This window comes from Nostoc sp. (genome assembly GCF_036919815.1).
Classification (GTDB): Bacteria; Cyanobacteriota; Cyanobacteriia; order Cyanobacteriales; family Nostocaceae; genus Nostoc.
In genome coordinates, this window is record NZ_JBALCE010000085.1 from 57,672 (window position 1) to 107,933 (window position 50,262).

Annotated in this window: 45 protein-coding genes, 3 pseudogenes and 1 riboswitch (1 of these 49 cut by a window edge); of the genes and pseudogenes, 26 read left to right on the forward strand and 22 right to left on the reverse strand. The window is 42.5% G+C overall.

The window, feature by feature from the left end:
• From V7K15_RS20455 to V7K15_RS20465, 3 genes are all read left to right on the forward strand, one after another.
• A protein-coding gene (locus V7K15_RS20455; RefSeq protein WP_334908178.1) for a ribonuclease R family protein crosses the window boundary here: on the forward strand, nucleotides 1-1,698 show its 3' portion. Its footprint begins 660 nt before the window's first position; only the last 1,698 of its 2,358 coding nucleotides appear in the window; the start codon falls outside the window, past its left edge; its stop codon occupies nucleotides 1,696-1,698.
• A gap of 17 nt (nucleotides 1,699-1,715) precedes the next feature.
• On the forward strand, nucleotides 1,716-2,336 hold the full coding sequence (locus V7K15_RS20460; protein ID WP_334908180.1) for a flavin prenyltransferase UbiX: 621 nt from the start codon (nucleotides 1,716-1,718) through the stop codon (nucleotides 2,334-2,336).
• A gap of 159 nt (nucleotides 2,337-2,495) precedes the next feature.
• On the forward strand, nucleotides 2,496-3,197 hold the full coding sequence (locus V7K15_RS20465; RefSeq protein WP_334908182.1) for a LapA family protein: 702 nt from the start codon (nucleotides 2,496-2,498) through the stop codon (nucleotides 3,195-3,197).
• A gap of 19 nt (nucleotides 3,198-3,216) precedes the next feature.
• Here the strand turns inward: V7K15_RS20465 and V7K15_RS20470 are convergent, their stop codons facing one another.
• Complete coding sequence (locus V7K15_RS20470) at nucleotides 3,217-3,411, reverse strand: hypothetical protein (RefSeq protein ID WP_334908184.1); 195 nt, start codon at nucleotides 3,409-3,411, stop codon at nucleotides 3,217-3,219.
• A gap of 487 nt (nucleotides 3,412-3,898) precedes the next feature.
• On the opposite strand from V7K15_RS20470, the pseudogene V7K15_RS20475 reads away from it, so the two are divergent.
• Nucleotides 3,899-4,182, forward strand: a pseudogene (locus V7K15_RS20475) (NB-ARC domain-containing protein); the annotation flags it as partial.
• Here V7K15_RS20475 and V7K15_RS20480 read toward each other — a convergent pair.
• Complete coding sequence (locus tag V7K15_RS20480) at nucleotides 4,156-4,632, reverse strand: DUF5615 family PIN-like protein (protein ID WP_334908267.1); 477 nt, start codon at nucleotides 4,630-4,632, stop codon at nucleotides 4,156-4,158. The pseudogene V7K15_RS20475 and the gene V7K15_RS20480 sit on opposite strands and share 27 nt — an antisense overlap.
• The gene (locus tag V7K15_RS20485) at nucleotides 4,595-4,936 is read right to left on the reverse strand and encodes a DUF433 domain-containing protein (RefSeq protein WP_334908186.1); all 342 of its coding nucleotides are present in this window, start codon (nucleotides 4,934-4,936) and stop codon (nucleotides 4,595-4,597) included. The genes V7K15_RS20480 and V7K15_RS20485 overlap by 38 nt, the downstream gene beginning before the upstream one ends.
• A 192-nt stretch (nucleotides 4,937-5,128) precedes the next feature.
• Between V7K15_RS20485 and V7K15_RS20490 the strand changes: the two genes are divergently transcribed.
• On the forward strand, nucleotides 5,129-5,674 hold the full coding sequence (locus V7K15_RS20490; RefSeq protein WP_334908188.1) for a shikimate kinase: 546 nt from the start codon (nucleotides 5,129-5,131) through the stop codon (nucleotides 5,672-5,674).
• Nucleotides 5,675-5,685: 11 nt separating this feature from the next.
• Here V7K15_RS20490 and V7K15_RS20495 read toward each other — a convergent pair whose 3' ends face one another.
• From V7K15_RS20495 to V7K15_RS30045, 3 genes and pseudogenes are all read right to left on the reverse strand, one after another.
• Entirely contained in the window at nucleotides 5,686-6,288 is a 603-nt protein-coding gene (locus V7K15_RS20495) for a Uma2 family endonuclease (protein WP_334908190.1), read from the reverse strand.
• A 98-nt stretch (nucleotides 6,289-6,386) separates the two neighbouring features.
• Nucleotides 6,387-7,391, reverse strand: a complete 1,005-nt coding sequence (locus V7K15_RS20500; protein ID WP_334908192.1) for a pentapeptide repeat-containing protein — start codon at nucleotides 7,389-7,391, stop codon at nucleotides 6,387-6,389.
• Nucleotides 7,392-7,394: 3 nt separating this feature from the next.
• Nucleotides 7,395-7,481: pseudogene (locus V7K15_RS30045) on the reverse strand (hypothetical protein); the annotation flags it as partial.
• A gap of 242 nt (nucleotides 7,482-7,723) precedes the next feature.
• Between V7K15_RS30045 and argB the strand changes: the two are divergent.
• The 4 genes from argB (at nucleotide 7,724) to V7K15_RS20520 (ending at nucleotide 11,650) form a co-directional block, all read left to right on the forward strand.
• Nucleotides 7,724-8,620: an acetylglutamate kinase gene (gene argB / locus V7K15_RS20505; RefSeq protein WP_334908194.1), complete on the forward strand. Its 897-nt coding sequence runs from the start codon at nucleotides 7,724-7,726 to the stop codon at nucleotides 8,618-8,620.
• Between the two features lie 355 nt (nucleotides 8,621-8,975).
• Nucleotides 8,976-9,518, forward strand: coding sequence for a tetratricopeptide repeat protein (locus V7K15_RS20510; RefSeq protein WP_334908196.1), 543 nt, complete (start codon nucleotides 8,976-8,978; stop codon nucleotides 9,516-9,518).
• A gap of 251 nt (nucleotides 9,519-9,769) precedes the next feature.
• Nucleotides 9,770-10,705 carry a DUF3153 domain-containing protein gene (locus tag V7K15_RS20515; protein WP_334908198.1) on the forward strand — a complete coding sequence of 312 codons (936 nt, stop codon included), beginning with the start codon at nucleotides 9,770-9,772 and terminating at the stop codon, nucleotides 10,703-10,705.
• Between the two features lie 321 nt (nucleotides 10,706-11,026).
• Nucleotides 11,027-11,650, forward strand: a complete 624-nt coding sequence (locus V7K15_RS20520; protein WP_334908200.1) for an FMN-dependent NADH-azoreductase — start codon at nucleotides 11,027-11,029, stop codon at nucleotides 11,648-11,650.
• A gap of 52 nt (nucleotides 11,651-11,702) precedes the next feature.
• Here the strand turns inward: V7K15_RS20520 and pdxH are convergent, their stop codons facing one another.
• A complete protein-coding gene (gene pdxH / locus V7K15_RS20525; protein ID WP_334908202.1) occupies nucleotides 11,703-12,347 on the reverse strand; it encodes a pyridoxamine 5'-phosphate oxidase in 645 nt (214 codons plus the stop codon).
• A gap of 127 nt (nucleotides 12,348-12,474) precedes the next feature.
• Here pdxH and V7K15_RS20530 point away from each other — a divergent pair, with 127 nt between their 5' ends.
• The 3 genes from V7K15_RS20530 (at nucleotide 12,475) to V7K15_RS20540 (ending at nucleotide 16,080) form a co-directional block, all read left to right on the forward strand.
• Nucleotides 12,475-13,557, forward strand: a complete 1,083-nt coding sequence (locus V7K15_RS20530; RefSeq protein WP_334908205.1) for an AI-2E family transporter — start codon at nucleotides 12,475-12,477, stop codon at nucleotides 13,555-13,557.
• A 289-nt stretch (nucleotides 13,558-13,846) separates the two neighbouring features.
• A complete protein-coding gene (locus V7K15_RS20535) occupies nucleotides 13,847-14,677 on the forward strand; it encodes a ScpA family protein (protein WP_334908207.1) in 831 nt (276 codons plus the stop codon).
• A gap of 233 nt (nucleotides 14,678-14,910) precedes the next feature.
• Nucleotides 14,911-16,080 (forward strand): NDP-sugar synthase, encoded by a 1,170-nt coding sequence (locus V7K15_RS20540; RefSeq protein ID WP_334908209.1) that lies wholly within the window; start codon nucleotides 14,911-14,913, stop codon nucleotides 16,078-16,080.
• A gap of 151 nt (nucleotides 16,081-16,231) precedes the next feature.
• On the opposite strand, the gene speA is transcribed toward V7K15_RS20540, so the two are convergent.
• Nucleotides 16,232-18,250, reverse strand: a complete 2,019-nt coding sequence (gene speA, locus V7K15_RS20545) for a biosynthetic arginine decarboxylase (RefSeq protein ID WP_334908211.1) — start codon at nucleotides 18,248-18,250, stop codon at nucleotides 16,232-16,234.
• Nucleotides 18,251-18,495: 245 nt separating this feature from the next.
• Here speA and ndk point away from each other — a divergent pair, with 245 nt between their 5' ends.
• Nucleotides 18,496-18,945 (forward strand): nucleoside-diphosphate kinase, encoded by a 450-nt coding sequence (ndk, locus tag V7K15_RS20550; protein WP_334908213.1) that lies wholly within the window; start codon nucleotides 18,496-18,498, stop codon nucleotides 18,943-18,945.
• A 181-nt stretch (nucleotides 18,946-19,126) separates the two neighbouring features.
• On the opposite strand, the gene V7K15_RS20555 is transcribed toward ndk, so the two are convergent.
• Complete coding sequence (locus V7K15_RS20555; protein ID WP_334908215.1) at nucleotides 19,127-19,849, reverse strand: TerC family protein; 723 nt, start codon at nucleotides 19,847-19,849, stop codon at nucleotides 19,127-19,129.
• Between the two features lie 263 nt (nucleotides 19,850-20,112).
• Here V7K15_RS20555 and V7K15_RS20560 point away from each other — a divergent pair, with 263 nt between their 5' ends.
• The 4 genes from V7K15_RS20560 (at nucleotide 20,113) to V7K15_RS20575 (ending at nucleotide 21,314) form a co-directional block, all read left to right on the forward strand.
• The gene (locus tag V7K15_RS20560) at nucleotides 20,113-20,331 is read left to right on the forward strand and encodes a hypothetical protein (RefSeq protein WP_334908217.1); all 219 of its coding nucleotides are present in this window, start codon (nucleotides 20,113-20,115) and stop codon (nucleotides 20,329-20,331) included.
• A gap of 292 nt (nucleotides 20,332-20,623) precedes the next feature.
• Nucleotides 20,624-20,800, forward strand: coding sequence for a DUF6888 family protein (locus V7K15_RS20565; protein WP_334802107.1), 177 nt, complete (start codon nucleotides 20,624-20,626; stop codon nucleotides 20,798-20,800).
• Nucleotides 20,797-21,066, forward strand: coding sequence for a DUF6887 family protein (locus V7K15_RS20570; RefSeq protein ID WP_334908219.1), 270 nt, complete (start codon nucleotides 20,797-20,799; stop codon nucleotides 21,064-21,066). Before V7K15_RS20565 ends, V7K15_RS20570 begins: the two co-directional genes overlap by 4 nt.
• Nucleotides 21,063-21,314: a type II toxin-antitoxin system RelE family toxin gene (locus V7K15_RS20575; protein ID WP_334908221.1), complete on the forward strand. Its 252-nt coding sequence runs from the start codon at nucleotides 21,063-21,065 to the stop codon at nucleotides 21,312-21,314. Before V7K15_RS20570 ends, V7K15_RS20575 begins: the two co-directional genes overlap by 4 nt.
• 256 nt (nucleotides 21,315-21,570) lie before the next feature.
• Here the strand turns inward: V7K15_RS20575 and V7K15_RS20580 are convergent, their stop codons facing one another.
• The 4 genes and pseudogenes from V7K15_RS20580 to V7K15_RS20595 all read right to left on the reverse strand — a co-directional run bounded on the left by V7K15_RS20580 (nucleotide 21,571) and on the right by V7K15_RS20595 (nucleotide 24,267).
• Complete coding sequence (locus tag V7K15_RS20580; RefSeq protein ID WP_334908269.1) at nucleotides 21,571-22,014, reverse strand: hypothetical protein; 444 nt, start codon at nucleotides 22,012-22,014, stop codon at nucleotides 21,571-21,573.
• A gap of 68 nt (nucleotides 22,015-22,082) precedes the next feature.
• Entirely contained in the window at nucleotides 22,083-22,772 is a 690-nt protein-coding gene (locus V7K15_RS20585; RefSeq protein WP_334908223.1) for a hypothetical protein, read from the reverse strand.
• A gap of 92 nt (nucleotides 22,773-22,864) precedes the next feature.
• Nucleotides 22,865-23,593: pseudogene (locus V7K15_RS20590) on the reverse strand (Uma2 family endonuclease).
• A 29-nt stretch (nucleotides 23,594-23,622) separates the two neighbouring features.
• A complete protein-coding gene (locus tag V7K15_RS20595) occupies nucleotides 23,623-24,267 on the reverse strand; it encodes a restriction endonuclease subunit R (protein WP_334908225.1) in 645 nt (214 codons plus the stop codon).
• 406 nt (nucleotides 24,268-24,673) lie between these two features.
• Between V7K15_RS20595 and acs the strand changes: the two genes are divergently transcribed.
• A complete protein-coding gene (acs, locus tag V7K15_RS20600; protein ID WP_334908227.1) occupies nucleotides 24,674-26,647 on the forward strand; it encodes an acetate--CoA ligase in 1,974 nt (657 codons plus the stop codon).
• A 200-nt stretch (nucleotides 26,648-26,847) separates the two neighbouring features.
• Nucleotides 26,848-26,944, forward strand: a riboswitch (TPP riboswitch).
• 7 nt (nucleotides 26,945-26,951) lie between these two features.
• A complete protein-coding gene (thiC, locus tag V7K15_RS20605) occupies nucleotides 26,952-28,325 on the forward strand; it encodes a phosphomethylpyrimidine synthase (RefSeq protein WP_334908229.1) in 1,374 nt (457 codons plus the stop codon).
• A gap of 65 nt (nucleotides 28,326-28,390) precedes the next feature.
• Here thiC and V7K15_RS20610 read toward each other — a convergent pair whose 3' ends face one another.
• The 3 genes from V7K15_RS20610 to V7K15_RS20620 form a co-directional block, all read right to left on the reverse strand.
• Nucleotides 28,391-30,379: a S8 family serine peptidase gene (locus V7K15_RS20610; protein ID WP_334908231.1), complete on the reverse strand. Its 1,989-nt coding sequence runs from the start codon at nucleotides 30,377-30,379 to the stop codon at nucleotides 28,391-28,393.
• A gap of 100 nt (nucleotides 30,380-30,479) precedes the next feature.
• Nucleotides 30,480-32,141 carry a tetratricopeptide repeat-containing protein gene (locus V7K15_RS20615; RefSeq protein ID WP_334908233.1) on the reverse strand — a complete coding sequence of 554 codons (1,662 nt, stop codon included), beginning with the start codon at nucleotides 32,139-32,141 and terminating at the stop codon, nucleotides 30,480-30,482.
• Nucleotides 32,142-32,917: 776 nt separating this feature from the next.
• The gene (locus tag V7K15_RS20620) at nucleotides 32,918-34,102 is read right to left on the reverse strand and encodes an acyl-CoA dehydrogenase family protein (RefSeq protein WP_334908235.1); all 1,185 of its coding nucleotides are present in this window, start codon (nucleotides 34,100-34,102) and stop codon (nucleotides 32,918-32,920) included.
• A 660-nt stretch (nucleotides 34,103-34,762) separates the two neighbouring features.
• Between V7K15_RS20620 and V7K15_RS20625 the strand changes: the two genes are divergently transcribed.
• Complete coding sequence (locus V7K15_RS20625) at nucleotides 34,763-36,457, forward strand: iron uptake porin (protein ID WP_334908237.1); 1,695 nt, start codon at nucleotides 34,763-34,765, stop codon at nucleotides 36,455-36,457.
• 133 nt (nucleotides 36,458-36,590) lie between these two features.
• Here the strand turns inward: V7K15_RS20625 and V7K15_RS20630 are convergent, their stop codons facing one another.
• From V7K15_RS20630 to sfnG, 4 genes are all read right to left on the reverse strand, one after another.
• Nucleotides 36,591-37,493: an Rpn family recombination-promoting nuclease/putative transposase gene (locus V7K15_RS20630; protein ID WP_334908239.1), complete on the reverse strand. Its 903-nt coding sequence runs from the start codon at nucleotides 37,491-37,493 to the stop codon at nucleotides 36,591-36,593.
• A 118-nt stretch (nucleotides 37,494-37,611) separates the two neighbouring features.
• Nucleotides 37,612-38,664, reverse strand: a complete 1,053-nt coding sequence (locus V7K15_RS20635) for a hypothetical protein (protein ID WP_334908240.1) — start codon at nucleotides 38,662-38,664, stop codon at nucleotides 37,612-37,614.
• Between the two features lie 510 nt (nucleotides 38,665-39,174).
• Nucleotides 39,175-40,383, reverse strand: a complete 1,209-nt coding sequence (locus tag V7K15_RS20640) for an SfnB family sulfur acquisition oxidoreductase (protein ID WP_334908242.1) — start codon at nucleotides 40,381-40,383, stop codon at nucleotides 39,175-39,177.
• Between the two features lie 233 nt (nucleotides 40,384-40,616).
• Nucleotides 40,617-41,714, reverse strand: a complete 1,098-nt coding sequence (gene sfnG, locus V7K15_RS20645; protein ID WP_334908244.1) for a dimethylsulfone monooxygenase SfnG — start codon at nucleotides 41,712-41,714, stop codon at nucleotides 40,617-40,619.
• An 807-nt stretch (nucleotides 41,715-42,521) separates the two neighbouring features.
• Between sfnG and V7K15_RS20650 the strand changes: the two genes are divergently transcribed.
• From V7K15_RS20650 to V7K15_RS20665, 4 genes are all read left to right on the forward strand, one after another.
• Nucleotides 42,522-43,571 (forward strand): LLM class flavin-dependent oxidoreductase, encoded by a 1,050-nt coding sequence (locus tag V7K15_RS20650; RefSeq protein ID WP_334908246.1) that lies wholly within the window; start codon nucleotides 42,522-42,524, stop codon nucleotides 43,569-43,571.
• Nucleotides 43,572-43,594: 23 nt separating this feature from the next.
• Complete coding sequence (locus V7K15_RS20655) at nucleotides 43,595-45,676, forward strand: LysR family transcriptional regulator (RefSeq protein ID WP_334908249.1); 2,082 nt, start codon at nucleotides 43,595-43,597, stop codon at nucleotides 45,674-45,676.
• A gap of 327 nt (nucleotides 45,677-46,003) precedes the next feature.
• Entirely contained in the window at nucleotides 46,004-46,336 is a 333-nt protein-coding gene (locus tag V7K15_RS20660; RefSeq protein ID WP_334908251.1) for a hypothetical protein, read from the forward strand.
• Nucleotides 46,337-46,347: 11 nt separating this feature from the next.
• Nucleotides 46,348-47,034 carry a DUF6745 domain-containing protein gene (locus V7K15_RS20665; RefSeq protein ID WP_334908254.1) on the forward strand — a complete coding sequence of 229 codons (687 nt, stop codon included), beginning with the start codon at nucleotides 46,348-46,350 and terminating at the stop codon, nucleotides 47,032-47,034.
• A 158-nt stretch (nucleotides 47,035-47,192) separates the two neighbouring features.
• On the opposite strand, the gene V7K15_RS20670 is transcribed toward V7K15_RS20665, so the two are convergent.
• On the reverse strand, nucleotides 47,193-49,040 hold the full coding sequence (locus V7K15_RS20670; RefSeq protein ID WP_334908257.1) for a vWA domain-containing protein: 1,848 nt from the start codon (nucleotides 49,038-49,040) through the stop codon (nucleotides 47,193-47,195).
• Between the two features lie 61 nt (nucleotides 49,041-49,101).
• Between V7K15_RS20670 and V7K15_RS20675 the strand changes: the two genes are divergently transcribed.
• Together V7K15_RS20675 and V7K15_RS20680 are read left to right on the forward strand one after the other, a co-directional pair.
• On the forward strand, nucleotides 49,102-49,347 hold the full coding sequence (locus V7K15_RS20675; protein ID WP_334908259.1) for a hypothetical protein: 246 nt from the start codon (nucleotides 49,102-49,104) through the stop codon (nucleotides 49,345-49,347).
• On the forward strand, nucleotides 49,334-49,693 hold the full coding sequence (locus V7K15_RS20680; RefSeq protein ID WP_334908261.1) for a Rieske (2Fe-2S) protein: 360 nt from the start codon (nucleotides 49,334-49,336) through the stop codon (nucleotides 49,691-49,693). The genes V7K15_RS20675 and V7K15_RS20680 overlap by 14 nt, the downstream gene beginning before the upstream one ends.
• Before the next feature lie 282 nt (nucleotides 49,694-49,975).
• Here the strand turns inward: V7K15_RS20680 and V7K15_RS20685 are convergent.
• A partial coding sequence (locus tag V7K15_RS20685) for a hypothetical protein (protein ID WP_334908263.1) occupies nucleotides 49,976-50,262 on the reverse strand: 287 nt, incomplete at its 5' end.

The window sequence follows — 50,262 nt, forward strand, 5'->3', positions numbered from 1 at the left end:
ACTTTTCCAGATAATGTCCTAGAAGCAGCCGTCAAGTTACCCAAAAAGCTGCTGAAAGCAGACCTGAAAAATCGCTTAGATTTGCGTAATTTGTTTACTCTCACGATTGAAGGGGTAAATGGCGGCGACACCAAAGTTGTAGAAAACGCTTTTAGTTTAGAAAAAAACCTAGCCGGAAATTGGCTTTTGGGCGTTCATATCACCGATGTTTGTCACTATGTCCAACCTGACGAAGCCCTAGATAGAGAAGCATTCAAACGCGGCAAATCAGTGTATCTAGGAGAATTGGTACTGCCAATGTTGCCCGCAAGTGTGGCAGAACGCTGTTCTTTAGTACCTGGGAGCGATCGCTTAACTATCTCTTTTTTAATTACAATTGATCCCCAATCGGGAGAAGTGTTGGAGTGGGAAATTCAATCCAGTGTGATTAACGTAGAAACCGCGCTGAGTACTGAACTTGCCCAAGCAATTCTTTTAGGTGAAGCGGAAGATCAATCACCACAGGTTTCCCAAATGCTGCAAGACCTCCAAGCCTTGCAAAAAGCTGTCAAACAGGTACGTTTGACTCGTGGTAGCCTCCAGTTGAATCTGCCGCCCAGTCAAAACGCCTACTATGATGAGGGGATTCTGGGGACTGTAGCGGTGAATGATTTACCAGTGCGATCGCTACTCACGGAATTAGTGCTGCTAGTTAATCAACTGACTGCAACTCACTTAAATGCCCTTGGTGTTCCGGCTATCTGGCGAGTCCAAGGCACACCCGATGTCGAAGATGTCCAGGAAATGCTGAAATTAGCAGTCAATTTAGGCGTTGACCTCACACTAGATCCAGAAGTTGATATCCAACCCTTAGATTATCAGCATTTGACCACAGCTTTTGGGGAATCTCCCTCGGAGCAAGTTCTGACATACTTGTTACAAGATACACTTAAAACCTCTGCATACAGCACCACCAAAGGATCTCACTTTGGTCTGGCATTACCGCAATATGTTCACTTTAGCGCTCCCTTGCGGCGTTACCCAGATTTGCTCATGCAAAGAGTGTATTACACGCTACTCGAAAACGGACGCGATCGCCGCAATACCCGTGTGAGAGAGCGCGTTAACCTGCGCCACTCCTCCAGTCACGAGGAAATTAACTGGAACGTTTTACCCCCAGAATTGCAACAAGAACTCCAAAGCGATTTAACTAGGGTAATTGTCCAAATCAACGACCGAGAAAAAGAAGTCCAAGAAGCTGAAGCCGATTTAGCCGGACTCCAAAAAGCCCAACTGATGAAGCAGCGCATCGGTCAGGTATTTCAAGGCGTGATTACTGGTGTCCAATCCTACGGTTTCTTTGTGGAAATTGAAGTACCAGCAGCTGAGGTGGAATCCAACAGTAATCCTGGTGTGCCTTTGCGCGTGGAAGGATTGGTACACGTCAGTTCTCTTAAAGATGATTGGTATGAATATCGCGCCAGACAACAAGCACTATTTGGTCGCAAAAATCGCGCTTCTTATAGACTAGGCGATCGCGTCGCCGTGCAAGTTAAAAGTGTCGATTACTACCGTCAGCAAATTGATTTGGTAACAGTCGGCAGCGATGGTCTAGCTAAAGGTTCAACTGGCAATGGTTCCCATGAGGAGCTTTCAGACCTCTACTTACCAAATGACATTGAGCCTGATGAGCTAGATTCTTACTCGGAGGATGAGTAAAATTCAGTAAAACTTACGTGTCAACTAACACTAAGCCTTTAATTTTAGGCGTATCGGGCGCATCTGGTCTGATTTACGCTGTTCGCGCGATCAAATTTTTGCTAGAAGCGGAGTATAGTATTGAATTGGTTGCCTCTAAATCAACTTACATGGTTTGGCAGTCAGAACAGGAAATTCGGATGCCACCAGAACCAACTCAACAAGAACAATTTTGGCGAGAGCAATCTGGAGTAGCACTTTTGGGTAAACTGCGTTGTCATCCTTGGAGTGATGTTGGAGCCGGGATTGCCAGTGGTTCCTTTGCCACTCTGGGGATGATGATCATTCCATGCAGCATGAGTACAGTGGCAAAGCTAGCGGTTGGCTTGAGTTCCGATTTACTAGAACGGGCAGCAGATGTCCAACTCAAAGAAGGGCGAAAGCTGGTCATTGTTCCTCGTGAAACGCCTTTTAGCCTCATCCACCTACGTAACTTAACCTCTTTAGCAGAAGTCGGAGTTAGAATTGTCCCCGCTATTCCCGCCTGGTATCACAATCCCCAAACCATCGAGGATTTAGTTGATTTTGTAGTTGCCCGTGCTTTAGATCAACTAGATATTGACTGCATCCCAATTCAGAGGTGGCAAGGTCGTCGCTAATGCCCTCAGTGGATTTATCATAAATTTCACAATAGTCTTAAAAGGGTAATCATAGAGATGGCTGTTAGTGTCAGTAGTCAGTGAAGAATAATCAGACTCATAACTGATAGCTGACAACTGACAACTGACCACTGATAACTGACAACTGACACAATTGCTATGGCTGTAATTCGCTTAATTCTATTGGTGGCGGTACTAGGAGGACTAACGCTGTTATTACTCCAAAATTGGTCGCCTGCCATATCGCTAGTATTTTTGGGCGTGCGAACTCAACCATTACCACTAGCGATATGGATTTTGTTCAGTACTGCCACTGGTGCTTTCACATCTATATTGATTGCTACTTTGTTTAACTTATCCAATTATTTTGTCGGAGGACAACGCCAAACTCCTAACAAAGCAACCGCGACTTCACCTCGTGCAAAGGCAACCCGGAGAGAAGAACCTACATCTCGCCCTGCCAATCCTCCACCACCAGCTAGTAAAAAACAAGAGCCTAGCAGTGATGTATTTGATGATTGGGAGACAAATAGCAGTAAAGATGATGATTGGAACTTTGATGAAAAATCAGAGTCAGCGCCTAACCCTAATCCTCAAACTCAAGAACCTAGAGACTCAACAACTTACGAACGTCAATCAGAAGCCAAAAGCAATTCTCAATCTGGTTCAGTTTATTCCTACAGCTACCGTGAGCCAAAAAATACGGCTGCGGGAAAAACTGAATCAATTTACGATGCTGATTATCGAGTAATCATTCCCCCTTATCAGCCACCGACTACCAATCAAGCGGATGATGATGATTGGGAATTTTTTGATGATGATGATGATTTTGAAAATGATGGTAAACGCCCCCGTCGGTGAGATGTAGCAGGCTACGTCTCTACTTGATGCCACACCGCTCTCTAGACTCCTGCTTGACCTCACCAGTCATCGCAGCTTCCTGCAAAGTCATGAAAGCATTAAAATCTTCCAAGCCATATCGGGTAGTCAACAGTTGTCGTAGTTGATTTTCAGCTTCCACTGTCAAATAGCCAGTTGCTAAGGCTTTTTGTACAACGTCACGAATTCGAGTCATAGTTGATGCCTCATTCATCCTACTATTTATTAATTCAGGCTTATTGGGGTGAAATATGCAGTAGTTTTTGTGTCAAAACTTCAAATTTGCATGATTTTTTGGGCGATCGCAGTAGATAAGTCATCATTTATACCTTTATCAGCAAGATTTAATTGCTCAGTGCTTGTCATAACAAAACTTTTAGAATAACGACAATGTGCTGTTCCAAACACAGTATTTTGTATACTTAAAATGACCCACCAGAGTAAAAATCCGAATTATTTAGATAGACAGAACTTGTTTGAATAAAGTTTCAAACAAGTTCTGTTAATTTTTTCATTAAGTCTAAAAATACCTAAGCAGCAATTGTCAAGTCACCTAAAAAAAGTTATTAAATTTGTGATAAATTTACGGTTTATTATTTATGTTGATTTCACAGAAGAATCGTTAATGTATTGCCTGAGTAATTTTAAATACATTAATAACAGTAATTACGGCATTTAATCTAATTAAAATAGAAGATGAATTTATCGGATCTGAAAATAATTGAGAGTTATAAAAATTATACGTAAATTTGATATCCGCAAAGGAAAAAGCCTTGACATCCATTAAAAACAGATTCTTCGGAGGTTTACTTTGTGGTTGTATTCCTGTGGAAATTACTAATGTCAGTTATCAAAGTCGTAGTAGCAGTACTGTTAGGTTTATCTTTCTAATGTATTATATAAATATATAGAAGAAATGCTGAGTAACCAAACCAGATACTCAGTCAAGGTGAAAAACTGGAGTCGCCCCAGGATGCATTAGCGTACCCCTGCTGTTAAGCAAGCTACGTGTAGCGTCTTGCACCAGAAGGTATCGCTTTTTTTGATTTAAGTAAAACAATAAAAGCTTTCTGAGAAATTCAAGTTTATATATCATTTCTTCTGGCTCAAGAACTTCCCAGATTAAAATTAAACGCCTCAATATTTCCCCAATTGAGTGGCGGTTCTGAGCGCAGTAAATAATTCCTGCGTGCATAAACATACCACCACCTCCATGATGAATTCCCACAAAATCATCATGGGTGAAAATTACCCAATTCTCAGACATTGCAAAATAAAGCTGTTCTCCATCTGATATACCTATCAGTCGTGTTTCCGGTGTAGTCGTCACATCAATACCACGACGACGTAAGCCTTCTGCTATAGCATTACTGACATTCTCATCTAGGTGGAATCGAATTTTTTGTGTCGTTTCGATTCTTTAGTTTCTCTTGCAGAATCGAAGGAGTTTCAGCCTGTACTTCTCTGGCAAAGGCTTCTCCTTCTGCAATTTTTTGCCTGATCTCATCTCGATGATCGTGGTAATAAGCTAGAGCAGCATACACATCAGCTAAAGTGATACTGGGATAATGATAAACGATTTCGTCAGGGGAAAGCCCCATACGTTCGTGCCAAATAACAATATCTTGCACTGTAATTCGGTGTCCAGCAATGCGCGGTTTACCTCCGCACACACTTAGAGTAATTTCAATGTGTTCTGAGATTACTGGTATTTTAGACATTTTATCCAAGAACACTCCTATAAGAAGAAAATTATATTAGTAAGTTATCGGTTTATTAGCGATCGCCTATCAAGTAATTTTATCTGGTTGCGCGATCGGTGAGAAACTCCATATTTTTAAATCCGAGATTAAGTCGTTGAGTTTATAATTGGAAACTGTGACTCACAACTCATAATTGGAGCGAAGTAACTGGTGAGCAGCTTATTACAAGGAGTCAATCTGTACTTAATTGGGATTATGGGCGTTGGTAAGACGACAGTAGGGCGCTTACTCGCAAAGGAACTGAGTTATGGGTTTGTGGATACCGATAATGTGATTGCCCAAGCAACAGGTAAATCTATCAATCAGTTATTTGCACAAGTTGGTGAAGCCGGGTTTCGCCAGTTAGAAAGCGACGTACTTTCACAAATTTGTGCTTTTACAAAGTTGACTATAGCAACTGGTGGGGGCATTGTACTGCGGCGAGAAAATTGGGGTTACTTGCACCACGGTTTGATAGTATGGCTAGATGCGCCAGTGGAGATAATTTACAGCCGTTTAGCTGAGGATACCACAAGACCACTCTTGCAAGATGTTGATCCTCAAGGTAAATTGCGATCGCTCCTCGAACAACGAACACCACTTTACTCTCAAGCAGATTTGCACATCACCGAGCGAGAGGGAGAAACACCTGAAGACCTTGCCAAGCGAGTACTTGAGGCAATTCCTAGCGTTCTGAAAACACAAGTTTCTCATTAGGAAGACTCAAATTACCAAATTTTGGACATCCGTAGGACAAACCCTGGTAATTCTGGATTGCCAGTAACTGCTCCGGGATTTTCCAAAACTTCAAGTTCTCGATTCGGACGGTAAATGCAGACTTTTCGATTCTGCCGATCAATTAACCAGCCTAGTGATGCACCGTTATCGATATACTCCTGTATTTTGTCTTGTAATTTTATCAGCCGGTCGCTAGAGGAGCGTAACTCAATCACAAAGCTGGGACAAATTGGTGCAAATGAGGCTTTTTGTGCATCTGTTAAGGCGTTCCAGCGCTCGAGTTCAATCCAAGAAGCATCAGGGGAACGCATCGCTCCATTGGGTAGCGTAAAACCTGTACTGGAGTCAAAGCCTATGCCAGTCCCATCTTGTTCAGTCCAATACCCAAGCTGTGCAGCAATGTTAAAGTTACGGTTGCCCGTATCTGAAAAAGCTGGTGGCATAATGATGACTTCCCCATTAGGAGTACGCTCAATTCGTAAATCTCCATTGGCTTGACAAAATTCGTAGAACTGCTCATTTGTCATCTGCACAAGGGAGGGGAAATTTACCGTTAAGGGTGTGCTTTCAGTTTGAATTAGCAGCGTGGTCATTTTCATACCCTAGCTTCAGCCGAATGATTTCAATTTTAGAGGCTTGAAGGTGCGATCGCTTGCTTGTTGTGTTCGGTAATGTGGGAATATTGATTTATTTAGTAACAGTGATTCCGAACACTACCATCAGGCATAATAGTTCTACAGAATATTGCTCCTTCCAGATTTGCTTTATCTAAAATCGCGCCTTCAAAATTGGCATTAGTTAGATTAGCATTACTGAGATTTGCATAACTTAGGTCAATATACTCTAAAATTGAGTTACTTAAGTTTGTGTTAGATAAATTAACTCCACCTAAATTAATTTTTGTAAAAGAGATATGAGATAGATTTGCGCCTGAATCAAGATATATCGCTTTTGATAAATTAGTACCAGTAGGAAAAATAGTTTCCGAATTATAAAATGCTCCCAACAAATTTGTATTAGTCATGATGCTATAGCTTAGATCAGCATTACTTAAATTAGCACCACCTAAATAAGCATTAGTAAGGTTAGTACCTATTAAACTTGCATTTTTTAAATTGGCACTACTGAAAAAAGTATTGCTAAGATTAGATTCACTAAGGTTTGCACCACTCAAATTTACATCATTCATGTAAAGACCGCTTAAGTTAGCTCTACTTAAATCAAGAGAGTGTAAATCTCTGCAAGATAAAAGAGATTTTGGATGTCCAGATAAATTTACTCCAGAGGTAATGGGGATAGCTTGAGATAAATCAACATTTGCAGGAAAAATTGTTTCTGAACAGTAAATTGCTTCACTCAAGTTAACTCCAGTTAAATTGGCTTCGCTGAAATTGGCACGCATTAAATCAGTCTTACTTAGATTTGTATTTATTAAGTTAGCTCTAGTAAAATTAGCTTGACTCATTATAGATCTTACTAAACTTGCATTACTTAAATCAGCTTCTGTAAAGTCAGGATCTGTTAAGTTTGTCAATGCACAACCATGTTCACCCACGTCCAATTTAGCACCCTTTAAGTTTGCTCTTCTTAAATTAGTTGATTTAAAAGATGAGCTACTCAAGTTGCTTTCTTCAAGATTAATACCTTCTAAGTTGGCATTTTGGAAAAAAATTTCAATTAACCAAGCACCGCTCAAATTTGCATTACTTAGATTTACGCCTTGTAAAAGACCATTCCACAGTTTTATACTTAAACCTCCAACAAAGTTGGGAACTGTATCATGTATTGAAGGAAGAAGAAGAGGAGCTAAAAACCATTTTGCAGTTCAGAACTACAGGATAAATTCCGAGAAAATCAGGGAACCTCACCAAAAAACAATTGTCTTCTTCAGACCATTGAATCAGCTTTTAAATCGCCAAAATATTAACTAAACTTACTTCTTTTCTCTCGCCTCTGGCCTTATTGTTACAGGTTACAAAATCTTCTACACTGACTGAAATAGGTTTTAACTCTTAACGGCGGCTCCTCATGACGGTCAACGATTCTGAATACATCAGGCAAACTGAAGCCACTCGTGTACGTGTACTAAGCGAAGCACTACCTTATATTCAACAATTCGCCGGTCGCACTGTTGTTGTCAAATATGGTGGTGCAGCGATGAAAGAAAGCACCCTTAAAGATAAAGTCATCCGCGACATTGTATTTTTATCCTGTGTCGGCTTGCGTCCGATTCTAGTACACGGCGGTGGTCCAGAAATTAACAGTTGGTTAGATAAACTGGGAATTGAACCGCAATTTAAGGATGGTCTACGAGTCACCGATGCCGCCACAATGGATGTGGTGGAAATGGTTTTAGTTGGTCGAGTCAATAAAGAAATTGTCTCGCTGATTAACCAAGCTGGAGGCTTGGCTGTAGGACTTTGCGGTAAAGACGGTAATTTATTTACAGCCCGTCCCCAAGGTCAAGAAGGCATCGGCTTTGTGGGAGAAGTTAGCGGTGTTAATATCAAGATTTTGGAGACACTATCTAGTAATGGTTATATCCCAGTAGTGTCCAGCGTTGCCGCAGACGAAACGGGGCAAGCTTATAATATTAACGCCGATACTGTAGCTGGGGAAATTGCTGCTGCATTAGGAGCAGAAAAGTTAATTTTACTGACCGACACCAGTGGAATTTTAAGAGATTACAAAGACCAGTCTACTTTGATTCCGAAAGTAGATATCCGCGAAGCCCGCGAGTTGATTGCCAATGGTATAGTTAGCGGTGGGATGATTCCCAAAGTCAGTTGTTGTGTGCGATCGCTTGCTCAAGGAGTCCGTGCAGCACACATCATTGATGGTCGCATTCCTCACGCCCTGTTACTAGAAATCTTTACTGATGTTGGCATCGGGACAATGATTCTCGGTTCGCAGTTTACCTCTTAGAGGGAGATGAGGGAGTCCTACGGTGTATACGCAACTCATCAAATTACCCAAAACAAAAACCTCACCCTGTCCTGACTTTAATCCCTCTCCTTAGTAAGGAGAGGGACAGGTTTTGCTACGCAAAACCAATCTTTGAGGTTTCTTTGGGCTATTCGATAAACCCTAAATTGCGTCCGAGAGACTTGTGTGTAGGCTGTGGGCTGCGATCCAAAGGGAACAAGAGAAAACAAAACTAAAACCTCTACTAAACGGCTCTGCCTCCTTCAACTCTTTCAGATTGCCAGCGTTTGAAAAGATTCCAAAAAGATTGCTGGTATTGGCAAAATAAAAATAGTGCTGATTTTTTATATAAGACGTGAGTGCAGAAAGTTTAGAAATTGCGAAAACCCGCTACCAGACTGGGAAAATTGCCTTTGAAAATGGGCAATACCGCCAAGCCGTAGAAAATTTAGAAAAGGCCAGCGCCCTGTTAGCTGCTAATTCTCGCCTTGGGGGCGAAGTAGAAATTCATCTGGTGACAGCTTATGAAGCAGCTGGACGCACGGATGATGCGATCGCTCTTTGCGAAAGACTCAAACGCCATCCCCATTTAGAAACCAGCAAACAAGCGCGACAGATGCTTTACATCTTAAAAGCACCAAAGCTGAAAAGACCCAGCGAATGGATGACTGAAATTCCCGATTTGGGCGCATTATCTGAGAATGAACTCAAAATTAGTGTCGCTGCTAAGTCTACGAAATCTTCTGTCCAGCAGAAGCCTAAACTTGCCCAGCCAGAATTAGTTGACCTCAGTCAGGTCAATACCAGAGATAATCGCTTTATCTGGGTGGCGCTAATTGCCATTGGTTTAACCATCTCGTACTTGGTTTGGTTGAGTTTTTCAGGAACCCCTGGCTGATCCTAACAAAAGGATATTTCCGTGCTGGCGTTCCTTCCTGCCCTTGGAGAACGTCCGTCACTCAGCAATATAGTTCGGATCAGATCCCCCCGCCTGCGGCGACCCCCTTAAAAAGGGGGTAGAGGAAATAGCCCCCTTTTTAAGGGGGGTTGGGGGGATCTTCGAGAGATAAACAAGTTAACCGAAACATATTGCGCCGCCCAGTGGTAGAAGTCAAGATTGGTTAGAAAGTTTGACTTTTGGGGAGATTTATGGTTTCAACTTCTTCAATTTTCGGAAAGATTTTCTTGTGGTTCATTAGACCATTTAGTTTTGTGTTGGGAAATCTGAAATTTCTCTCACCACTGAATGGTCGAAATCGAATCAAGCGCGTCTTTCCGATCCGAAATCCGATTTTGTGGGTAGTGCTGTTAACATCCCTGCTACTATCTGGCTGTGTGAAGTACGATGTGGGGGTTAATTTTGATAATTCAAATAGTGGTGAACTAGTACAGCATATTAAGTTGGGAGAGCGGCTAACCAGTTTTAGTGGCGATTCTGTATACGAATGGTTGAATAGCATAGAACGCCGCACCCGTCAACTTCAGGGTAAAGTGCAACGAGTTTCCCCTGAAGAAATCATCGTCACAATTCCTTTTAGTAGTGGTAGGGAATTGCAAGAGAAGTTCAACGAATTTTTTAACTCGCGTGCGAATCAAACCTCTGAGACTGTGCAGGGCAAATCTGACTCAGAACTGCCGAAAATTGAATCAAACGTACTGTTGGAGCAGAACAATTTTTTACTTTTAGTCCGAAATCGGTTGATTTATGATTTGGATTTGCGATCGCTCTCTCTAATTGCCAGCAAAGGTAACGTTCTGGCTAATGCTGGTTCAATTCTCGATTTAGAATTTAACTTGAAGACTCCTTGGGGAGCCAAAAACATTCAACAAACTGAAACTGCGATGTCTAACGACAAGCCGCTAGGCGTCTACGCGCCAGAAAAAAATGGCAATCAACTAATGTGGAAACTCCAGCCTGGTGAGCTAAACCACATAGAAACTGTTTTCTGGCTTCCTAGTCCACTTGGTATTGGTGGGTTGTTAATTATCCTGTTTGTCTGGGGAGGATTGTACTTGAGATACAATTTCATGCCAGATCCCAGAATTCAGTTTGGTTCCAAAGCCGCAGCCATCCAAGAACAGTAGACTATTCATCTAATCAGCGAAGCCGATGGAGAATACATCGGCTTTTTACTTCACCAATACTTAGGGAAAACCTCTCTCCTAAAAGGAGAGAGACTTTGAATTTCCCCCCTGAGAGCGTCGGGAAGCGGGTTAAGTTTTCGTGGGCTTTTCCAGATCACATGAAAAGTCAGACATTGACAAGTTTCTTAAAATTGTCGAACAGTTACTTTATGGTAACTACTTTACTTTAGTAACTACTTACTTTTAGTATCTGATGTAATGCTTTGAAATTGAGACTCAAAAACAGTAAAAGCAGAAATCTTAGCTAATCAGGAGATATTTGTGGTAAACATTCTACATATTGATTCCAGCCCCCGTGCTGAACGATCGCACTCCAGAGAACTATCTAAAGAATTCGTCAGTGCTTGGAGGGCAGCGCATTCTGAAGACGCGGTCGCCTATCGAGATTTAGGGCATCACCCAGTTCCTCACGTTAATGAACCTTGGATTGCGGCGGCATTTTCACCACCAGAAACCCATACTCCAGAATTAACTGAGGCAATTAGGATTTCTGACGAACTGGTTGATGAGTTTTTGGCAGCCGATCGCTACGTCTTTGGAGTGCCAATGTATAACTTTAATATACCTTCCACTTTCAAGGCTTACATCGACCAAATCGTTCGCTCTAACCGGACTTTTGCTATAGATGCTCAAGGCGGTTATAGAGGTTTAGTTGAGGGTAAAAAGGCAATCATCATCACATCTCGCGGCGGTGACTTTAGCGCGACATCTCCTGCTGCTGCTTATGACTTCCAAGAACCATACCTGCGGGCGATTTTCGGCTTTATTGGGCTTACAGACATTCAATTTATCAACGCTAATAGTATGAATGAAGGTGATGCTGCCCGTACCCAATCTTTATCAGAAGCACAGGCAGCAATTCAAGGTGCGATCGCTCAATGGTAATGTATTCCCATTGATCATAATTACGAATTAGGAATTAGGAATTACGAATTGTTCAAGGTGACAATCGCTCAATTTTCCAAGTGCAATTGTCTAAACGGCTATAGAGCAAGCGATCGTGCAGACGGCTAGGGCGTCCTTGCCAAAACTCAATTTTTGTGGGGATCACTCGTAAACCTCCCCAATGAGGCGGTCGAGAAATCTCCTCATTTTCATATTTGCTCTTAAACTCCTGCAAGCGTTCTTCCAAGACTTCTCGGCTTTCTATCACCTCGCTTTGATTAGATACCCACGCACCCAGGCGACTGCTGGCAGGGCGACTGTTAAAATACTGATCCGACTCAGTTTCGGAAACTTTCTCCACATACCCACTAATTCGGACTTGACGCTCCAGTTCTGCCCACCAGAAGACTAAAGCCGCTTGGGGATTTTCTGCTAGTTCTTGTCCTTTGTGACTGTTGTAGTTGGTGAAGAAGGCAAAGCCCCGTTGATCAAAATCCTTCAGCAGCACCATTCTGGCTAAAGGCTTACCGTCTAGTGTGGCAGTGGCAATGGTCATGGCATTGGGTTCAGTAAGTTGCGCTGCTAGTGCCTGATCGAACCATTTTTTAAATTGCATAAAAGGATTGAGGTCTACTTCGAGTTCACTCAAACCTTCCAAGGTATAGTCTTTGCGAAGGTCAGCTACGGTTTTGTCCATTATGATTTGGTTTCTTGCGATCAGATACGCTTATAATTGTCTTTGTTAAAAATATCTATGATGATAATCAGCACGAGCAAGGATTTTAAAAATTCTTTCAAGGAATATCTAAAATAGGTTGCATAAAATGCGCCGTTCGTCCCTTCAACGTTTGTTAATTTATGGTCTAGGCGGTCCAATAATCGCTCTCAATGTCTGGCTGCTGTCTGTGCTTTTTCGCTATTTCCAGCATCCCATTACCGTCTTGAGCATTGCGGCGATTCTGGCTTTTCTCCTAAATTATCCGGTTAAGTTCTTTGAACGTGCCCGCATCACCCGCACTCAGGCGGTGATCATAGTTTTACTTGCAACATTAACCCTGTTTGGGATTCTGGGTGTCACCCTAGTACCGTTGATCATTGACCAAACAATCCAACTCTTAAAGAATATCCCTGATTGGTTAGGCGCAAGTCAAGCAAACCTAGACCGATTTGAGATGCTGGCAAAACAACGACGTTTGCCAATTGATCTCAGTGTTGTGAGCAGTCAAATCAATGCCAACATTCAAAATCTAGTGCAACAGCTAGCTTCTGGTGCAGTAGGATTTGCTGGAACACTGCTGTCAGGATTACTTGACTTAGTGTTAGTCATCGTGCTTGCATTTTATATGCTTTTATATGGCGATCGCGTGTGGAATGGTCTGATCAATCTTTTGCCCTCTCATATTGCAGATCCTCTCAGCAAATCCTTACGCCTAAATTTCCAGAACTTCTTCCTTAGCCAGTTGTTGCTAGGACTATTCATGGTGCTAACCCTGACGCCAATTTTCTTAGTAATGAAGGTGCCGTTTGCCCTGTTGTTTGCCATATTAATTGGTATTTCAGAACTGATTCCCTTTATCGGGGCGTCTCTCGGCATTGCTCTGGTGACGATTTTAGTACTGCTGCAAAATTGGTGGTTGGCAGTTCAAGTTGCGATCGCGGCGATTGTCATGCAGCAGGTTAAAGATAACCTGTTAGCTCCCAGGTTACTCGGCAACTTTATTGGACTAAATCCCATCTGGATTTTTGTGTCTATTTTGATGGGATTTGAGATTGCTGGGTTGTTGGGAACACTTGTTGCTGTTCCCATTGCTGGTACTATTAAAGGCACTTTCGATGCCCTCAAGAGCGGCAAGCCGAGTGACTTTGTATCAACTGTCACTATTGCCCATGATCCCCCCCCCCATTAAGGAGGCAGAGGGAGCAGGGGAGGATGGGGAGGATGGGGGAGAGAAGAATAACCAATACTTCGGCTTCGCTCAGTACAAGTGCCCAATGCCCAAGTCAAAAGTTGCACAATCTGATCTCACAATTCACAATGGTGATTGATTACAAATTTCCCAGGATACTGCCAGTAGGCAATGGCTGATTAAAAAAAGCGCAAGCAAATGTATAGAGTACACGCTTTGCTAATAGTCAATGACTTTAGTGTTGAATTTACGCTTTTTTGATTCTGATTAATTAACTTAGAACCCATTGATGGAAGCTTCCGAGCTATTAGAAACAATCACACTCCTGATTTACCAAGCCCAGCAGGGGGAAATTGATCCTTGGGATGTCCAAGTGATTGAGGTGATTGACCGTTACTTAGAACTGATGGCACCGGAGGGAATAGGAAGAGGCTATGAAGCGGACTTGTCTCAATCTGGACAGGCATTTTTGTCAGCATCAATGCTGGTATTATTCAAAGCCAATACTTTGATGCAATTGTCAACAGTCGGAAATGCACAGGATGGTGTAGAAGATGATGCTCTATTAGAAGATGAAGACGGTGTATCACATCAGGGTCATCGTCTACCATTAGAACGGCAATTGCGGCGTCGTCGAGCGGCAATGCCGCCACCAAAGCGCCGGGTGACTCTGCAAGAGTTAATCAAGCAATTGCAAATCATGGCGAACCAACTGAAACTAGTAGAAAAAGTCAGCAAACCTATCCGTCCTAGACGTCAGCCTAGCATCCAAAGTATGCGGGAGGCGCTGGAGTTAGCTCACCAGGAAAATCTGACAGAAGTCGCTGGGGAAATAGAGCAGGTGTTGAACTTGTCGGCAAGAGAATTAAGTTTAGAACAAAGTTGGTTAAATTTAGAAGAACTTGTAGAGTTGTGGACCCAGACAAAGCTTCTCAACCAAAATGGCTCTGGACATGAGTCTAAAGACAGTCAACTAGTTAGCGTTTTCTGGGCGCTACTACTACTCTCGGCTCAATCGAAAGTAGAGCTATTTCAAGAAGAATTTTACCATGAGATTAAAATCCGTTTACTTAGAGATTCAGCTAACTCCTGCAAACCTCTTGAGCATCCAATGAACTAAGAAAGCGAAAACTAGCTCTACAGATAATTTAGAGATTTTTGCTTCCGCCGTAAAATCCGAGTAAATTGAAAAGATAAGCGATCGCTTCTCATCTAAGTATACCTATGGTTGCAACAACCACTAAATTCCTGTTATCCCTGTTTTGAGAGATAACTTAGAGCAGAAATAAAAACTGATGATTAGCTTATCACTCGATGAAAGTAAACTGGCTAGTGGTTAAGGAATAAATTTTTATGAAAGCGATGATTCTCGCGGCTGGTAAGGGTACTCGCGTGCGTCCGATTACTTATACAATTCCCAAACCGATGATTCCCATCCTGCAAAAGCCAGTGATGGAGTTCTTGCTGGAACTGTTACGCCGACATGGATTTGACCAGATTATGGTTAACGTTAGTCATTTGGCTGAAGAAATAGAAAACTATTTTCGTGACGGTCAACGGTTTGGGGTAGAGATTGCCTATTCCTTTGAAGGGAAAATTGATGACGAGGGCAAACTTGAGGGGGAAGCAATAGGTTCAGCTGGAGGGATGCGGCGCATTCAAGACTTCTCACCGTTTTTTGATGATACCTTTGTGGTTTTGTGCGGTGATGCTTTGATTGACTTGGATTTAACTGCGGCGGTTAAATGGCATAAAGCTAAAGGTGCGATCGCTACCATTATTACCAAACCTGTCCCCAAAGAAGAAGTTTCTAGCTACGGTGTAGTTGTGACTGATGAAGATGGTCGCGTCAAAGCTTTCCAAGAAAAACCTTCAACTGAAGAAGCCCTCAGCACTAATATCAACACAGGTATTTACATCTTTGAGCCAGAGATTTTTAACTATATCCCCTCTGGTGTGGAATACGACATTGGTGGTCAATTATTTCCCAAATTGGTAGAAATCAAAGCTCCCTTCTACGCCATCCCTATGGACTTTGAATGGGTCGATATTGGGAAAGTACCAGATTATTGGCGAGCGATTCGCGGTGTCTTGCTGGGCGAAATCAAAAATGTGCAAATCCCCGGTCATGAAGTTGCGCCTGGCATCTACACTGGCTTAAATGTCGCCGTCAATTGGGACAAAGTGGATATCACAGGCCCAGTTTACATTGGTGGCATGACCAGAATCGAAGACGGAGCTAAAATTGTCGGACCAGCGATGATTGGCCCCAATTGCTGGATATGTAGTGGCGCAACAGTAGATAACAGCGTGATTTTTGAATGGTCGCGCTTGGGACCCGGAGTCCGGTTAGTCGATAAGCTGGTATTTGGACGTTATTGCGTAGATAAAACTGGGGCTGCGATCGATGTTCAAGCTGCTGCTTTAGACTGGCTGATTACCGATGCTCGTCAGACAGTGCCATCACATACCCCTCTTGAGCGACAAGCGATAGAGGAATTGTTGGGAACAAACGCAGATTAGGGCATGGGGAATGGGGCATGGGGAATGGGAACAAGGGGGAATAATCAATGCCCAATACTTCTCTACGAGAGGCTGCGCCAACGACTTCTCTACGAGACGCTACGCGAACGCTCAGTACAAGTGCCCAATGCCCAATACCCAATACCCAATCCTAACTATTTAGATACGTGTATCTTGTGAGACTTTGCTCGTAGGTTTGTAGCAGTCGCTGAGATTCCGCTAGGGTAATCCGCTTTTCTTCTAATGCTTTCTCGCAACGCTGGCGAATTTTTTCCACCATATCTTCGGAGTCATACTGGACGTAGCTCACTACTTCGCTCATGGTGTCACCTTTGACAACGTGTTCAATCTGGTAGCCTTTGGGCGTTAATTGGATGTGAACGGCGTTGGTGTCGCCAAATAGGTTATGCAAATTGCCCATGATTTCCTGGTAAGCTCCATTCAAGAACATCCCCAAATAATAGGGTTCTCCAGGCTTGTAGGTGTGTAACTCTAAAACCGACTTGACATCGCGCAGGTCAATAAAGCGGTCGATTTTACCATCACTGTCGCAGGTGAGGTCTGCTAAAATTCCCCGGCGGGTTGGTTCTTCATCCAAACGGTGGATTGGCATAATCGGGAATAGCTGATCGATCGCCCAGCAATCTGGTGCTGATTGAAACACTGACATATTCACGTAGTAGATGGAAGCCATAATTTTCTCTAGGTCTTCCAGCTCATCGGGTACGTATTCTTGCTGTCTAGTGATGTTAAGAATTTTCTGACAACAAGCCCAGTAGAGGCGTTCGGCTTTGGCTCGTTCTCTGAGGCGTAAAATTCCTAAGTTGAAGCGGCTGATGGCTTCTTCTTTGAATTGTGCGGCATCGTGATACAACTCTTGGTAATTCTCTTGGTTGATCGATTGGTAGCTTTCCCAAAGATAATTAATAATTGGGGATTCTCCCTCTTGCGGAGGTTCTGGTGCGTCGAGGGGGACATCACTAGTACTGAGAACATCAAAAATCAGCAGCGACTGATGGGAAGCCAGCGCTCGTCCACTTTCACTAATCAGTGTTGGTACGGGAATCTGGCGTTCAGCACAGGTATCTTTTAACTCTGCCACGATGTCGTTGGCATAGTTCTGCATGTTGTAATTTTTCGATGCATAGAAGTTGGTTTGGGAGCCATCATAATCTACACCCAAGCCACCACCAACATCAAGGTATTTCATATCCGCCCCCAGCATCGACAATTCCACATAAATGCGGCTGGCTTCTTGGATGGCATCTTTAATCACATTAATAGCAGAGATTTGGGAGCCGATGTGGAAGTGCATCAACTGCAAAGAATCGAGGAGGTTAGCTTCCCGTAACTTATCAACAGCCTCGATGATCTCAGGCATTGTCAAACCAAACTTAGCGCGATCGCCACTAGAGGCTCCCCAACGTCCCATGCCTTGGGTACTGAGTTTAGCACGAACACCTAATATCGGCTTAATACCTAACTGGCGATTGGCATCAATCACCAAATCAACCTCTTCAATCTGTTCTAAGACGATGACTGGTGTTTGCCCTAGTCTTTGGGCTAACATTGCCGTTTCGATGTATTCTCGGTCTTTGTAGCCGTTGCAAATTAACAATGCTCCTGGTGTATCCAGGACAGCCAGAGCAATCATTAGTTCTGGCTTGGAACCAGCTTCTAAACCAAATTGATGGGGCTTGCCAAATTTCACTAAATCTTCAATCAAATGCCGCTCTTGATTGCACTTGACGGGAAACACGCCACGATAGACGCCAGGGTAATTATAGCGGGCGATCGCTTTATTAAAACAAGCGTTCAACCGCTCAATCCGGTCTTCCAAAATATCGGAAAAGCGAATCAACATCGGAAGTCCCAAGTTGCGCTGTTTCATAGCGTTGACCAATTCAAACAAGTCTAGAGAACCCCCGCGATCGCCCTTGGGTGAAACGGTGACGTGACCAGCAGCGCTAATGGAAAAATAAGGTTGTCCCCATCCTTCAATCCGGTACAAGGCTTCGCTATCCTCAATTTTCCAGGAGCGAGGTAAATCTCCTGTGGTAGGACTAGGTGGTAACAGTTTTTTGTGCTTATGATTTTTCACTTCAGATTTCTGTCCATTGGCAGGTACTTGTACCACCTCGTCTGATGTAGCAGTTGAATCAACACCCATTTCTTCCTGACCTCTGTTTTTCACCCACGAGTTAACAATTTAGCGCATTCATTTGGGAACGTATATGCACCCAAAGATAATTTCTGAGATAAACTCTGATTGGTCAAGAGTCATTGGTCATTAGTCATTGGTCATTAGTCATTGGTCATTAGCCATTGGTCGTTAGTGCAAAACCCTTGGACAAAGGACAAAGGACAAAGGACAATTGACTAGATAAAAACTTTATTAAGTTTTGGGAGATAGCTTTGGAGCGCACATTTTTAGCAATTAAGCCTGACGGAGTACAACGGGGATTAGTGGGGGAAATTATCCGTCGCTTTGAAACTAAAGGTTTTACCCTAGTTGGTTTAAAGTTCCTGAAAGTCAGTCAGGAATTGGCCCAACAACACTATGATGTTCACCGGGAACGTCCCTTTTTTGCTGGACTAGTCGAATTTATCACTTCTAGCCCAGTGGTGGCGATGGTATGGGAAGGTGATGGCGTTATTGCATCTGCCAGAAAGATTATTGGTGCGACAAACCCCTTAACAGCAGAGCCAGGAACGATTCGCGGCGATTTTGGCCTAAATATTGGTCGCAACTTAATCCACGGTTCTGATGCTCAAGAAACCGCGCAAGGGGAAATAGCCCTTTGGTTTAAGGATGAAGAATTGGTCAATTGGCAACCACACTTAACGCCTTGGTTGCACGAGTAATACAGTAGGGAGTGGGGAGTTAAAAATTCATAACTAACGTTGTCTGCAACTTTTACTCAAACCTAACCCCCTAGCCCCCTTCCCTATCAGGGAAGGGGGAAAAATTAAAGCCTCTCTCCTAAAAGGAGAGAGGTCAGAATATTATAGTTACACATCGCGTTAACTAATAACTCCTCACTTCTTACTTAGAGACTTCGCTCTTTTCCGGTTCTACTTGGGGTAATTCAGTGCCAACACGCTTGGAAAATCCCCAGCCTAAAATCAGGAAGATCGCCGGAATCATTATCCATTCTGGTGGAACTAAGCTATCGTTCACCACTTTTAATAACAAGCGCAAGCCCACTAAGGCGACAGTTACATAGCCTGCATCCTCTAGGTTTTCATATTCGTCTAACCAACGAATAAACAATCCTGCCATGAATCGCAGCGTAATAATACCAACTGTTGCACCCGTCAGCACCAGCCATTTTTCTTGAGAAACTGCGATCGCAGTTGTCACACTATCCAAAGAAAATGCCAAATCTGTAAATGCAATCACAGGTATCGCTTGCAACAACGAATTAAAACGCGGTCCGTGATGATGCTCGTCTTCATTTTGTTGAGAGGTAAAGTGTTGGAATACCAACCACAGCAGGTAAGCAGCGCCTAATAGTTCAAATTGCCAGTATTTTTGTACCCAGGTGGCAGTTAAAATCAGAGTGATTCGCAGTATATATGCAACGACTAAACCAAAGTTGAGGGCTTTACGCTCAAGTTCTTTGTCTTCCAGCCCTTGAGCGATCGCAGCCAGGGCGATCGCATTGTCGGCAGATAACACCGCCTCTAAAAATATCAGGATCAGCAGAACTATCGGGGCTTCAAGGCTGACATGAAAGTTGAGGTAATCAAAAATTTGGTCTAGCATTCCAGGTTTCTCAAGCAGAAAAAATTAAAATTTGACAGAAACAGAGATTTTCATGTTAAAAAGCGCAATGAATTGCTACTCTAATCCAGCTTAACGTGGTTGTGGTGGATTTTGAAGGGGGTTGAATGTATGCGATCGCAGTGCTACTACAGTAGATTAAGTGTTATTTAATACATAAGAACTTTTAATATTAATATTGCTCATCAGGAATTTTATGAATATCCTATTATTAGCAATATTCTATATATAACAAAGAGAACGTAATGTCTAAACCTAACTGTAACTTTCACACCGCCAAGAAAAATGGAACTATTATCTTAGACTCTAACCACTTAGGTGATGTTGTAGAAGTTCATATAGACAAAGTAAAACGTAGGTTTTACGGTATTCGAGAAGACGGTATTGTAATAGAAGATAGCGGTGATTATGGAAATGATTTTAAACAACCTGTGATGCTCTATAAAATCTACTATTCCTTTTAAAAGGATGCTTGGGGAATGAATTATATAACTAAAGATAACAACGAACATAAGTGGATAGATGGTTTTAATACAGCTAGAGAAGCTTGGTTATATAGAGAAGTATTAATTGCTGAAGGTATAGCTATAAGATAGATAACTGTATAATTAAAACAAGCTTGCTACATATTCATCCAGGTCACTGCGCTTAACCTGCCAACTTCTACCAATCATTTTAGCTTTTAGCGTCCCCTCATTGAGCGCACCCTGAAAATTGGAGATTTTTTACTGGTATTTGATTTGCTAATGATGCTGAATGAAACCAACTAATGAACAAGCAATTGAATTATTCAAGGTGTGTCAGGATTTAACTCAGATGTACCTACCAATTTACTTAGTGAGATTAGATGAACGGACAACACGCATTTACATTTTGGCTGGACAAAACTTTGAAGTAGAAATATTGCCAAATGGGAGGGTGAGATATTTATGAATAAGGCAAATTTTCAAGCGATGACTAAACAAGAGTTAAGAGCTTATGTGTTAGAACATCGAGATGAACAAGAAGCTTTTTATGCATTAACGGACAAACTTAGAGAAGAACCAGGGATTGAAATTAGCTCAACAGAGCAGATGCATGAGCTAATTGAAGCAAGGTTAGATGAGGCTGATGTCAGAGATGCTTATACAGCACTAGAGGAAATTGCAGGGCTGGGGACAACACCCTTTGAAGACATTAAAAGGGAGCTAGGGATATGAGCTACCAAGTAGCATTAGCACCTTCATCTGTACAGAGAATTGTAGAATTGGACTCAGAGGTGCAGCAACGACTAGCACAAAAGTTAGAGGAACTAGCATTAAATCCACGTCCAGAAGACGCTCACCCATTGAAGGACACCGAACGGCTGTATAAGGTTCGTTTGGGTGAATACCGGATTATTTACCAGATTCAGGATCAACCCTTACTACTAACAGTGATAAAGATTGCACATCTAAAAGATTATTAAAGCTTATCTGGAAAAGCGATCACCTATATGCCAATACAGTTCTGTTAAGGCTAAAAACTAACACTGGCGTAGGTTGGGTTTCGTTCTCCTCAACCCAACATTATCAAGACTTGGTTGGCTAACGCTTACGCTCAACCCAACCTACTAATCTTCTTAACGCAAGCGTATTGGCCTATATGCCACCTAATCGTAACCAAAATAAAACATCAAAACCCTTGAGTTCAAAATTTACTCTACCACTACGCAACTAAAAATTTCACAAAATCTCTGCCAGCTTTACCAGCAGAATATTTGCTAAATCCAATAACTTAACGTCATCTGTATCAACACTATTTCCTTCACTATCTAATAAGTTTCTCACAGCAGATAACCGATCATCGGTTTCAGAAATTCTCCAAGATTCTTCTAAGTTTACGGCAAAATCAAACAGCGATCGCTCTCCTAAATCCTCTCTTACCTTGACAGCTACACTATCATTACTTACCAAAAATTCTTTAATAGCATCTAATCGAGAATTATCTAATATTTCATCATTTGCCCACGTTTCTAGCCAGTCTCCATCTACATCTTCAACATAAAAATTCACAAAATCAACCCCGTAAGTTAGCCAGCTTTGCTGCATTTGTCGGGCTGTTGCTAAAGCTTCAGAAAAAGTATCCACTTGATTGTCGCACCTGTGAGTTTCTCTTTTGTTAGCCATAGAAGCTGTAATTAGCAGGTAAGTATTTAAGCTAGAATCCAAATCTGGAATATCAAATTCCCGAAATTTCACGAAAATTTTAAATATTTGCCCCCAGAAAGGTAATCACTGTTATACAGTGCCACGTTGACTAACTGGTTGACAAAATCAGCATCCTTGGGATTGTAACTTAAGAACAGTCCTCTCTCGATTTCCCACGATCGCAGTGTGTTTTGCCAAGCTTGGTACTTTTGGTAATTAAATTCTTCAGAGACACTAGTTACTTGAATACACAGTGGTTCATTGTTACGACTAACAATTAAATCTGTTGCCATAGAAAGGTCGGCAATATAACGCTGCCAAAAACTACCTTCTCGACTGACAATATCTTGAGCGATTAATTTAATGATATCATCATCAAGCTGATTAAATTCGCCTGCCATTAATTTTTGTTTCCAAATATAAAACTTGGAGTCACTTGCATTAAACCATCTCGGAAAGAGATAAGCATACCAATATCTCTCAATCGGTGTCATCTGCTCAAACTTTGCTTTTTGTTCTTCTTCTGAAGGTAAGGATTTGATTATCAGCCAAATTGTTGAATCCGTAATCACTTCTAGAAGAAAGGCAACGACAAAAGGTTTTGCAGTCAGGGAACCTGGCTTAATATTCTTTACCCAACGATTGATTTCATCTAATCTTCTCGCTAAATTCTGATCTATCGAGGAGGCTTGCTCGATAAGGGACTTTAGCTTCTCCTTAATCTCTTTAGCTTGCAAACGATGCCCTACTTTCAGAAGATAACGCTTTTTTCACACACTTCTAACTAAATTTTAACTTGAAAATGTCTTTACTTAATTTACTAATGTCATTAAATATTCTCTAGTTCGATGCCCTGTATACGTAAAACCTCCCGTAGTCGAGCAATTTCTTGTTCTGCTTGTTGGGCGCGTTCTTCTGCCTGTTGGGCGCGTAAAGTTTCTTCTTGGGCTACTTCTTCAGATGATAGTATTAATTGATTTTCAGTAGTGAATAATCTTAATTTACCTTCATAAACTCCCAAATAAAGTTCTAACTGCTGACTCCACAAACGTCCATCAGTGGTGCGTTGAATCTCTTGATACTTCCCATCTACTAAATGAAATCCCTGAAGTTCCATTGTTACAGGGTGAAACCAGAAATAATCTGGTGTACGGAAGGTATCCTGATAAACTTGTTTTTTTAAGCCTTTATCAACTGCTGCCGTTGAACTTGACAAAATCTCCACAATCAGATTTGGATATTTGCCGTCTTCTTGCCAAACTACCCAACTCTTACGGTCTTTTTTCTCGGTTCCCAAAACTACAAAAAAGTCTGGGCCACGGAACTTTTCTGATTTTTTCTGGTTAGGACTGTAGTAAATCGTCAAATTGCCAGAAGCATAGAAATCTTCCCTTTCTCGCCACCATAATTTGAGTATGCGAATCAGTAAATCGATTTGTTCTCGGTGCAGGTCACTTTACAAGGGTGGTTCGTCACTCAGTATATCGCCTGGAGGAAAAATAACTTCCTCCTCTGAAATTTCATCAGAGATAATTTCTATGGTAGCAGGTTCAGACATCAGCGATCGCTCCGCGATTTACGTTCATTTTACTGAAAACTCGGTAACTTGCAGATAGCTTTGAAAACTTGCAATAACTCAATTGCATCTGGAGATTGACTCAAATTTAATAATGGCATTAACTCATAAGTTGACTGGTTGTCATGTCTTAGATAAACAAATTGATAAAGCTGTCCATTAGTTACCAAACCCCAAACTGATGATTGTTGCTCTAAACTCTTAAAAGCATAAGTGAGTAATTGAGGTAAACCCTCAATCACATTGACCGAACTATTTTTTGTTTCAATCACTAGAACCCAAAATGGCGGCGCAATATTACTTTGAGGACTGTTGATTGCTAAAATATCCATCCGCCCGGTAATTCTTCTGTCTTCATCTTCGATTGCGATCGCAATGCTATCTTCCATTGTCAACCGAATCGGCACATCGTAAAATCCGGCTAACCGCATTAATGGTGCGATCGTTAAGAATTTAACTAAGCCTTCAGAAATTTTACCTGCGCTTAAATAACGATCAAAGTCGTTTCTGATTCGCAATAAATCCTGCTGTTCAAACTCAGAGAGTGGGTCTAGCCTTAAGAAATCTGTAAATGAACAATTTGAAAGCTTTTCTAGTTTGAGAAAGCGATGAACATCGTTGAGAGATAGGCTGCTAGCTTCGACGATGAGTGTCATAGTTTCAGGCTTTGTTTGTCAACACTACTTACATATTGCAACATTCCTGGTAGATAGGCTGCAAAACCTCTTTACATTTCTTGCTCGCTTGCTTTTTGTAGATGAAAATGAATGTAAACTAAATAAACCTCATCTAAGTTTATAAGCGTAGTTTTCGCCCTCACCCTAAATCCCTCTCCCAGAGATGGGAAAGGGACTTTGAAATTCTGGCTCCCCTTCTCCCAAATCTGGAATTCGGGGTTGGGGGATGAGGGCAAATCCTTTTCACCACCAAAGAACTACAGCTTTCAAGATAGACCTGGTTTAACTCGGCAATTTCTACCCAGCTTAACGAAAATCTAAACACTCTACAGCATAACTGGGTTAAAAATAGGTTTTAGTAACAATAGCGATCGCACTCATAACTATGTCTAAACCAACTATAGAATCAATCCTACAAGAGAACCGCCTCTTTTATCCTAGTTCGGAATTCTCAAAAAACGCCCACATCAAAAGCTTGGATGACTATCAGCGTATCTACGCTCAAGCCAAAGCCGATCCGCAGCAATTTTGGGCAGATTTGGCTGGAACAGAATTAGAATGGTTCCAAAAATGGGATACAGTATTAGATTGGCAACCGCCTTTTGCTAAATGGTTCGTTGGCGGTAAGATTAATATTTCTTACAATTGCCTTGACAGACATCTCACTACTTGGCGCAAAAATAAAGCAGCATTGATTTGGGAAGGAGAACCAGGAGATTCGCGTACCCTCACATACTCCCAACTGCACCGGGAAGTTTGCCAGTTCGCCAATGTATTGAAGCAACTAGGTGTAAAAAAAGGCGATCGCGTCGGTATTTATCTGCCCATGATTCCCGAAGCTGCGATCGCGATGTTAGCTTGTGGGAGAATTGGCGCACCCCACACTGTCGTATTTGGTGGTTTTAGTGCCGAAGCTTTGCGCGATCGCTTAATTGATGTTCAAGCTAAACTGGTAATCACGGCTGATGGTGGTTGGCGCAAAGATGCGATCGTCCCTCTCAAAGAACAGGTAGATAAAGCCTTAGCTGATGGTGCTGTTGCCAGTGTCGAAAATGTCCTAGTTGTCAAGCGTACTGGACAAGAAACTGATATGCAGTTGGGGGGACGCGATCATTGGTGGCATGATTTACAAAAAGGTGCATCAGCCGATTGTCCCGCCGAACCAATGGACAGCGAAGATATGCTATTTGTCCTCTACACTTCTGGCAGCACCGGCAAACCGAAGGGTGTAGTGCATACAACTGCTGGTTATAATTTATATACCCATATAACCACCAAGTGGATATTCGATCTGCAAGATACAGATGTATATTGGTGTACCGCCGATGTAGGTTGGATTACGGGACACAGCTACATTGTCTACGGTCCCCTTTCCAACGGTGCAACAACGTTGATGTATGAAGGTGTGTCCCGTGCTTCTAATCCTGGTTGTACATGGGATGTAATTGAAAAATATGGCGTTAATATTTTTTATACTGCACCTACGGCAATTCGCGCATTTATTAAGATGGGAGAAGAACATCCGAATGCGCGAAACCTGTCTTCATTGCGTTTGCTGGGAAGCGTCGGCGAACCGATTAACCCAGAAGCTTGGATGTGGTATCACAAAGTAATTGGTGGCGATCGCTGTCCAATTGTTGATACTTGGTGGCAAACAGAAACCGGCGGTATCATGATTACACCACTACCAGGAGCAATTCCCACCAAACCCGGTTCAGCAACTCTTCCCTTCCCTGGAATTATCGCAGATATCGTAGATTTATCAGGAAACACCTTACCCAATAAGGAAGGCGGTTATCTAGCGGTGCGACATCCTTGGCCAGGAATGATGCGGACAGTCTACGGCGATCCAGAACGCTTCCGCCGCACCTATTGGGAACACATTCCCCCCAAAGATGGTAATTATACTTACTTTGCTGGTGATGGCGCAAGACTTGATGAAGATGGTTACTTCTGGGTAATGGGTCGGGTGGATGACGTATTGAATGTATCGGGACATCGCCTCGGTACAATGGAACTAGAATCAGCCTTGGTTTCTCACCCAGCAGTTGCAGAAGCGGCGGTAGTGGGTAAACCGGATGAACTCAAGGGTGAAGAAATAGTTGCTTTTGTGACTTTAGAAGGCACTTATCAGGGAAGTGAGGAACTGAGTAGAGAACTCAAACAGCACGTTGTCAAAGAAATTGGTGCGATCGCGCGTCCGGGAGAAATTCGCTTTACAGAGGCTTTGCCCAAAACGCGATCGGGTAAGATTATGCGCCGCTTATTGCGGAATCTAGCTGCTGGAGAAGAGGTATCTGGGGATACTTCCACATTAGAAGATAGAAGCGTGTTGGATAAATTGCGGGGAGATGCGTAGCAATTTTAGCTATTTCGCCGTAAGCTTCCCATGATGTTTAGTTTTAGCGATGGCTACTTTATACCTAAACTGGGTTAAAACTGCGATGCCTTCTCTACGAGACGCTATGCGAACGGCGGGCGTAGCGATCGCTAGACTCTAAAAAAACAGCATAAATTTTTAACCCCCTTGCTCTCAGATATAACCAAGGTGCTACACTACATCCATGCTAGGGGTGCCTACATAACCAGGCTGAGATCACACCCTTAACACCTGAGTCTGGGTAATACCAGCGGAGGGAAGCTGTTTATCGAGGAATTATAATATGCGGACAGAATGGGTTGCTAAACGGCGTGGACAGGCTAATGTATCTCAAATGCATTACGCCCGCCAAGGTGTTATCACCGAAGAAATGCACTACGTCGCCCAACGGGAAAATCTCCCTGCGGATCTCATTCGTGAGGAAGTGGCGCGGGGACGAATGATTATTCCCGCTAATATTAATCATACTAATTTAGAGCCGATGGCTATTGGCATCGCCTCCAAATGTAAGGTAAATGCTAATATCGGCGCTTCTCCCAACTCTTCTAATCTTCAGGAAGAAGTTGATAAGCTGCATCTGGCGGTAAAGTATGGTGCTGATACCTTAATGGACTTATCTACAGGCGGCGGTAATTTGGATGAAATTCGCAGCGCTATTATTAAGGCTTCACCTATTCCCATTGGTACAGTACCCGTTTACCAAGCTTTAGAAAGTGTCCACGGCACAATCGAGAATCTGACTGCTGATGACTTTCTCCATATCATCGAAAAGCACGCCCAGCAAGGAGTAGACTATCAAACTATCCACGCAGGGATTTTGATTGAGCATTTGCCTTTGGTGAGAAACCGGCTTACTGGTATTGTCTCTCGCGGCGGCGGTATTTTGGCGCGGTGGATGCTACATCACCACAAACAAAACCCGCTTTATACCCATTTCCAAGACATTATTGAGATTTTCAAAAAATATGATGTCTCCTTCAGTTTAGGAGATTCTCTGCGTCCCGGTTGCACCCATGATGCCTCAGATGAAGCACAATTAGCTGAATTGAAAACCCTTGGACAGCTAACTCGCAAAGCCTGGGAAGATGACGTCCAGGTGATGGTGGAAGGGCCTGGACATGTGCCAATGGATCAAATTGAGTTCAACGTCCGTAAGCAGATGGAAGAGTGTTCTGAAGCACCTTTCTATGTGTTGGGGCCATTGGTGACAGACATTGCTCCCGGTTATGACCATATCACTTCAGCCATTGGAGCAGCTATGGCGGGATGGTACGGTACTGCAATGCTGTGTTATGTAACACCTAAAGAACATTTGGGTCTGCCAAATGCCGAAGATGTCAGAAATGGGTTGATTGCCTATAAAATAGCAGCTCATGCGGCGGATATTGCTAGACATCGCCCTGGTGCAAGGGATAGAGACGATGAACTTTCTAAGGCGCGTTACAACTTCGATTGGAACCGTCAGTTTGAATTATCACTCGATCCAGAAAGAGCTAAGGAATATCACGATGAAACTCTCCCAGCAGACATCTATAAAACTGCTGAGTTTTGTTCGATGTGTGGGCCGAAGTTCTGCCCAATGCAAACTAAGGTTGATGCTGATGCGCTGACAGAATTAGAGAAGTTCTTGGCGAAAGAGGCTGTGACTCAAAGCTAACAGACACAGTAGGGGCAATTCATGTAGCTTTAGCTGACCGCAGGGTATTGCCCCTACTTGATGAATTAAAATTCAATTTCAATCGTCAAGCTGCGAATCTTTCCTGTATCTGCCTCAGACTTATCTGCAACTTCCAGAGTCCAGGTTCCTTGGGGACTTTTACCTTTAAAGGCAGCAAGTTTAAGGGTATTTACCTCATCATAAGTTGTTTTGATATTATCTGTACCTCCGCCTTGGCGATCGTGCAGAATGATCGGAAGTACGCCTATTTGCACTGGGGGGAGGAGAGTAACTACAAGATCACCAATAAAAGTATGCTCAATGTCTACATTAACTTTGATGGATTTCACAAGGCTAGTATTAGCGATCGCCAACGATAATGTTGATGTTTGCAAGTCGTTAATTGGGATATCTTGGACTGCTTTGAATATGCTAATGGGCAATCTTTGAGCTGGCTTGGCCAATTCTACAGCTTTGAGAGCATTCATCCGACCGTAACCGTAGAAGGGGCTGCGACCATTTTTATCATATTTACCTTCAGATGGATCAATGCGATCGCTGGAGCGTTTAATAATGTCTCGCACTTCATCCCAACGCAGATTTGGGTTTCTGGCAATAATCAGGGCTGCTACACCGGCTGCACCTGGACAAGAACTGGAAGTTCCGCCGAATTCGTTTGTGTAGTTACCTGCGGCTTCACCCAGATTCCGATTACCCGAATTATAACCAAGTACACCAGAGCGATCGCTTGTCCAAATTCCAGGGGTTTGAGAACTGTCACCATTATTGCTGGGGAAGGCGCACCACACCGCCTGACCAAAGTCACTGTAAGGGCTTCTGGTGCCAAAGTCGTTACAAGCTGCCACCGCAATCACCTTTTGATAGCTGGCGTAGCCGTCGTTATCCACGCTTTCGTTACCATTCCCAGCCGCGAATAAAATTACACAGCCTTTGCCGTTACGCCCTTTATTGATTGCAAAATCTATAGCAAGTCGTGTAGAGTCAGGCAGAGGTACTTTCTGTTTGTGTACAGGATCGTTTGGTTCAAACCAAACACCATCTGCTGGACCCCAGCTACAAGAAATCACATCAGCACCATTTTGAGCCGCCCAAATAAAAGCATCTGCTTCATCCTGCGAACCCAGCGCCGAAGCTAAACGAATCGGCATCAGCTTTGCACCCGGTGCCACACCAGATGCACCAAAGTTCCCGTTTGCACAAGCTACTCCTGCACAGGCTGTCCCGTGGTTATTGTCGTTTCCCGGCGTGGGATTGTTAGTTTTACGTGTGATATCACGCGGGGCAACAATTTTTCCAGAGGAACGGAACTCTTCATGATCCAGATCCACACCGTCGTCGATAATTGCAATAATCGTCCCTGTGCCATCGCTTAACTTCCAAGCTGCCTCGACGTTGGCATGGGCGTTGATTACCTTACCATTAATTGTTGTTTGCTTTAAGTGCCACTGCTGCGGGAAAACCTGACGTTGGCGTGATTCACGCACTAGTTCAGGATGGCAGAGTTCAACCGATTCTTGATTCAGAAGTCTCTCGGCGATGTCAAAGACGGCTATACCAGTATTTGCAGGTGCATTGACAAAGTAAGCATTTCGTGCATATTCAAGTTGGCGTTTAATTGTTAAGCCGTAACGTCCTAATACCTCCTCGTAGACGCTTAACTCCTCTTGGTTATCGAATTTAACAAAGAGGTTTTCGGTGTAGACTACAGGTTGTTTGGATACTGGATCGATAAGAACACGTCCGGCAAATTGGACTTCAGACTCTTGGTTAAGAATTTCACGGGCGCGATCGCGTAAAGCGACATCCTGAGTCGGAACTTTTGCTCGCAAAATTTCCACACCCGCTTGCCGAAACCGCGTTACTAACTCAAATTGATTAAGGATGCTACGAGCTGGGGGTGACATCGGTGCAACTTCAAACGGTCTTGCACCGACAAGATTACTGCGGCTTTCGGTACGCACGACAACGTGTTCGTTACTAATCGCCAGTTCATACTGTTGGCCGTTCTGTCCACCATAGCGAACCTGAACCATAATTTAATCTCCTGGGATATTAACATAATTCGTAATTCGTAATTCGTAATTCGTAATTAAGTTTTGCAACGGGGATTTAGATGAGAGAAAAGCCAATGTTTTAATTACGAATTAGTCGTTTAAGCGATCGCCACAGCCGGGAAAACGGTAGAATTGCGATCGCTCTTAAGATTTGGACAAATTCACATAACCGATGTTTGCAGATAGCATGGGGAGTAGACTGGCGTTGCAGAATTGCTAGATTTTCTCGAATTGTTGCTGTAGTGGGATGATTAACCCCCAAAATGCGATCGGACATTGCCAAGGCTTGGGTGTAAAGGGGTTCGGCTTCACTGTACCGCCCTTGACTTTTATAGAGTAAAGCTAAATTGTTTAAGCTACTAGCCACATCGGGATGGTCGCCATCAAACAGCCGCCTATACATCTCCAAGGCTTCGTTGTAGAGGGGTTCAGCTTCACTGTACCGCTCTTGGCTATAGTAAAGTAAAGCTAAATTGTTCAAGCTATAAGCTACGTTGGGATGGTCGCCATCAAACAGGCGCTTTCTGATTGCCAAGGCTTCGTTATAGAGGGGTTCAGCTTCGCTGTACCGCTCTTGGCTATAGTAGAGTAAAGCTAAATTGTTCAAGCTATGAGCCACATCGGCATGGTCGCCATCAAACAGGCGCTTTCTCATTTCCAGAGCTTGGTTATAGTAAAGTTCTGCTAAATTGTTCAAGCTACTAGCCACATCGGGATGGTCGCCTGCAAAAAGAGCTTGGCAAACATTCACACATTCTTCACGCCAAGGTTCTGCTAATTGATATAATCTTTGTCCTTCGTAAAATCTTCCTATCCCCACAAATATCCAAATTACTTCATCACTGGGGACTGATGCTAGAGAAATTATTTGTGCCTCTCTTGCTTCCCTTATCTGGGCAATTAAACGTTTTCCCAGGTCTTCAAGATGAGGAACAATATCCCTCACGCCTTCAATATCCTCAGAAGTGGGTGAAGTGGGAAGGCTTTGGGCTTTGGCTATCATGGCAGTAGCAAAGGTTGTTTCCAAAACTGATTGCATCTCGCCAGACGCAGCTAACTGCTCTTGCAAAAACCTCCGCACTAAGGTATCAATTTTATAATATCCTTCTCTATCTTCTACCAGTTGCAGCAAGTTGCCCTTGTAAAGTTGCTTTTTGGCCTCGTTTAATTCATTTTCTGACCAAGTTAGCTGTCTTGCTTCTTCTTGATTCTTTTCTTTGCCTTCCTCATTTTCTCCTCCACTTGTCGCTACCCACAAAACCAAATCCCAAAGAATTAGTTGGGGAGAAAATAAACTTAAAAATATTCCTAGTTGTTGTGCGAGTGGGTCAAGTTCTTCCCAAGTTAAAGTAAGATTTTCAATATTTCCTGTCCCACCTGGCATGACAACCTGACCAATTTTATCTGCCAATTTCTCTAGGTTAGGCATAGCCAGAATTTCAGCAAGTTTAGGATTTGGTTCAGCTTTAGCTGCTGCGGCCAATTCCTGTGCAGCTTGTGCCACTTCAGGATTAGCTTTAGCAGCCGATTCAACCTCCAGTACAGCTTTGCCATAATCGAGTGGTTGCTCTGGTGCTTTCTCGATCGCAACTACAGTATAAGGAGAATGTTTTTTGAGCGTAACGAGAAACTTGCCAGTCTTATCCCATACAGCTTCACTTACTTTTTCGCCAGTTTTTTCTAAGGCTTTAGTGGCAATTATAGAGCCGATCGCGATCGCAGCAGTAGTTAAAGGTTCCATGTACTACTTTGACTATATGTATCGTCTTTACTTATTAACACATAGGTTTAGTTCTAAGCTCATGTACTTTTAAGTTTCGTAATCTGACTGTGCATTATGGCAATTAAGTTAAAAAATTAAGATTTATCTAAATATTTACGATTTTAGACCCCCCAACGCCGCTTTTTTAACCCATTGCGTCTTATATCTAAGCTTTGCGTCTTAAAATCGTGATTTTTTTCTTAAAGTCACGATTTTTTTCTTAAAGTCATGATTTTTTTCTTAAAATCGTGATTTTTTTCTTAAAATCATGATCTTTTGTTAAGTAAGTGGGTCAAATTAAATATAAGAGGATGTTTGAAAAGTATTTTTGGTAACATCAAAGCATTAAGAATCTAACCCCCTTAGCCCCCCTTCCCTACGTTCACGTAGCGGCACGAAGTGTGGGAATGGGGGTTTCAAAGCCTCTCTCCCTGTGGGGGAGAGGTTTGGAGAGGGGTTTCTAGTATACTTTACGACTTTTCAAACATCCTCTAAAACCTCACCCTGCCTCCGGCTTTCCTCTCCGTTAGCTTTAGCTGACCGCAGGGTATTGCCCCTAAGAAGAAAATAAGGGTTTCGGTTAGGGACTTCCAAATAAAAAAATACTCAACTACTTCTTGTGGGGTGGGCATCTCGCCCGCACATAGAGAAGGGCAGACAAGACTTCGGCGTGAGCGCTCAGTCGAACGCTGTCCACCCCACAAGATTGGATAATTTATTTCTTGGAAGTCCCTTATTGTTTGCGTAAGTCCTGACTATGAATAAAAATCAGGTTTTGGTAATTTATCATTTAATGCCCAGTTACCGATGTCTTGAATTTTGTAATCGACCGGATCGTGGAGAGTGAACGTGCGGAGATTGCGCCAGTAGCGGTCAAAGCCATATTTTGCACTGGTAGCGCGTGCGCCCATAACTTCAAAGATGCGGTTGGTAATGTCTAAACCGACTCTAGTTGCTGCAACTTTGGCAGTAGCAATGCAAAGCGCACATTCCCCACGTTGTTCGGCGGTGAGTGACCATTCTTTTCCCCAAGCCGCTTGTAGTAATTCTCCTGCTTGGTCAGTCAAGCTTTTCACTGCCTGAAGATCAACCCATATTTTGCCATAATGCTGGAGGATATAAGGATCTTGGGTTGCACTCTCTACACCTGATGTCAGCCAAGGTTTTGTACTGGTTTTAGTATATGTTTTAGCAGCTTCAAATGCTCCTTGTGCAATTCCCAGGTAAATATTAGCAAGATTCAATTGAGTTAAGCAGGCGCGAATAGTGCTGAAGGGTTGATTGGGTTTGTCTCTACTACTAAGAATTTCGTCAGGAGACACCAACACATTCTCAAAAGTAACACTACCACTGTCTGTTTGACGTTGCCCTATATTATCCCAATCATCATGAACAGTAACGCCTTGCCGTTGGGTGGGAATTACTACAATACTCAATTCACCAGTTTCTTGATGAGTGGCAGTGATTGGTAATATATCCGAGTCTTGAGAGCCAGAGCAAAAGCTTTTAATCCCGTTGAGACGGAAATAATTATTTTCTGCTGTCAGAGTAGTTCTTTTATCCAAAGGGTTAAGGGCATTGCACCAAAACCAATTGTTGTGAATAGTTTCTGAGTAATATCGCTGTTTCTGCTCTGTTGAACCAAAGATATGAGGAATAACTACACCTAAATGGTGATAAGAAAAGACGTGAGCAATGGAGCTATCAACTTTGGCAAACTCGCGGGTAATTTGCAGAACAGTAATCCAGCTTTGCTCCAAACCACCGTACTCTCTGGGTACGATCAGTTTCAGCAAGTTGCTTTGGCGTAAGCGATCGCGTTCATGCTTTGGTGTTCCCCCTTTTGCATCCCGTACCACAGCAGTCTCGGCAAATTCATTTGCTAAAGACTTAGTTATATCAAGATAATTTTGACACTCTTTAGTTTCGATTAATTGCATCCCTTGCAACTTCTCCTGTTAACCCGATTGTGAGGAGCAACTATAAATTTAGCTGGCAAAACTTTAAATATACAGTATTTCGATAAAATTACCGTACTAAAAATATATCATTGCACAATCTAACTAATAAGGCAAGTTTAAATGAAAAGAATTTTGCTAAAGTTATGGGTTGTGAGTACAATCTCAAAAAATAGTTAATTGAGAGTCAAGCAAAAAACAACTTTTGAGAATAAATTCTCTCATCTACTTGTTTTTTAAGAATATATATGCAATATTGTTAACTTGAATGCAATAATCTACGTTAAGTTGATAAATTTATACTATTTTATAAATTATTGGCGATAAATTCAGATTATTCTGTAAAACTGCAATGTTTGTTTTGACAGATAGAGAGACATTTTTTTAGCAAATAGAGCAGCTTGTGCAGGGATTTTACTTTTGTGAATTAAAAGTCTTTTCTACACTTAAATATGCAGATGAAAACGCCAGAGAATCACTGATATATCTGGATGTCTAGTGATATTAGTGAAACCTTTCGAGTGTTAAAGTAATTCAACATTTTTCAGGGCTAGTCATAAATTTTTAGCTTGACAAATCACTGAAATGTCTGATGGCTTTCACTAAATTTTTTAAACCAAAAATGTGAGGGGAGTGATAGAAATGTTCAATCGTTCATTTCATAATTTATTCATGGAATCAATGATTTTGGGTGCTACTTTGCTAGCCAGCACATCAGCTTATGCTGAAGAGAGGAATTTAGTGGTTGGGAATGGGACTCAAACAAATATATCAACTGGACTCACCAAGCTCACCCTACGTCTCAACCAAACTCCACCTTTCAAGGACAATTCTTCGGAAACAACCATTGCACAAACGCCTAAAATTCCTGCAATCAATAGTGATGGAAGTTTCCAACAGACAAACAGTATGTCTCAAGTAACATCTGTATCTCAGTTTTCCGATGTACAGCCAAGTGATTGGGCATTTGGCGCACTCCAGTCTTTAGTTGAGCGTTATGGATGCATTGCGGGCTATCCAAACAGTACTTATCGGGGAAACCGCGCCATGACTCGCTATGAATTTGCAGCAGGCTTAAATGCTTGTTTATCTCGGATAAATGAGCTAATTGCAACAGCTACATCAGACTTAGTTACCAAAGAAGACTTAACTACCTTACAAAGACTGCAAGCAGAATTTAGCGCTGAACTAGCAACTCTACGAGGTCGAGTTGATAATTTAGAAGCTCAAACTGCGGAACTAGAAGCCAATCAGTTTTCAACAACAACCAAACTAGTAGGAGAAGCCGTCTTTGCCGTCACAGATGCTTTCAGTGGCTCAGTTAATGGTAGCAACACAGTTTTTCAAGATAGAGTTCGCCTGAAATTCATAAGTAGTTTTACAGGTAAAGATACTCTCTACGTCCGTTTGACTGGCGGTAATGCTACTACTTTGAAGCTGCCAAATGCTACAGGAGAAGGACTTCAAACTTTTAATCTCTCTCCAGCCAACAACAATGATTTTCTCGATTGGCTCGCTTATTACTTCCCAATTGGAGACAAAATAGACGCTTATGTAGGAGCAGTAAATGGAGTATTTTTTGATTTCATTCCCACTCTCAGTCCCTATTTGGATAGTGCCACAGGAGCCGGTCGCGCTCTGACAGAATTTGCTTCATCCAGCCCTATCTATAGAATTGGTGGTGGTGCTGGTGCAGGAATCAATTACAAATTCAGTGACAAAGTAGTATTGAGCTTGGGTTATTTAGCAGGAGATCATGCCAGCGCTGAATCAGGTAGCGGTTTATTTAATGGTCAATATGGCGCGATCGCCCAACTAGCATGGAACCCCAACAATAACTCTGGCATTGGTTTAACTTATGTAAATGCCTACCAAAATCGGGGAGCGATATTTGATATTGGTAGTGGTGGAGCGATCGTTGGAACTGCACAGGCCAATACACCTTTTGATCAAGTAATTACAAACTCTTATGGAGCAGAAGCTTTTTACAAATTCAGTCCGAAAGTTGCAATCAATGGGTTCTTTGGCTACACGAACGCCAAAAATCTGGCAGGTAGTGGCAGTGCAGATATTTGGTACTATGCTCTGGGGTTGGCATTCCCAGATTTAGGTAAACAAGGTAATCTTGGTGGTATTCTTGTGGGTGCAGAACCTTATCGGGGTGGTAATCCTGCACCTGCAAATGATTTATCCTTACATATTGAAGGCTTTTACAAGTATCGGCTCACAGATAACATTGCCATTACCCCTGGCGTAATTTGGATAACGGCTCCTGGTCAAAACGATGATAATCAGGATGCGGTAATTGGCACTGTGAGAACAACCTTCACCTTTTAGATATTCAGTAACGTTATGAAGATCAATTCGGCAGCCTCAAAATTTTGGCGTTGCGGAATTGATCTAGTCACACCGCATATATCAACTTTCAGAGGATAGCGATCGCTACAAATCGCTACAAATCGCTATAAATTTAATTCCCAACTGCTTCTAACCAAGTCGGTAAATCAGCTAAACTGGTAAAATCTAACAGTGCTTCGCTCAAATCTTCGAGAACAGGTAAAGGTAAATCAAAAAGTGGCGATCGCATTTCCCCAGACAATTCTCCAAACCGCTTAGTCAACAATCGGATAATAAGGTTAGCAGCCTCTTCCCGTCGTCCTTCGTCTCGTCCTTCCTCTCGTCCTTCTTCTCGTCCTTCCTCTCGTCCTTCCTCTCGTCCTTCTTCCTTGATTTCTCGGTAAACTCTGGTTTCTTTGAGTGTTATTCCTAGCATAGACTCCGCCTCAGCTCGACTTAAATTTTCAAACTTGTACACCATAATTGTCGTGATTATCTCTATTATGGCGCGACTTGCCCCTTCAGGCACTTCTTGACTGGTTCTTTCTAATAAATACCTTGCTTCCTGCGGTGCTTGTTCTGACTCAACTGTAGTCAACACCATCAGCGCTACCCATAAAGGTAATTGACGAATATCTCCCAACTCATTCAAATACACTCGATGCATTTGTGCGCTGTTAAGCAATCCCCGATGGGGATGAATATCGCTTTGTTCAATACTACGTGATGGATAAATTATCACCGCCTGCCAATCGCTAAATCTAACACGGTTGCGGTAGAAATATAATGAGGATTCTGCAAAGACCCGTTCATAAAGTTGTTCATCCTTTTGGAACTGCACCTCGCAGAAATATACTATTCCTGCACCTGCGCTTTCTGGCGGTAGAAATACCCCGTCAATTTCAAACTTGGGTTCTTTGACAGCTACCGAATCAAAACGGTAATTTTGTGCATTTTTTGGAGGATTTGTCAATAGTTCAAATAGCAAAGTGGGGGATTGTTGAAAAAGCTTGTAGAATATTGAATCTCGGCGCATGAAGGATTCTATTTAATTTATTTATTCAACCTGCGGTACATTTAATCACATATTCCCCGACATCGCTATTATATTGTTGTGTGTAGACGCTGAAATAGAGACAGCAACATCACAACTATTAACGCTCTTCACGATTCAAGCTCAGAGATTGCTGTTCTTCAACTAGTGGCGGTACATCTTGCCAAAGGCTAATTCCGTCGTATAATCCTGGAGCCATCAAGAATACTTGAACCCAAAGGATATTGAACCACCAGTAAAGCCCTTGGATAATATTTTCTTGACCTACCAGGGATACTGTCAGCAGGTAAAACAAGACCGAAATTATTAAACTAGCAACAGATGCAACGATACCTTTTATAGGCTGTGATAGCTGTGTGAAAGGCCACATATTAAATTGCCACAGCAAGCCTAAACCAACTGTTGTCCAAATTGCAGCAAAAGTTGGGCCTGTGGTTGTGGTAAACAAATCCATTCCTAGCTGTTTGAGGAACAATTCTGTAATCAGAGTAAGTAATAAAACAATACCTGTATGCAGTAAACCCAAACGTGGCATTCCTAGTTCCAATTTGTTCAAAGGCCAACGTTCAAAGAAACTGCCGAATACTGTCGAACAAGGATACCAATACCAAGGAATGTAAAAAGGTTGAAGCCCCCACATTTGTGGTAAAAAGGTAAGTGCAGGGGCAATAAAGAAAACGGCAAAAAAGATATTGATCAAGCCGCTTACTGGATGCCATTCGCGTACTTTCTCGGTGGTGACAATCGTGTTGTCAAAGAAGAATAAACTGGCGGCAGCTGTAATAATTGCTATTTGTCCCCACAACCCAACAGATGTATCAGTGAGAATTTCTTTTGCAGAGATAAATTTCCAAGCTTCTCCAGTTATGTAAACCAGCGTCAATAGCACTACTAAATTCACTGTTTCTCGTCCAAATCGGGTAGAGGAAAAGCGAGAACCTGGATAGCCATTGAGGGAAAAACCTAGATGCCACCACCAGACGAAGCATATAGTGATGTAAGTCAACTTTGTTCCCACATTCAGCTGAATAATTTGGCCAAAGATGAGTTCAAAAATATAACTAATCACAGCAATTACAGCTATAAAAAGCAGTCCCTTAAATGGCTGGCTTTTCCAAATACTCCGACTCTGAGTTGGGTTTGCAACGCTCATAGTATCAACTTAAATAATATTGGATTTATCAGGGGCAAAGCATTCTGGTAAATATTACTAGGACTTACGCAAAAGTATACGAAGTAGGGGCAATACATGTAGCTTTACCTGACCGCAGGGTATTGCCCCTAAGAAGAAAATAAGGGTTTCGGTTATTGTTTGCGTAAGTCCTGATTACCTCTGAAAGCTTCACCGAATTTTAAATTTTGAATCTTAAATGCAAAATTTAAAAAGGTCTGAAAGCAAGCAAATTTATTTGTGGAATAAATCCAAAATCTACAATTCTTTATTCAGAGCAACTGCATTAATGCATGGGGTCAATCTAAAATCCAAAATCGTTCGATGGTTCCTGAGCTTTGTCGTACCACTTTGTGGAAGCAAGCTACGCGGAGCGTCCCGCAGGAAAGGACTGAGCGTAGCCGTACCCCTCCGGGGAAGCAAGCTACGCGTAGCGTTCCGCAGGAAAGTCCAAAATTCAAAATTGATTGACCCCAATAGAGAATGCAGCAATTACAGCCAAGGATGGCGTGGGGGGTAGACACCATTGAGGAAGTAGTTACCAACAGCGTAGTATTTCCAACGGACGGGATCGTGGAGTGTGTGAGCGCGGGCATTTCGCCAGTGGCGATTGTAGTTGAATTGCTCTAATGTGGACTTAGTACCTGCTAGTTCAAACAACTTGTTGGTAGCTAGTAATGCTGCTTCGGTGGCTAAGGCTTTGGCTTCCGCAACTGCGATTGATGCTTCAACTACCTTGGGTTCTTCTAAACCTGACTCGTTGGCGATGTCGAGAAACTCACCCGCACGTCGCAACAATGCTTCAGCAGCGTGAACCTGAATTTGGACATTGCCTAAGTTATAGAGCGTCAAGGGATCTTCGTATCCCTTTTCTAAATTGCTGTCAACCCAAGGGCGGGTATGGTTGCGGACAAAGTAGATGGTGTCACGAACTGCGGCTTTGGCAATTCCCACGTCTACGGCGGCTTGGATGATTTGCGCGATCGCACCCATTGGTGTTGCCCTCTCAAAGGCTAAGTAGTGCGGAATGACGTGTTCTGCCTTCACTTTCACATTTTCAATAATGGTAGTGCCGCTAGCAGTGGTGCGCTGTCCGAAGCTCGTCCAATCATCAAGTAGGGTCAATCCTGGGGCATCCCGTTCGACAAATGCGACCACTGTTTTACCATCTGGATTACTGGCAATGACAGGAACCCAATGTGCCAGTAATGCCCCAGCAGAGTAGTATTTGCGTCCGTTGAGTACGTAATCAGATCCAGATGGTTCTAACTTTGTTTGGACATCAGTAACAGACTTAGTGCCAATTTCCGAGAAGGCGTTACCAAAGCGCTTACCTTGTAGAGCCAAATCAAAGAAGAACTTCTTCTGCTCATCTGTACCATCCAAGCGAACTGCTTCCACCATGTAGAGGTGGTTTTGGGGAATCTGACCGAGGCTAGAGTCAGCTTCGGAGATGATTTTTATGACTTCTGCCAAGGTAGCACTTGATACAAAAGCCCCGCCATACTCTTTGGGGACTGTAATTCCCCACAATCCACTCTGGGAGAACTTTTCTACTTCCTCAGCAGGTAGACGCCGATTTTGGTCGCGTTCTGAGTCTCCTTTGGCAAACTCAGCTGCTAGTTCGTGAGCGATCGCGATCGCTTCTTTGTCATCCTGAATGATATGCGCCTTCTGTTCAGTATTAATTACTGATGTCATAATATAACTCCTTGATTGTGATCAGTATTTAACCAGACAATGATCTAAATACATTGGCTAGTGGTGATTTGTAGGGCTGATTGCAATATGCCAATACACAGATTGAATCTGAGTAAGATTCTTTGAATGAGCAATTTTTTGTCGGAATGGGCTTAACTATTGAACGACTTCCCAAATAAAGCCCGGATAAATTACACAACTACTTGCAGAAGTCGTTAACTGTCAAGAATCTGCTACACCACAACTAACTCATTAGCCTGACGACGATTAGCTTCTAGTTCGCGCACAATTGGAATTACCGTCTTACCAAATGCTGGCAAATCATCTGTGTAGTGTAAGAAGCCGCCAAGAATTAAATCAACTCCCACTTCATGGAACTGGCGAATCTTCTCAGCTACTTGTTCAGCCGTACCAATCAAGCCTGACCGGAAGCCATCGTTATACTGCACCAAGTCTTCAAAATTGGAATTTGCCCACATTCCCTCACGTTCACGAGTCGAAGATCCCGCCTGTTTCACTGCTTCGCCAAATCCTTTCACGGCTTCGACATCTGCTTGGGCAATAATATCGCGCAATACTTCATGGGCTTCTGCTTCCGTATCTCGCACGATGATAAAGGAATTCAGACCAAACTTAATTTTGCGTCCTTCTTGACGAGCTAATGCAGACACTTCTTCAATCTGCTCTCGCACACCTTCTATAGTGTTGCCATTCATAAAATACCAATCAGAGACGCGGCCAGCCATGCGCCGGGCTGCTTTCGAGTTACCACCTTGGAATATCTCCGGGTGTGGATTCTGATTAATTGGTTTGGGCTTCACCCAACCACCATTGATGCGATAAAAGTCGCCCTTAAAGTGAAACTCCTCCTCTGTCCACAAACCTTTGAGAACACGGATAAATTCTTCGGAACGACGATAGCGTTCGTCATGGTCTAACCAGGGTTCACCATAGATCGTGAATTCATCTTTGAACCAGCCGCTAACTACATTTAGTGCAAACCGACCGTTTGACAGAAAATCAATGCTGGCACCGATTTTAGCAACTACTCCCGGATGCCACAATCCAGGGTGAACTGCTGCAATTAGCTTCAATTTCTTGGTGACTGGAGCTAAGGCTGATACGGTTGTAAGCGCCTCTAGCTGGTATTCAGCGCCATAACTAGCGATAAATCTGGCTTGTGCTAGAGCATATTCAAACCCAACTTCTTCAGCTGTTTGAGCTAGTTGAGCATTGTATTCGTAAGTCCAATCTGTGCGTTGGGGGATTTTGCTTACTACTAACCCTCCGCTAACGTTGGGAATCCAGTATGCGAACTTAATATCTACCATAATTGTGCGTTTGTAATTGAAACTGCTTGGTTATTTGTCTAAGTTTGCTTGTAATCCAACAAAACCTAATTTTTGATCACTAACAAATTAGCTAAAATTTGATATGGCAAAATCTTAGTCAAAATCGAAATCTTGAAAGCGGCTGGAAACTACTCTGAGTTTACAAGTAGACAATCTCAGGATGTGATAGTGGCAATATACCATATCTTGACCGTGCTACCGTAGTTATTAATGAATCAGACTTTATCACGGCAATTTTTCCGATGTCGTGACTCGATATACTTAAATTCCATTTCCATATTCCATTTTGGAATACAGCCCAATTTTGCTGAGTGAATATTTAATTATTTTTAGGACTAGCCCTTTCAAGGTCAATGATAAAATCTCTGCGTTCTCCGTGCCTCTGCGGTTTAAAAGTTATTTATTGAACCACAGAGGCGCAGAGAACACAGAGAAAAGAGGAATTATTATCCAAAAATTTTACCCACCTTGAAACTGACTTTTCACTCTTATCTGGAAAACCTCTCTCTAAATCTCTCCCCTTGTAGGAGAGAGACTTTGAATTTTCCCCCTTCCCGACACGGGAAGGGCGTTAGGTCAATCGTTAGCTTTTCCACATGACCTGAATTGTCAGGACAAAGTATCACTATTATTCCATTTTGTGATACTAAACTGCTTTTCATGTGTCATCTGAAACTATATACAGCAGAAATAAATGTGGTACTGTGAACTACTAAACTACGGTAAAGAGATATTAATACCGTATTTTAGTTCAAATATCGTAAAAAAGGTACAGGAAAAAGATTTATGCCACTTCAGTTTGGAATTTGGTCGCCGGTGTGTGGTGGATGGTTGCGGGTTGTCAACCATGAGGCTAATTTATCAATTCAAGATTTAGTAAAGCTGGCAGTTCAAGCAGACGAGCTAGGTTATCATTTCTATTACATTCCTGAACATTACTTGAATGCAGTTCATGGGCCTAACTATAATGTTGCTGATGCTTGGATTACAGCAGCTTTAGCAAGTTTAAACACCAAAAATATCAAGATTGTTGCGGCTGTACAACCTGGTTTTAAACTGCCTGCGGTCGTTGCCAAGCTGAGTGCAAACATTCAAAATCAACTCAGTAATGGTAGATTTGCTCTGAGTGGGATTGCAGGTTGGTGGAAATTAGAAGTAGAAAGCTATGGAGATATTTGGCTACCCCATAGCGATCGCTACGCGCGATTAGAAGAGTACATTGATGTAATCAAGGGGCTGTGGACAGTTGAAGCCTTTAATTATGTTGGCAAGTATTACACGATCGCAGGTGGTATTCTCGCAGATAAGCCTACACCAATACCACCCATTTTCATTGCTGGTGAATCAGACCGGGCGATTGACTTAGCGGCTCGTCAGGGAGATTATTTATTTATCAATGCTGATGAACCAGAAAAAACGGCAGCACTGGTGCAGAAAGCGAAAAAATTGGCTAGCGATCGCTACGGGCGTCAGATTAAAGTAGCAATGAGTGCGTTTGCGATCGTTGATGAAAATACCGCCGTAGCCCAAGCCAGATTAGAAGCGATTTATCGTTCTGCCGATCAGCAGCAGATCAAGTACTTTCAAGAGCAAATTGATCCTCACGTAGTTGCTCACAACAAATTAGATATCAGTCAAACCATTGAAGCCAATCTCGGTTTATCTGCTCAACTCGTTGGCGATCGCTATACTATTATTCAACGTCTGAAAGAATACGAAGCCGTTGGCGTTGACTTAATAGTACTCAAATTTGAATCTATGTTAGAAGACACTATTCGTTTCCATAAACTAGTGATTTCCGAATACACACAGCAGAATAGCTTAATTGCGTTGTAATTAAAAATCTTGCCTTACTTAGCATGAATAAGATTAAACTCGAAGATATTAGCCTAAATCACATCAAAATTTTAAAAGCAGTAGATGACTGTGGCAGCTTCTCGAAAGCAGCACAAAAACTTGGGCATAGTCAGGCATTAATTAGCAAAAAAGTCAAGCAGATAGAGGATTATTTTGGAGTAATTCTGCTAAATCGCTCTCCTGGTTCTATATGCTTAACCAATAAAGGCAAGAAATTAATTTCTCAGACACTTAATGTAGTAGAAACTGTAGAAAATCTGCGAGAAGAATTTCAAGCAACATTTAGCGCTGAAGGTGAAGATTTGATATTAGGGGCTACTAATTTCATTTTAGAGGTCTGGCTAAAACAATATTTACAGCGATTTCAGCTTTGTTTTCCAGGTAGGAATATCAAAGATATAGCACTTGAAAATAGCATATTTTTCTCAAATTCTCAACTTCTAGAGATGGATCTCTTGCTCAACAGTTGCTCTGGATATAAGGAAGAACACCATTGTACTAGATTAACAACTCATAAAATGCTGCTGTTCTCTTTTGGGACAAGAAAATATCTCAATGAGCATAGCTTAATTAAAATCAATGATATTGATCTAGCTGAGGTTGTGCTTTTAGATGAGATTCATTCTGAACTATCTAAAAATAGATTTTTGATGAATAAATTAAGTGGTGTAAAGGTACTAGATAATTATCAAGATTTACTTAACTATACATCAGAAAATCAAAAAATAACGATTTTACCCGACTTTTGTCAAACTGATATAATATATCAATATCAAGTCCTAATTCTTCCTATTCAAGATATTAATGAATATGGCATTTATATTCATGTTCCTCGCTTTAGTGAGTTATTAATATCCGCAGAGAGCTTGGTGAGAAGTTTTAGACTCGATCAAAATAACTTTGAAAGTTTGCCTAATGTAAATCTAATTTTAGGTAGCTGTTCTCCCAAAGAAGAAAATGTTCTTCGGATAGGTATTCAGAATGATTCCATCGGGCAGTTTGTTGCTGGGTATGGGACTAAGTATATTTCTGACTTACAGAGAGCATCTTCATCATTGGAACAGCCTATTTTAAAAAATATTGAAATTAACCGAGATTTCGAGTTACAAATTCTACCGTTTACCTCTGGTGAACAAATGAATCGACAGATGAAACGGGGAGAACTAGATATTTGTATTTTAGATGATATTTCTCTCTTGAATAATGGTAGTCAATTCTTCGATGATTTAAGTTTTGGCTCTAAATTGATTGGGATTGCTTCGTATAATCTTTTAGGTCAAGATATAAATATTGTTCTGCATAAAGATTCTTCGATAAACACTGTTCAGGATCTGAAAGGGAAACGAATTTCCACCTTATTGGGTTCAAATGCTCATCGGTTCATCATTACTCTTTTTGAACTCCATGATCTGGATGTCAGTAAGCATTGCAGATTAGTGAATGAAAATCCTCAGAAAGCAAGTAATAGTTTGGCAAATAAAACTATAGATGCTTACGTATGTTGTCAGACTTTTGCTTCAATTTTAGAAGGATATGCTTTTGTCAGAAAGTTGCCTCTCTCTCAGACGGGTAGTTTAAGAATTCCATCAATTAGAGGAATTGTTTGTCGTTCGCAGTTCATTAAAGAAAACCCTAAAATCGTCATTGCTTATCTACATGATTTAGTAGTTGCTAACTATTGGTTTAATTCATCTCCAGTCAAGGCGGCAGATTTATTAAGTCAAGTGATTGATGTAAAAACAACTCAAGTAAACCAGTTTTTTAATCCTGTATTTGGTAATCGCATCGATCCTACTCTCAAACCTCAATGGTCTTGGTTACTGAAAACTTTAAATCGCAGGTTGGAAGGAAAATATGGCATTTCACTATTTGATGTAGATTTCTGGATAGATGATTATTTCTTAAGGCTGGTCTACAATTTGCTGAATTTAGATTATCACTTTCATCAGGTTTCTTTTGCAAGTGAATTTTCCAGCAGCTATTTTGTAGAGGAACAGTTTAGCCGACATATAAAAGTTCTCTATGATAAATATAATCTACCGCTACAAGATGAAGATAGCAGTCACACAATCAGTGTAAGATAAAATAGGAAAGCGAATTTTTCTATATTAAGGAATAAGAATTAAATAACATACAATTTATCGTAAAAAAAAGGGTTTAAGACCCACTCCGCCTCCGATCAGTTTAAGTCGGGGTTTAAATCCCCGTCTGTTCGCGTAGCGTGCCGTAGGCAAAATGTCTTTAATTACGAATTACGAATTACGAATTACGAATTACGAATTATTTATGTCCCTGGCTTACCTCACCCTCAATCCCTCTCCTTTATAAGGAGAGGGAAGCTAGAGATAGGATGAAGTTTTGCATTTTATTTAATCCACATTCCTAACTACTACGTAGTGTATAATGAAAAGATGTTTAATGACACCAATAACTCCCAAGCTAGTATTCTCTACAGACATGGCGACGTTTTAATTAGACGTATTGCTGGCTTACCTCTCGGTGTTCAAAGGCGTGTAGGTGCTACTCTGGCTCATGGTGAAATCACAGGACATAGCCATCGCATTCAGCAATCCAATACTGTTCAGTTGTGGGTAGATGGTAATGACCTTTTTCTTGAGGTTAAAGAAGCAAGTGCGACTTTAGTTCATGAAGAACATCGGGCGATTGAATTACCCCAAGGGCTTTACCGCGTCTGGAAACAACGTGAATATCGCCCTGATGCTTACGTGGAGGTGATGGACTAATGCTGAAGATCATGTCAAAGGGACGTGTGCCGAATAAACCAGTTAAGCAGCGTCCAAACCAAAGTCACGAGCCTGTATCGGCTGAACTTGCTCGAAAACTGATCCTTGAGCATCGCGCCTGGGATGGGATGCACGTTTTAGGTCATCTGGATTTAAGCGGTGCGTTAGATGTTTACAATCTACCTGAAAATCTCACCTGTGAAAGTATTGATATTAGCGACTGTGTAAACCTCATTACCCTTCCCCAAGGACTCCACATCACTTATTGGATCGAGTTGGCCGGAAGTGGAATTACTAGTCTATCTGCGGGGCATGGTTTTGTCTTGCGGTGGCGAGGCGTACAGGTGACAGATAAGATTGCCTTTGAATCCCAGTCGATAACGGGGCAAGATATCCTCAATATAGAGAATGTTGAGTTGCGCCGCGTGCTGATTGAACGTCTGGGATACGAGACATTTTTGCAGCAAGTGGGAGGGTTGATCCGCGATCGCGATCCCGATGCTGGTGGAGAACGTCAACTAGTCTACATTCCTTTTGAGGATGACGAGTCACTGATGGTTTTGAAAGTTACCTGTCCATCCACAGGACATATTCATATCTTGCGCGTTCCCCCTGATATGCGAAATTGCCATCAGGCAGCCGCCTGGATTGCAGGCTTTAATAACCCAGATGATTATAACCCTGCGATCGAGGCGTGAGTTCGACAAATCTTGTTTGACCTCTCCCCTAACCCCTCTCCGTTTCGGAGAGGGGAGTAAAAAGCTTAATTTTTCGTTACTCCTCCCTTTGCGTTTCGGAGAGGGAGGCTGTCCGGGAGAGGTTGATCGAACTTACTGCAAACTGCTATAACTTCAACTCAATTAGTACTGTTAGGCTGCACAAATCGCTTAATTTCACCACAGGCAATATAGGACTTGCCATCAGGTGCTGTTTTGATTTCATCAACGAGGTAAAGCATCCCTTCCTCACGAACCGATCGCGGAAAACGCATATTCCAATCTGGTTCATATCCATCGGAAACTACCCTAGCACGCAGCTTGCTGCCATCTTTGACACACTGAACTAAAATGCTGTCCCCTACACTGTCAGTTGTGATCAGATCGGCGGCACTGGCAGGGCCTTTGGAAGCTTTGCCTGTGTTAGTTTGATTCGATTGTCTAGGGGCAACGAAGATGTCTGCTTCACCCGGTTGAGCAAAACGGGTGATATTACCACGTACACGGTAGAAAGTCCCATCGCTTGAAACTTCCAGTCCTTCAACAACATAGCGAGCTCCCTCGGCACGAATGGCGCGGGGAAATTGGATGTTCTTGGTTGAATCATAGCCTTTGGACATGACTTTGATCCGCAGTTTACCCCCTTCACGAACGCAGTACAATTCAACACCTGAACCGACTTCATTCACAATCGGTATCGCGTAGACTTCATCGCCAGCAGTCACACCGCGACCCCCCAGATCGCTGCGATTGCGCGTCATCGTCTGGTAAGACTGATCCCGCATCTCTTTACGTCCGGCATTACCTAGAGCTTTTTGGGCGATCCGACCTGCGAAATACTCAAGCTGATCAATCTCCTCAGCAATTTCAAAATTCTCGTTCAACCCTTTATCCCGCAAATCTTTCACCAGCGCCCGCAGGGTTTGTTCAGCTTCCTGATGCTTGCCATGTTCAGCTAGATTCAGTCCAATTTCTTTGGCCTTTGCGATCGTCAGGCGACTCAGTTCCAGAGTGATCTGGCTGGTAGAGGCAAAAGCTGCTTCCTCAACAGTGCCAACTTTGGCAACGACATCTACTGTGCCTGACACGCTTTGAATCAGGTGATCTTGCACAACATCGGCACTGTAATGCAGTTTCATCACAGGTAACTCACCAATTTCAGCGCTTGATATCACCAAACTTAAACCGAGAAGTTTGTCTTCGCCCTCGTAAAGCTCTCCCAAAGTAAGGACAGCTTGAGAAGCATCATTCTGGCTGACTTTAGCAAGACTTAAAGTATCAACGAGGCTGACACCATTAGCCAACTCAAGTGTCACCTTGAGATTCTGTCCCACTACTGCTCTGAGACTGTCTAGCTCAATACTAAAGACTTCAGTTGCTTCATCGATGCTTTGAATAAAGTAGAAGTTGCCCGTGGCGGCTCTTGCCATACCAATCAGCAGGTCTTCATTGAAACCTTGAGCAAAACCTAACGTAGTTGTGATAATCCCTTCCTCAGCTTTTTGCCCCGATGTCGCCGTGAGTATCTTCGGGTCTTGAATGCCCATATTGGCGTGACCATCGGTAAGCAGGAGAACACGGTTTATTTTTTGGGGATCAAGTCCCGTCTTCACATGTTCACAGCCTTTAAGCCATCCCCCCGATAAGTTGGTAATCCCGCCGGCTCTAACCTTGCGGATAGAATTTTTCAGTGCGGCTTTGTTAGTCACAGCCTGGGGTGGCACAACGCTGTCCACTTCATCGTCGTAAACAACCACTGAGAGAATGTCATCTGGCTCAAGTTGATCTACCACAGACTCAGCGGCTTTGAGTGCATGATGCAACGGAGCGCCAGCCATAGAGCCGGAACGGTCAATTACCAGAGAAAGGTTAAGGTGACGTCGGGGAGATTCAGCTATGTCAGCCCGAAAACGTAACAGAATATTAGTCTTTAATGAAGATCCTGCGGGGAGGATAGATTGGTCAAATTCGTAACTTGTATTAATCATTTTTTATATCCCTCAAAGTAGTCTGGTATCAGCCACAAGCCAGATGATGTTTGGATAACAAGTGCTTTGCTTAGTTTACCCAGAAATAAGTTTATTCAGTGTAAAAATAGGATTATATGTCAAATTTTATAGTTATGCCATCTCACTAGCGATCGCATCGCCCATCGTAGACATCGCTGTTTCGGGAAAAGTTTGTGATTTATTGACTTTATGCTTTCCTACTACTGAAAGGCGATCGCACTGGTCACAATTGCGGGAAACTGAAAGCAGATATATTAGGAGAGGAGAACCTAATGAGCTGGACTAAAGTTCTTGCAGTCGAAGCACTTTCCCCAGGTGCGCGAGAAGTAGTGAAAGTTGGTAATCGGAAAATTCTGGTTTTGAATCACGAAAATCAGCTTTATGCTGTAGATAACACCTGTCCTCACATGAAATTACCACTGAAAAGTGGGAAAATCACTGAAAGTGGGACAATTGTTTGTTCCTTCCATCACAGTGCTTTTGACCTGCGGACTGGTGAGGTAGAAGACTGGTGTTCCTGGCCACCTGGTGTAGGTAAATTACTCTCTTTGGTTTCACAACCGAAGGCACTACCAGTATTTCCGATTCGTGTGCAAGAAGGTAGTATCTGGGTTGATGTGCAAGAGGAATAGCACCCTCTCTCGGAATTTAGCTCAACAGTGGTGAGTAAAAAAGCAATAAAAACCCCAGCCAATGAGTTTAGCTGGGGTTTCGATCAAACCTAAAAACCTAGCTTGATGAGGCTTTCCTCGTTCCCAGGCTCCGCCTGGGAATGCATTCATGTGGGCTGCTGACTCAATGTCTGACTGGATGCAGAGCCTCTAATCAGCCATTCCCATGCTCTGCATAGGAACGAGATAAACGAGAGAACAATGGAAATCGAGCTTTTTTTGACTTGTGTGTACACCGTAGCCTTAAAAAGGGGGGCAATAAACCTCAAAGTCCTCCAATTTATCGGGGGATTTAGGAGGATCTACACGATTTTGGTTTTGTTCATTGTGTACCTCATTTACTTGCAACCTGCTGTAGTTCACAACACAAGTCTGTTGGTTCACAACACAAGTCTGTTGGTTCACAACACAAGTCTGTTGGTTCACAACACAAGCCTGTTGGTTCACAACACAAGCCTGTTGGTTCACAACACAAGCCTGTTGGTTCACAACACAAGCCTGTTGGTTCACAACACAAGCCTGTTGGTTCA

Coding starts and splice junctions, on each gene's coding strand:
- V7K15_RS20465 (WP_334908182.1), top strand. CDS start 2,496: ATGGCTGTAATTCGCTTAATTCTATTGGTGGCGGTACTAGGAGGACTA.
- V7K15_RS20470 (WP_334908184.1), bottom strand. CDS start 3,411: ATGACTCGAATTCGTGACGTTGTACAAAAAGCCTTAGCAACTGGCTAT.
- V7K15_RS20485 (WP_334908186.1), bottom strand. CDS start 4,936: ATGTCTAAAATACCAGTAATCTCAGAACACATTGAAATTACTCTAAGT.
- V7K15_RS20495 (WP_334908190.1), bottom strand. CDS start 6,288: ATGACCACGCTGCTAATTCAAACTGAAAGCACACCCTTAACGGTAAAT.
- argB (WP_334908194.1), top strand. CDS start 7,724: ATGACGGTCAACGATTCTGAATACATCAGGCAAACTGAAGCCACTCGT.
- V7K15_RS20515 (WP_334908198.1), top strand. CDS start 9,770: ATGGTTTCAACTTCTTCAATTTTCGGAAAGATTTTCTTGTGGTTCATT.
- pdxH (WP_334908202.1), bottom strand. CDS start 12,347: ATGGACAAAACCGTAGCTGACCTTCGCAAAGACTATACCTTGGAAGGT.
- V7K15_RS20530 (WP_334908205.1), top strand. CDS start 12,475: ATGCGCCGTTCGTCCCTTCAACGTTTGTTAATTTATGGTCTAGGCGGT.
- V7K15_RS20535 (WP_334908207.1), top strand. CDS start 13,847: ATGGAAGCTTCCGAGCTATTAGAAACAATCACACTCCTGATTTACCAA.
- V7K15_RS20540 (WP_334908209.1), top strand. CDS start 14,911: ATGAAAGCGATGATTCTCGCGGCTGGTAAGGGTACTCGCGTGCGTCCG.
- speA (WP_334908211.1), bottom strand. CDS start 18,250: ATGGGTGTTGATTCAACTGCTACATCAGACGAGGTGGTACAAGTACCT.
- V7K15_RS20555 (WP_334908215.1), bottom strand. CDS start 19,849: ATGCTAGACCAAATTTTTGATTACCTCAACTTTCATGTCAGCCTTGAA.
- V7K15_RS20560 (WP_334908217.1), top strand. CDS start 20,113: ATGTCTAAACCTAACTGTAACTTTCACACCGCCAAGAAAAATGGAACT.
- V7K15_RS20565 (WP_334802107.1), top strand. CDS start 20,624: ATGAAACCAACTAATGAACAAGCAATTGAATTATTCAAGGTGTGTCAG.
- V7K15_RS20570 (WP_334908219.1), top strand. CDS start 20,797: ATGAATAAGGCAAATTTTCAAGCGATGACTAAACAAGAGTTAAGAGCT.
- V7K15_RS20575 (WP_334908221.1), top strand. CDS start 21,063: ATGAGCTACCAAGTAGCATTAGCACCTTCATCTGTACAGAGAATTGTA.
- V7K15_RS20580 (WP_334908269.1), bottom strand. CDS start 22,014: ATGGCTAACAAAAGAGAAACTCACAGGTGCGACAATCAAGTGGATACT.
- V7K15_RS20595 (WP_334908225.1), bottom strand. CDS start 24,267: ATGACACTCATCGTCGAAGCTAGCAGCCTATCTCTCAACGATGTTCAT.
- acs (WP_334908227.1), top strand. CDS start 24,674: ATGTCTAAACCAACTATAGAATCAATCCTACAAGAGAACCGCCTCTTT.
- thiC (WP_334908229.1), top strand. CDS start 26,952: ATGCGGACAGAATGGGTTGCTAAACGGCGTGGACAGGCTAATGTATCT.
- V7K15_RS20610 (WP_334908231.1), bottom strand. CDS start 30,379: ATGGTTCAGGTTCGCTATGGTGGACAGAACGGCCAACAGTATGAACTG.
- V7K15_RS20615 (WP_334908233.1), bottom strand. CDS start 32,141: ATGGAACCTTTAACTACTGCTGCGATCGCGATCGGCTCTATAATTGCC.
- V7K15_RS20620 (WP_334908235.1), bottom strand. CDS start 34,102: ATGCAATTAATCGAAACTAAAGAGTGTCAAAATTATCTTGATATAACT.
- V7K15_RS20625 (WP_334908237.1), top strand. CDS start 34,763: ATGTTCAATCGTTCATTTCATAATTTATTCATGGAATCAATGATTTTG.
- V7K15_RS20630 (WP_334908239.1), bottom strand. CDS start 37,493: ATGCGCCGAGATTCAATATTCTACAAGCTTTTTCAACAATCCCCCACT.
- V7K15_RS20635 (WP_334908240.1), bottom strand. CDS start 38,664: ATGAGCGTTGCAAACCCAACTCAGAGTCGGAGTATTTGGAAAAGCCAG.
- V7K15_RS20640 (WP_334908242.1), bottom strand. CDS start 40,383: ATGACATCAGTAATTAATACTGAACAGAAGGCGCATATCATTCAGGAT.
- sfnG (WP_334908244.1), bottom strand. CDS start 41,714: ATGGTAGATATTAAGTTCGCATACTGGATTCCCAACGTTAGCGGAGGG.
- V7K15_RS20650 (WP_334908246.1), top strand. CDS start 42,522: ATGCCACTTCAGTTTGGAATTTGGTCGCCGGTGTGTGGTGGATGGTTG.
- V7K15_RS20655 (WP_334908249.1), top strand. CDS start 43,595: ATGAATAAGATTAAACTCGAAGATATTAGCCTAAATCACATCAAAATT.
- V7K15_RS20660 (WP_334908251.1), top strand. CDS start 46,004: ATGTTTAATGACACCAATAACTCCCAAGCTAGTATTCTCTACAGACAT.
- V7K15_RS20665 (WP_334908254.1), top strand. CDS start 46,348: ATGTCAAAGGGACGTGTGCCGAATAAACCAGTTAAGCAGCGTCCAAAC.
- V7K15_RS20670 (WP_334908257.1), bottom strand. CDS start 49,040: ATGATTAATACAAGTTACGAATTTGACCAATCTATCCTCCCCGCAGGA.
- V7K15_RS20680 (WP_334908261.1), top strand. CDS start 49,334: ATGAGCTGGACTAAAGTTCTTGCAGTCGAAGCACTTTCCCCAGGTGCG.